Source organism: Mycobacterium sp. OAE908 (assembly GCF_017872775.1).
GTDB lineage: Bacteria > Actinomycetota > Actinomycetes > Mycobacteriales > Mycobacteriaceae > Mycobacterium.
In genome coordinates this window covers 512,278-567,531 of record NZ_JAGGJL010000002.1, presented here as the reverse complement: position 1 = coordinate 567,531, position 55,254 = coordinate 512,278, and the positions used below count along the sequence as shown (strand labels likewise).

Sequence of the window (55,254 nt, the reverse complement as noted above, 5' to 3'; positions counted from 1 at the left end):
CGCAGTTGATGATGTCCGCATGGTTCTGCAACAAACCGAACCGTCCGACGGGGCGCCGAAGGCCAATGGCGCAGCGGCCGTTGCGGTCGACGAGTCCGACGCCCCGTTCACCGTGACGGCACCGGTCCCGTATTCCGGCGGCGGGTTGCGGAATCCCTTTCCGCCGATCGCGGACTACGCGTTCCTTTCCGACTGCGAGAACACCTGCCTCATTTCGTCGGCGGGCTCGGTCGAATGGCTGTGTGTCCCGCGCCCGGACTCGCCAAGCGTGTTCGGCGCGATCCTCGACCGCGGTGCAGGTCACTTCCGGCTCGGCCCGTACGGCGTTTCGGTGCCCGCGGCCAGGCGTTACCTCCCGGGCAGCCTGATCCTGGAAACCACCTGGCAGACGCACACCGGCTGGGTCATCGTGCGCGATGCGCTGGTGATGGGGCCGTGGCACGACATCGAGACCCGGTCCCGCACGCATCGGCGCACGCCGATGGACTGGGACGCCGAGCACATCCTGCTGCGCACGGTGCGATGTGTGAGTGGCACGGTCGAGCTGGTGATGAACTGCGAGCCGGCGTTCGACTACCACCGCATCCCCGCGACATGGGAGTACTCGGCGCAGGCGTACGGCGAGGCGATCGCGCGGGCCAGCCGTGACCCCGACGCGCATCCGACGCTGCGGCTGACCACCAACTTGCGGCTGGGGCTGGAGGGCCACGAAGCACGGGCCCGCACGCGAATGAAGGAGGGCGACAACGCATTCGTCGCGCTGTCGTGGTCGAAGCACCCGGCGCCGCAGACCTATGACGAGGCCGCCGACAAGATGTGGCAGACCAGCGAGTGCTGGCGGCAGTGGATCAACATCGGCGACTTCCCGGATCACCCGTGGCGGTCGTATCTGCAGCGCAGCGCACTGACGCTGAAGGGCCTTACCTATTCGCCGACCGGCGCGCTGCTGGCGGCGCCGACCACCTCATTGCCGGAAACGCCTCAGGGCGAACGAAATTGGGACTACCGATACGCGTGGGTGCGTGATTCGACGTTCGCGTTGTGGGGTCTGTACACATTGGGTCTGGACCGCGAGGCCGACGACTTCTTCGCGTTCATCGCCGACGTGTCCGGCGCCAACAACGGTGAGCGCCATCCGCTTCAGGTGATGTACGCCGTCGGCGGGGAACGCAGCCTCGTCGAAGAGGAACTGAATCACCTGTCCGGCTACGACAACGCCCGCCCGGTGCGCATCGGCAACGGCGCCTATAACCAGATGCAGCACGACATCTGGGGCACAATGCTGGATTCGGTCTATCTGCACGCCAAGTCGCGCGAGCAGATCTCCGACACGCTGTGGCCGGTGCTCAAGCAACAGGTCGAGGAAGCGATCAAGCATTGGCGTGAACCCGACCGCGGCATCTGGGAGGTGCGCGGCGAACCGCAGCACTTCACCTCGTCGAAGATCATGTGCTGGGTAGCTTTGGACCGCGGCTCCAAACTCGCTGAGCTACAAGGCGAGAAGTCCTACGCGCAGCAGTGGCGGGCGATCGCCGAGGAGATCAAGGCCGACGTGTTGGCCAATGGCGTCGACTCGCGTGGCGTGCTGACGCAGCGCTACGGCGACGATGCGCTGGACGCCTCGCTGCTGCTGGCGATCCTGACCCGGTTCCTGCCTGCCGACGATCCGCGGGTGCGCGCAACGGTGCTGGCCATCGCCGACGAGCTGACCGAGGAGGGCCTGGTGCTGCGGTACCGCGTCGAGGAGACCGACGACGGCCTGTCCGGCGAGGAAGGCACGTTCACGATCTGCTCGTTCTGGCTGGTTTCGGCGCTGGTCGAGATCGGCGAGATCCACCGGGCCAAGCACCTGTGTGAGCGGCTGCTGTCGTTCGCCAGCCCGCTACACCTCTACGCGGAGGAGATCGAACCGCGAACCGGCAGGCACCTGGGCAACTTCCCGCAGGCGTTCACCCACCTGGCGTTGATCAACGCGGTCGTGCACGTCATCCGCGCGGAGGAAGAGGCCGACAGCTCCGGGGTCTTCGTGCCGGCCAACGCGCCGATGTAGAGACGGTAGCGAGCCGATGACGGCTCGGTAGCGCTTCAGGATCATCGTGGCTTGATCCCTTGTTGACCGCTGACCCATCACGCACGATGACTGCATGAGTTATCGCGTGGGTGAGGACACTTCGCGCCGAGTGATCGACGTGGCCACAGGGATCCTCGTCGCACTGCGCGGCTGCTCCGATCAGGAAGCCTTCGAGGAACTGGTGCGCGTGGTGCATCAGACGGGCATCGGCATCGGGCGGCTGGCCGCCGGTTTGGTGGCGCTGGCGAGCGGCTCGACCACTGCGGAGCATGCCGAGGCGTTCGCGGTGTGGGGCGAGCTGGTGCGGCGTCCGCTGGCCGCGACTTCCTGACAGCGTCAGAAGTATCCGCTCCTCGGCAGCCGGGGCAGCGGCGTCGTTGGAGCGCTTCGCCGCCGTTCACCTTCACCACGCCGTCGGGATTCGCGGCCCCGCACTAGTCACAGCAGCAATCCTCCGACGACGATGACGGCGACGCCAAGAGCAACCAGGAGCCACGGCCAGCCGGCGGTCAATCGCACATCGGCCAGCATCGGTCCGTCGGGGCCTGAGAGGTATGCATCTTCGACCACGAGCAGAGGCTAGGCGTCAAGCATGGCCGATTCACCGGCCACGACGACCGAAATCCCGCTGCCCGGATTGTGCACGTGGACCCAAGTGCTTAGTCAATTCCCCTGTGGCATCGTCTTTTCAGCGAGTGTGCACAGGGCGCGAAACACCACCCTTACACCTTCGAATCAGAGTGGTTGTAACGCTGACGGCAGCGACGCTGTCCTGGCGGTGTTGCCATGTACGAGACACGCACGTCAGGGCTTCGTTAGGTTGAGCACGTGGGCGACGACAACGCGTCGGAAGCCGAGCCTGACTACCGATTCACGCTGGCCAACGAGCGCACGTTTCTGGCGTGGCAACGCACCGCGCTCGGACTGCTGGCGGCGGCCGTCGCCGTCGTGCAGTTGATCCCCGAACTGTCGATTCCCGGCGCACGTCATGTGCTCGGAGTCATTTTGGCGTTGCTCGCGATCCTCACCGCGGGCATGGGAATTCTTCGGTGGCGACAAGCCGATCACGCCATGCGCCGAGGCCTGCCGTTGCCCCGCCATCCCACGCCCATGTATCTCGGCATCGGACTCGTCCTGGTCGGGTTGCTCACCGCGGGCCTCATCGTCGTCAAGGCAGTTTCCGGTTGACGAGCAACAGCCAAACCCAGCCCGAGCGAACCACATTGGCGTGGACGCGGACCTCGCTGGCCGTGCTCGCCAACGGCGCGATCCTGTTGATCCGCGACACGCACGGCAAGCCCAGCGCACCACAACTTGCAGCGGCGGGTGTCGCTGCCCTGCTTGCGATTTCGACCTATCTCATCGGCCACAGGCGCCAACGGATGCTGGCCCAGCGCCCACTGCCGAACCGCATTTCACCGCGGCGCGAGGTCTATCTCACCGGCAGTGCGATCATCGCACTGATTGTGATCAGCGCTCTGGCGCTTACGGTTTGAGCTACTTCTTGGCCGCGTTGGCGACCATCTGGTTGGCGATCGTCGCCGCCTCGTCCTTGACGTCGTAGCTGCAGGCCCATGCCTCAACGGTGACGTTCGAGACCACCGACAGGCCGTGCTGACATGCCCAGCCGCCCGCGTCCTCCTGCGCCGTCAGCTGCGTGATCAAGTTGTCTTCCGAGGCGACGTTGTCGATCTGCCACAAGTAGGTGGCGTTGGCGTCATCAACCGACACCGAATAGCCCGAGCATTTGTCCCACGATGCCTTCGAGTCATCGAAGAACTTCTGCGCCTTCTCGGCCGACGGATACAACACCGCGGTCTGCTCGACCCAGTGCTCGTTGTCCTCACCGGGCTCGCGCACCACTTGGTCGCGCACCGCCGTCCAGCCGCTGCCTGCGTAGACGGGCTCCTCCGCGCCATAGATGGAACCGAGGCAGTCGGGGTCGGAGACCTCGCCCGAGTGATCGGTCATGTCCTCCAGCTCGCTGGTGACCTTCATCTGCGTGGAGCCCATGATGCCGTTGAGTTCGCCAATCGACAGCAGCACGTCGTCGAGCTTGGCCTCGGTCAGCGGCGGCACGTCGATCGGCGCCGCGTTTTGCGCGCGCACCGCATTGCCGGACACTGTGCTCACGCAACCCGAGAGCAGGACGGACACCGCGATGACGGCCCCGAGGGTGCATGCGTGGGCGGCCGTGCGGACAAAGATCACCGCGCTATTGTGACCGACCGGCCCCGAAAGTGTCGGGTAGCCGTCAATTTTTGCTGGTTGCGCAGGCGCGGGCGCTCACGAAACGCCGATCTTCTGCAGCATCAGATTCGCGACGCCAACGGCACCGGCCGCGTTGCCACCGTTGACCGCGGGCGGGTTCGTAACCTCCACATCCACAACGCAATCCGATGTGACGCCGAGGGCGCGCTGGATCGTCGAACCGTTGTCGTGCAGGACGATCGCGGACACCATCTTGTTGTCGACGACGACGTCGGTGATCCGGCTCAACCCATCGGCTCCGTGCTCCGGTTGATGCAACACCAGCGTCTGGCCGTTGCAGCGGTGCCACTTGTCGGCCGCCGCCGCGAAGAACGCCTGAGCATCGTCGGGAGTGGCGAACTGCACGGCGCCGAAAAAGCCCGAGTATGACGGGCCGCTCTGATCCCCGCCGATCCACGACTGACTCGCCACGGTGCGCACCGGATTCGCCTGATACACGATCTTTTCCAGCCGGAAGCCCGCGCTGACGCAGTCCAGCGGCGTGGCCTCTGATTCGCGCACACCTGCCAACAGCATCTCCGGCCCGCCCTTGACGGGGCGGCCCATGAAGCCCGCAGTACCCAGGATGGTGGCCAGTTCGTTGGTCGTCGGCAGGGCCTGATCCAACGCCCGCGACATTGTGGGCTTGGCGGCCTCGGTGATGTGGACGGTGGGAGCACTCTGCACCGCGGCCGAGGAGCAGCCCGCCAGCACCGCGCATGCGCTCAACGCGACGATCGTCGACCGGGTTGAGCGCATCATCGTCTGAAGACTCCTACTTCTTGGCCTTGTCGGCCGGGGCGTCGGTGGACAGCGCGGCGACGAACGCCTCCTGCGGCACCTCAACCCGGCCTATGGTCTTCATTCGCTTCTTGCCTTCTTTTTGTTTCTCCAGCAGCTTGCGCTTACGCGTGATGTCACCGCCGTAGCACTTCGATAGCACGTCTTTGCGGATCGCGCGGATGTTTTCGCGAGCAATGATCTTGGAACCGATCGCGGCCTGCACCGGAACCTCGAACTGCTGACGCGGAATCAGTTCCTTGAGTTTGGTCGTCATCTTGTTGCCGTAGGCGTACGCCGAGTCCTTGTGCACGATCGCGGAAAACGCGTCAACTGCCTCGCCCTGCAACAGAATGTCGACCTTCACCAGCTCGGCTTCCTGCTCGCCTGCCTCCTCGTAGTCGAGACTGGCGTAGCCGCGGGTGCGCGACTTCAGCGCATCGAAGAAGTCAAAGATGATCTCCCCCAACGGCATTGTGTAACGCAACTCAACGCGCTCGGTTGACAGATAGTCCATGCCGCCGAGTTCGCCGCGCCGCGATTGGCACAGTTCCATGATCGTGCCGATGAATTCGCTTGGCGCGATGATGGTTGTCTTCACGACGGGTTCGTACACGCTGCGGATCTTCCCGTCGGGCCAGTCAGAAGGATTGGTGACGACGAGCTCGTCGCCATCTTCTTTCACGACGCGGTACACCACGTTGGGCGACGTGGAAATCAGGTCGAGATTGAACTCACGCTCGAGCCGCTCGCGGGTGATCTCCATGTGCAGCAGGCCGAGGAAGCCGCTGCGGAATCCGAAACCCAGTGCGACCGAGGTTTCCGGCTCGTAGGTCAGCGCGGCGTCGTTGAGCTGCAGCTTGTCCAGCGCATCGCGCAAATCGGGATAGTCGGAGCCGTCGACGGGATACAGCCCGGAATAGACCATCGGCCGGGGTTCGCGGTAGCCGGTCAGCGGCTCGGTCGCGCCGTGGCGCGCTGCCGTCACGGTGTCGCCGACCTTCGACTGACGCACGTCCTTCACGCCGGTGATCAGGTAGCCGACCTCGCCGACGCCGAGGCCGACGGACGGCTTCGGTTCGGGTGAGACGATGCCGACTTCCAGCAGCTCGTGAGTGGCGCCGGTGGACATCATCTTGATGCGCTCGCGCGGGACGATCTTGCCGTCGACGACGCGGACGTACGTCACCACACCGCGATACGTGTCGTAGACAGAGTCGAAAATCATGGCCCGCGCTGGGGCGTCGGCGTCACCGACCGGCGGCGGGACCTCGCGGACGACGTGGTCGAGCAGTTCGGAGACGCCCGCGCCCGTCTTTCCGGACACCCGCAGCACATCGGTGGGCTCGCAGCCGATGATGTGGGCGATTTCGGCGGCGTACCGCTCCGGGTCGGCCGCGGGCAGGTCGATCTTGTTGAGCACCGGGATGATGTGCAGGTCGCGGTCCAGCGCCAGATAGAGGTTGGCCAGCGTCTGCGCCTCGATGCCCTGGGCGGCGTCCACCAGCAGCACGGCGCCTTCGCACGCCTCCAGCGCGCGGGACACCTCATAGGTGAAGTCGACGTGGCCAGGAGTGTCGATCAGATGCAGCACATAATCGGTGCCATCCAGTTGCCATGGCAGCCGGACGTTTTGGGCCTTGATCGTGATGCCGCGTTCACGCTCGATGTCCATCCGATCCAGGTACTGCGCACGCATGTCCCGATCGGCAACCACACCGGTCAGCTGCAGCATTCGATCAGCCAGCGTCGACTTGCCGTGGTCGATGTGGGCGATGATGCAGAAGTTCCGAATCTGCGCCGGCGCCGTGAAGGTTTGGTCGGCGAAACTGCTGATGGGAATCTCCTGGTGAGCGCGTTGGTGTGCGGTACCAGGGTATCTAGGCGAGGCCGTCTCGACACAATCGCGGCCGCTGCGACTCCCCTATGCTCGGGTTTATGGCCCCGCCATGGAAACCACTGCAGACGTTTCAACGCTTTGCGGAGAACCTGGTGTTCAACGAGGCGCCCAAGTTCATCCGTCAACAGCTGCAGACCGGCATCCAGACCAGCATCAGAATCGGGCTCGACGCGCTGTCCGGCATGCCCACCGACGAGGCCCCGGCCATCACCGCGGGCCGCCCGGTCACCGACAACAGCGTTCCGACCGCACAGCGGGCGCGCAAACTGGTGTACGCCCCTGACCTGGACGGCCGCGCCGATCCCGGCGAGATCGTATGGACCTGGGTGGTCTACGAGGACGATCCGACCCGCGGCAAGGACCGGCCGGTGCTGGTGGTCGGCCGCGACCGCTCGACGCTGCTTGGCCTGATGCTGTCCAGCCAGGAACATCACCGCAACGACCGTGACTGGGTCGGCATCGGCAGCGGTAGCTGGGACTACGAGGGCCGGGCCAGCTGGGTGCGGCTGGACCGCGTGCTCGACGTGCCCGAAGAGGGCATTCGGCGTGAGGGCGCAATCCTGGAGCGCGAGGTGTTCGAAATCGTGGCCGCCCGGCTGCGCGCCGAATACTCCTGGAGCTAGCCGCCATTTCGGCGTGGGCCCCCGCGCAAGCTGGGGAGGACCGTGTTTGCACGCAACACGCCGCACTTTCTTGGCATTTTGGGGTCGCTCGCGGTAGTTATCGCGGGTTGCGCCACATCGGCCACATCGGCGGCCCGCCATCGGGCAGCTTGATCTCGCCCATGATCTCGAAGCCGAACCGCAAGTAATACGACTCGTTCTTCGGATTGCTGTTCTCCAGGTATGCCGGAGAGCCTTCGGCGTCGCACCGGTCGAGCCGCGACAGCATCAACGCGTGGCCGAAACCCGCTCCCCGCACGGCCGGGTCGCTGCCGATGAGCATGAGATACCAGTGGGGCTCTTCGGGATGGTGCTTTTCCATCAGCTCCATCACCCGCATGCTCGCGGGTACTCGGGAGCGAAATGCCCACAGCATCGTGGGCGTCGTGATGAGCTGCTCGACCAGGCCAGGCTTGCGTTGGCCTGGTGGATCCCACAGCGTGGCGGCGCCGACGACGCCGTCGCGCACCCCGACCTCCGAACCCGCGCGCGGCAGAAAATGATGGCGGGCCAACGGAGCGAACGCCCTGGTCAGCGCCGTCAGCCGGGAGCTGTCATCGGGCAGCATCCAGCTGGTCACCGGGTCGTCGTAAAACGCCTTGGCCAAGACGCGGGCAGCGCCGCGCACATCGCTCCGCCCCAGGGGGCGGACGCCGATCGACACTCAGCGCCCTTGAGTGATGTAGGCCTGGAGATGCTGCTGCTCGGCCTCGAGTTCTTCCAGTCGGTTCTTCACGACGTCGCCGATGCTGACGATGCCTGCCAGGCGCCCGTCGACCACGACGGGCACGTGCCGCACCCGATTCTCGGTCATCAGTGCACTGAGGCTGTTGACCGAATCCTCCGGTGTGCACGTCACCACCACCGTCGTCATGATCTCCGACACCGGGCGGTGGAGTATCTCGGTGCCCAATTCGTGCAGCTTGCGCACGACGTCGCGCTCCGAAACGATGCCGACCAGCCCGTCCTGCGACACCACCACCATGGCGCCGATGTTGTGCACGGTGAGCTCCGTGAGCAGACCGGCGACCGACGTCTCGGGCGTGATGGTGGCCACCGCCGCACCCTTGTTCCGCAATACATCTGCGATCCGCATGGTCGCCTCCCGCTCGTGACTTACTTCACAGGCTAAGGCCGGCGCACCCGGCGTGAAAGGCATTTCGTGGTTGCAACACTGTCACGTCTGCGACCTGCCTGTTCGGTTGATATCTGCGGTCAAACGATGCCAAACAGGCGCGCGACCGGAATACAGTTTCGGCAAGATTCGTTAGGAGCCACCATGACGAGTGCCAACGCAGTGCCCACGGTCAAATTGGGCGACGAATTAACTGTCAGTGCAATCGGTTTCGGCGCCATGGCGCTGACCCCCGTGTATGGCGAAGTCGACGACACCGAGTCGCTTGCCACGCTGCATCGCACGGTGGACCTCGGCGTGACGTTCATCGATACCGCCAATATCTACGGCAATGGCAACAACGAGAAGCTGATCGCCAAGCTGCTCGCCGACCGCCGCGAGGAGGTCACGCTCGCCACCAAGTTCGGCATCCAGGGCAACCCGGCCGACCGGGCCGCAGGCAAGATCGGCGTCCGTGGCGACGCCGCCTATGTCGCGCAGTGCATCGACGAGAGCTTGCAGCGGCTACAGACCGACGTGGTCGACCTCTACTACATGCACCGCCGCGACGTGACCGTGCCGATCGAGGAAACCGTCGGTGCCATGGCCGAATTGGTGGCCGCAGGCAAGGTCCGCCATCTGGGCCTGTCGGAGGTGACGGCCGACGAACTGCGGGCGGCAACCAGCGTGCATCCGATCGCCGCCGTGCAGAGCGAATGGTCGATCTGGAGCCGTGACGTCGAACGGAACGTGGTACCCGCGGCCGCCGAGCTCGGCGTCGGCTTCGTGCCGTATTCGCCGTTGGGCCGGGGGTTTTTGACCGGAACGGTCCGGTCGGCCGCCGACCTGTCGTCGCCGAACGACTTTCGCAAGACGATGCCTCGATTCAGCGAGGGCGCGCTGGACGCCAACCTCGCGGTGGTCGAAGTGGTCAGGTCCGTCGCTGAGCAACAGGATGCGACGCCGGCCCAGGTGGCGCTGGCGTGGCTGCGCTACCGCGCCGAGGCGCTTGGTGTGGCCTCGGTGCCGATTCCCGGCACCCGACGGGCCGAACGAGTCGCGGAGAATCTCGGCTCTCTGTCGGTGTCACTGACGCCTGAACAGCTCGACACGCTGGATGCTGCCGGCGCGTCGGTCTCGGGCAATCGGTTCGCGGACATGACGTTCGTCTCGGCAGGGCGCGAGTAGTCACTCCGGCTGCGGAGGTGTGACGCGTAGCGCGATCGATGCGTCGTCGAACTGCGCTGCCTGCGCGCGGATTCTGCTGATCTCGCTGGGCCGCTTCAGCAGTCCGCGGACGGCGATGATGGCGACCTGCTCGCCGACCCGGATCGCCTCTTCGACCCGGTCGCCCTGATCCGTGTGTAGGCGTGTGCGCTTCTGGGCGCCCTCATCGAAGTTCAGCAGTAGGCCCGCGGTTTCCTCGCGATCGCATTCGATGAACTTGCCCTCGGTGATCGCGGCCCCGATCAGGTCGACGACCCAGTTCTTCAACCGCTCGTAATCCGCCCAGAATTGGTGGAATTCGGCCCGCTGGTCGTGGGCGATCCGTTGGATTTCGTTGAAGTCGATCGGCGACAGCGCGAGCTGCATGGTGTCGAACCGCAGCAGCCGGTAGAGCTTGACCGCGGGCGAACCGGAGCCCGCGCCGACCTCGGCGATGAACTTCAGCGGCGCCCGGTTGACCAGCAGGGTCTCGCCGAGCAACTGTTCCTTGTTGCGGAACCAGTAGTACAGCGACGACTGCTGCAGGCCCGCCGCACGCGCGATGTCGCTCATCGTCGTTTGGGCGTAGCCCTTTTCCGAGAACAACTTGGTGGCCGCGTTGACGATGTCGGCACGCGGCTTGACGGCCCGTGCGGCATCGACGCGGTTGGTGGCGGTGTTGCGCGGTCGTCCGATGGCGTGGAGTTTAGCCAAGCGGCGGCTGCTCACTGTGCGCACGCGTGACGGTGTCACGCGCGGCGGTGACCACGTCGCGCCACAACTCGAGGCCCATCGACTTCGTCGCCCGCGACGGATATCCGGTCACTCCGTTGGTCGACACGTGCTGGACTGCATATTTGAAGACGGCGCCTTCGGTCCGGTCGGGATCGTCGGCGTCGCCGATCCTGTCCGTGTCGACCAGCTCGGGCCGCAGCACCAGCATGAGCGATGTCTCCGCGGCGTTCGCGTGCCAGTCGAGCGCATCCTCCGTCGCGCGCTGCGCAATGTCGGGTGTCAGATCCCACCACTGCATGACACCGATGCGCAGCTCGGGAAACTCCCGCCGGAAACGATCGCATGCGATCCAGAGCGCAGCGGCATTACCGACATGACCATTGACGAACAACAGCCTTCGGAAGCCGTTGTCGACGCAGGCTTCCGCGACAAGGTATGCCGTCGCAGCGGTCTCCTCGCCCGAGAACGCCACCGTTCCCGCGAGCCGGGTGCCGTGAAAAAAGCTGGCGCCGAAGGCAAGTGGCGGCAGCACGACCGCCGTCTCCCCCGCCGCCGCATCGGCCAGCGCCGTCGCGATGATCGTGTCGGTGCCCACTGGCAGATGGGGCCCGTGTTGTTCGGTGGCGCCGACGGGTATCAGCGCCACGCAGTCGGGGTCGGCTGCCAAGCGATCGGCGAGTTGGGTCGACGTGAGTTCTTCCCACAGGTGGCTCATGGTCACCAGAACCTCAGGTAACGCTCGGTCTCCCATGCCGACACGTGTGCGGTGTACCCGTCCCATTCGGCGCGCTTCTCGGCGACGAACGAGTCGAACATGGCGTCGCCGAAAACGCTGCGAACCAGTGGATCGGCTTCGAGCGCGTCGATCGCTTCACCCAGTGACCTTGGTAGCCAACCGATTCCGCGCGCCATAAGGTCCGGTTCGGTCAGCCGGTAGAGGTTGTCCCGGTTGGGCTCGCCCGGGTCGAGGCCCCCGCGGATGCCTTCGAGGCCTGCGGCCAACATCAACGCGCCCCCGAGGTAAGGGTTGTTGGCGCTGTCGGCGGCGCGGCACTCGACGCGTCCACCGCCCCTCGGGATACGCAGCATGTTCGTGCGGTTGTTGTCGCCGTAGCAGGCGAACACCGGCGCCCACGTCAGGCCGGACATGCTGCCCTGCTTGACGAGCCGCTTGTAGCTGTTGACCGTCGGCGCAATGACCGCGCAGATCGCATCCGCATGGCGCAGTACGCCCGCGATGAACTGGTAACCCAGCATCGACAGTCCGCATCCCCGCGGATCCTCGTCGGCAGCAAAGAGATTCGTACCCGAGGTGTCGGCAAGCGACATGTTGTAGTGGGCGCCGCTGCCGGTACGGTCGGCGAACGGCTTGGGCATCCACGATGCGAACAGACCGTGCTTGCGGGCGATCTCGCCGACCATCATCCTGAAGAACACCAGCCGGTCGGACATCGTCACCACGTCGGTATAGGTGAAGTCGGTTTCGAACTGCCCGTTGCCGTCCTCGTGGTCGAAGGAGTAGACGTCCCAGCCGAGTTCGTTCATCGCGGACACGATCTCATCGACCACCGGGTAGTTGTGCAGCATGGTGCGCAGGTCGTAGCAGGGCTTGTCGAGATTGTCGTCGGGGCTCGCTGGCGATGGTTTGTCGTTGTCGGTGAGCAGAAAGAACTCCGTCTCGATGCCGAGATTGAAGGTGTATCCGAGCGTCGCGGCGTCGGCCGTCACGCGCTTGAGGATCTGTCTGCTGCACGCCTCGAACGGACTGTCGCCGATCCACAGATCGCCTGGAAACCAGGCGATCTCGCGGTTGAACGGCATGATGATCGGCGCGTCGAGGTCAGGATGCGGGGCAACCTCGTCGTCGTTGACATCCTGTGGCACCCCGTCCAGGGCAGCCCCGGTGAACATCTCGGAGCCCAGCGCAGCCTGGGTCAGATGGCCGAGCGGCACCATCTTGCTCTTTGGCTTGCCGTGCATGTCGACGAAGCTGATCGCGGCGTACTTGACGCCCTTGGCCGCGAGCGCATCTGTCACCTCCAGTGCGGTGGACGCGATGCCGGTCTGGCCGTTGAGGGTTGTCGTCATTGTCATCCTGTCGATGCGAGGGTGGTTGGATTGGTCAGTCCGAGTTCGCGGCCGAGGTAGCGGTAGAACTCCCACAGCGGACGTTCGAGGTGTGACAGCCGCCCCTTGCTGGTTACGCCGGAGCGAACCGCGCGCTGCACGGCGGCGCAGACGTCGAGATCCTCGCGATGGACGTCGCAGATCAGCTTGACCAGCTCGTTGCGGCGTTCCTCAACATTGGGTGCGGCGAGCGAGGCGGGCGACATGCAGATGTCGAGCTGGAGCTCGATCTTGCCCGCGCCCAGCGGAAGCGTCTTGAGCCAGTACATGTATGCCGGGCCCATCGCGATCTGCAGCAGGGGGTAGGCGATGAAGATCAGCGACCGGTCTTTGTGCTCTGCGGTCAGCGTGTCGGCACCCGGCGACAGGAACGGCGGGTCCGAGGGGTATTCGGGCCGCTGCTGTGACCACATCGTGGTGAAGTAGTCGCCGACCTCACCGGTGAAGCTCATCGCGGCGGGGAATCGGTCCTCCAGCGACCCGCGGTGCGGGCCCATGTGGTGGTAGCACTCCATGAAGTTGTCCACCATGATCTTCCAGTCCCAGTCGCACACCCCCCAGTCGGTCTGCTCGACGGTCTGGTAGTTCTCCAGGTCGTAGGCGTCGACGATCGGATCGAGCGCGGCGTATTGGCTCGCCAAGGACTCGGCCTGCCCGTCGAAGTTCACCATCACGAAGCCCTTCCACACCTCGTGCCGAAACTTCTTGAGCGGGTGGTCATTCCGGTCGAAACCGGGCGACTTCTTCATCTCCGGCGCACCGGCTAGATGCCCGTCCAGACCGAAGGACCACAGGTGGTATGGACACTGCAACACGTTGGCTTCGCCCGCGCCGCTGCACACCTCCATCCACCGGTGCGTGCAATTGCGTGACAGCACGCGAATCTCGGAGTGACGGTCGCGGGTCACCACGAGTGGGGTGCCGAGGATGTCGATGCTGTAGTAGCTGCCGGCAGCGGCCACCTGCTCGACACGGCACAGCGGAATCCAGCCGCGCTTGAAGATGCGGTCGACCTCGGCTGCGTAGAGGTCGTCGCTGTGGTAGGCCTCAGGCGGCAACGTGACCGCCTTCTCGGGTGACTCCACGGCGCACGTGGCGGTGAGGCGGGAGTAGTCGAATGTCATGGCCCGACGTTATGGGCGCTCTGTTGCGGGCGGGTTTCCCGATCGTAAATGACCTATTGAAACTTTTGAGCTGGTCGATCCGTGAATTTCGTGGCTGTTCCAGCCTGGCCTCAATACCCTATTGAAACGAAGGTTTCACTTTCTGACGCGCCCGAAAACGGTAGGAATAAGGGCATGATCGAGGTGACGCTGCTCGGCACTGGTAGTCCGATTCCCGACGCCAGGCGCGCTGGTCCATCCACCCTCGTGCGGGCCGGCGGGCAGACGTTTCTGGTCGACTGCGGACGCGGCGTACAGCAGCGAATGACGGCCGTCGGCGTCGGCGCGAACGGACTCACTGCTCTGCTGCTCACTCATCTCCACAGCGACCACATCGCCGATCTGGGCGATCTCATCATCACCCGTTGGGTGACCACATTCACCCCCGAACCCAATCCGCTGCGGATCATCGGCCCGCCAGGCACCCAGGCCGTCGTCGACGCCACATTGAAGGCGTTCGGCCCCGACATCGGTTATCGCATCGCGCACCACGCCGACCTGACCAGCCCTCCTCCAGTCGAGGTTGAGGAACATGTCGAGGGATTGGTTTGGCATCACGACGATGTGCGGATAACCGTAGCGCCCACCGACCATCGGCCCGTCGAGCCGACCATCGGTTTCCGCATCACCTACGAGGGCGCGTCGGTGGTGCTGGCAGGAGATACGGTGCCCTGTGCCACCCTCGACGAATTAGCTGCTGGCGCAGGGGCATTGGTCCATACGGTGATCCGCAAGGATCTGGTCGAGTCGATGCCGATGCAACGCATCCGCGACATCTGCGACTACCACTCGTCCGTACAGGAGGCAGCAGCCACCGCAGCGCGGGCGGGCGTCGGGATCCTCATCCTCACCCACTACGTGCCCGCGATAGCTCCGGGTCAGGAAGACGAGTGGCGCGCGTTGGCGGCCTCGGAGTTCGATCAGCAGATCGAGCTCGGTGATGACTTGCATCGCGTGGAGGTTCACCCGGGGGTGTGCGCGAAACCGGCCAGCTGATCGGCGGCGTGGGGGCGAAATGGGAATCGGGTGGTTCGACCGCGCTGCTGCGTTGGAGGACTTGACCGCTGCTGTCAAGGACGCGAATCACGGGGGTGCCCTCTACGACACTGCCAGGGCCCTTGTGCCGTTCGCGCTCGACGGAGCCGATCCGGACGCGCCACTGCGAGTGCTGTCGGCCATGCACCCGCGCACCTGGCTTCGGCTGGATGTCGAATTACGGCGCTTGCGCCACATCTTCGGCCCGGGTGACGAGTGGCGCCAGATCACCGACACTGCATGGGCCGGCACCAATTCCATCGCGTTGCTCCTCACCGCCTGCTCGGGCGACGGGCGGCAACGGCAACGGTCCGTGCAATCGCCACTGATGCGCAGTGATCAGCGGCTGCTGCCTGTGCTGCTGATCCGGACCGCCGACTGGGCGAAGCCGGTACGGGACGACGCCTGCCAAGCGCTCCCGCCCGCGCTCGACTCGGCGGACACTGACGGGCTGATGCGGGCGATCGGCGTCGCGATGGTGATGACGGATTGGCAGCGCGGCGACGTCGCGATCGCGGCGGTGACCGAGGCAATGCGCACCCGATCGGACGGGATGCTTGACGCGGCCCGGATCAGCGCCGACGTTCGGGTGCGGCGACTGGCCTACCGGGTGTGGCTGGAGTCGAGTCATACCGAGTCGGACGCGATCATTGCGGCCGCGCTGACCGAATCCGACATTATCTGCCAGCGACTCAGCGCCGATGCCGTCGTCCGTGCCGCCGTGCGCACCGGTCGGCGCGACGCGTTAGATCGTTTGCTTACATCCCGTTTCGCGCGCGTGCGCGTCGAAGCACTTGCCGGACTGGTCCAGATTGGGCACCCGGAGGCGGGCGAAGCGTTCCTAGCCGACCGGTCGGCGATGCTGCGGGCCACCGCGCAATGGGCGATGCGCCGCGCAGGCCGGGACGCCGCCGAACGGTACCGAGCCCTGCTGGCGTCGGGTGACGACTCGGTGGTGCGCGGGGCCATCGCCGGTCTCGGCGAATGCGGCACGGCCGACGACGCGCAGGTGGTTGCTCGCTATATCCGGCACAGCCGTCCGCGGGTACGGGCCGAAGCGATACGGGCAGTGCGGCGGGTCGGCGGGACGCTCGGTCCGGTCGCAGACATGCTCAGCGACTCAGCTCCTGTTGTGGTTCGCGCGGTCGCCGACGCGGTACTTGGCCAGCCAGACCTCGTACCGGCTGATCGGCTGTGGGAGCTGCTGGCCGCGGATCAGCCAGCACATGTGCGGCGCACAGCGTTTCGGCTGCTGACCGCGCGCGACACCTGGACACGGATCGAGGCAGACCTTTGGGGTGTCATCGATTTCAACGAAAGGCTGCGCGCCCACGCGAGGTCAGATCTCACCGGCTGGCTCGACCGCGAGGCCTCAACCGCGTATCAGATGCCACCCGAGTCCACGCGCGAGCGCCTGTACCGGCTGATCGATGCCGCCGAGCCGAACATCGGCACCTCGAAGGCACAGTTACTGCGGTGGCACCTGGGCCTGTCGCGTTAGGCCGCGAGCTGATCCGCCGCTCCTGCAACACAATTGAGGTCAGCATCGGTCAGCGGTCGGCCGCGGGCGATCACCACGACATGTTGAACCCCGCGATCCCTTAGCGCGCAGCATCTTTCGACCAGATCCTCGGTTCCTTCGCCGTTGGCCAGCGCCGTCGTCACGGTGCGCTCGATCTCGCTGGGAGGTCTGCCGACGTCGGCGCAGTGCTGGTCCAGCACGGCGAGCTGCCTGCGGATCGCAGCGCCGTCGTCGGGCACATCGAACAGATTGCAGGCGTCGCCATACTCCGCGACCAGCCGTAGGGTGCGCCGCTCGCCGGTGCCGCCGATCAGCACCGGTGGCCTCGTGGCGGGCCGCGGGTTGCCGATCGGGTGCTCCAGATCCAAATACTCACCGCGGAACGGGGTTTCGTCACCGTCCCACATCTGGCGTGCCAGCCGCAACAACTCGGCCATGCGCGCGAACCGCTCGGCAGTGCCCGGCATGAACAGGCCCATCGCGCGGGCCTCGTCGGCGTTGTAGCCCGCACCGAGTCCGAGCCATGCCCGCCCTGCCGACAGCGCGTCCAATGTGGTGACGGCCTTGATCAGCAGGGTGGGTGCCCGAAATGTCGCGGCGGTCACCATGGTGCCGAGGCGGATGCGCGACGTGACGGCCGCGAGATATCCCAGCGACGTGTACGCCTCCAGCATCGGCTCGTCGAGTCGGCTGGCCGGATCGGCCTGCAACAGGTGGTCGGGCACCCACAGTGTGTCGACCGCTGTGCCGTCCAATGCGCGCGCGAGTGTAGCGAGGCGCTGCCCGATCGAGTCCTGCCACGAGTAATTCGTCACGCTGACACTGAGTTTCATGACCGCGCCGTCGCCTCCTGCTTGTTTTGCCGACGCAGCGGCAACATCGCACCTGCGGCGATCAGCCACACCAGGCCGGTGAACCGGCAGACCGGCAATAGCGGCGACAGCCCTGGCCAGATCAGCACCAGCGTGGTCAGTTCGGCGAGACCGGCGATGACGAGGCCGGCCCAGGCGAGCGCTCGCGGCAACAAGCCGACGATCAGGCCGGGTACCGCGATGCCCGCGATCAGCAGGCCGAGTGTGACCACGTGCCACGGACCGCCGGTCAGATACGTGAGGTAGTACAGCGCGCGGACGAGGGCGGGGTCGGCGGTGACCTCGGGCCGCGACAGGGTCCAGATCATCAGGCTGGACAACCCGAGTCCGGCCGAAGCCAGCAGACCGCCCGCCAAGGCGATCGTCGCGCCGGGCGCCGTGATGCCGAGCTGACGCAGGCGAGCACTCGCGGTGGCCGCATAGATGGCGAGCGGTATCGATGATCCGAATGTTCCGACCGCCATCGCAACCGCCGCGGTGTGGTTACCCGCGACATAGGCCTGGATCTTCGTGGCGGAGCCATACGGCAGAGGCATGACACCGCCGGCAAGCGCGACGCCGACGACAAGGCCGGCAAGCAGCAGGGCGAGAGAGACACCCGCGAGCATCGCCAACGGCGGTCCGCCCTGCGGTGGTCGCGTGACTGCCACTTTCGTATCGGTCGTTGAATCGTTCATGGTGTGAACGATATGCCTGATCTTGGAGATGGACAAGGTGATTCATCACTTCGCATAGAAAATCGTTCAGATCTGATACTATTCGCAAGGTGCCTTCCTCGACCAACGGTGACAACGTGGCGTTCTTGCTGTCGCAGCTCGGCCACCGTTCCGCCACGGTGTTCTCCGACCTCATTGCGTCGATCGACCTGACACCACCGCACTCCGGAATTCTGCGGGCGATCGCCGCCGAGCCCGGGCTCAGCCAGCAGGCGCTCAGCGGTCAGCTGGGGTTGTTGCCGAGCCGCGTGGTCGCCTACGTCGATGAGCTGGAGGACCGCGGATATGTCGAACGTCGCCGCAATCCCGACGATCGGCGACTGCATGCGCTGTACCTGACCGCGGCGGGCAAGAAGGTCATGGGCAAGATCGGTGAGTTGGCACGTCAGCACGAACGACTGATGACTGCTGGCCTGGGTCCCGAGCAGCGAAACACGTTGCGCGAACTGCTGTCACTGGTGGCCGAAAATCAGGAGCTCACGCCACACGTGCACCCGGGCTTTCGCAACCTGGGCCGCGCGAACACATGTTAGGCCAGCCGGGTGATCTCCACGACGACATCCAGATCCGTCGAGCCTTCACCGGAGTAAATACCTTTCAGCGGCGAGACATCCGCGTAGTCACGGCCGACCCCGACGCTGACGTACTGCTCGTTGATCTCTTTGTCGTTGGTCGGGTCGTAATCCCACCAGCCGCCGGTCCAGGCCTGCACCCAGGCATGACTCTGCCCGTCGATGGTGTCGCCGACCTTCGCCTTGGCCTTGGGATGCAGGTAGCCTGACACGTAGCGCGCGGGAATACCCATGCTACGCAATAGGATCAGCGTCAGATGGGCGAAATCCTGACAGACGCCCTTCCCCTCGCGATGTGCATCCAGCCCCGACGAGTGCACACCGGTAGTGCCCGGCACGTATTCCAGCTCGCTGTGTACCCAGTTGGCCGCGGCGGTGACCGCCTCCTGCGGATCGTGGTATTTCGCGATTCTCTCCCCTACCCGCCGAAACCTCTTGCTCACCGGCGTGTAGTGAGTCCCGCTGAGTACCTCGTCGAACCGGTCGATCACCGCCTCCGACCGCAGGTCCTCCCAGCTGACCTTGTCCTTGGGCATTTCTCCGCGATCCGTCTCCACCACCGAGCTCGACGTGACCTCGAGTTCGGTGTGTGGGGCGTGCAGGTCGAACGCGGTCACCGCGGTGCCCCAGTAGTCCACGTAGCGATAGGACCGTGTCGCAGGCACGGTTTCAACACGGTTGAGGATGACGTTCTGCCTGGTGTCCGAGCGCGGAGTCAGCCTGGCCTCGTTGAACGACGCGGTCACCGGCGACTTGTAGGCGTAGCCCGTTGAGTGCACCACCCTAAGCCGCCACATCTAAACTTCACCTTCCTCGATGACCAGCGCGCCGTTGTGCCCGGCGTCATGCCAAGCCACCCATGGTGCGGAGTGAAAGTACTGAAGCGCCAACGCTTCTCCGACATCACGGCACAACTCTTGCAGGCCGGCCAGCCGCTTCTCCAACGATTCCAGCAACAGTCCGGGACGCAGGAATTCCAGTTCGCTGCGGGCCCTGCCAAGCAGGCGCTGGGCCTCCGCGGTTGCACCGAGCCGATTGTGTGGCCGCTTCATCAACTCGTCGAGGCTGTGCTCGGCCAGTCGCAGCGAATAGAAGATCGACCGCGGGAAAAGCCGATCGAGCAGCATGAATTCGACCACTCGGCCGGCGTCCATCGTGCCACGGTAGGTGCGTAGATACGTGTCGTGGGCACCCGCCGACCGCAGCAGCGTCACCCATGCGGGTGAGGACGCGCTGTCGCCGACACGGGACAACAACAGCCGCACCGTCATGTCGACCCGCTCGATGGCGCGGCCGAGCACCATGAACCGGTACCCGTCGTCACGGCTCAGCGTCGAGTCGGCCAGACCGGCGAACATCGCGGCCCGGCCCTCGACATAGGACAAGAACTCGTGCGGCCCAAGGCGTTTGGCGGCGCGTTCGCGTTCTGCGAGCGCGTTGTAGGTGGTATTGAGGCATTCCCATATCTCGGTGGACGTGACTTCCCGTGCACCGCGGGCGTTTTCGCGTGCCGCCGAAATCGATTCGACGATCGAGCAGCCGCCTGCGGATTCACGGCTGAACGCGACGAGGTCGGTCAGCGACCACACATCCAGCTGCTGCTCGGGCGCCTCGATGCCCAGCACCCGCAGCAGCGTCCGCGACGCCTGGTCCGGGTCGACGCTGGAATCCTCGAGCAGTTGGTGCACCGTGACATCCAGGATGCGGGCGGTGTCGTCGGCCCGCTCCACATAGCGGCCGATCCAATACAGCGATTCGGCGTTGCGTGCCAACATCAGATCATCACCGCCTACTGCTGCTGTTGTTGTTGCTGTTGACTTGACCCGTTGGTCGGTCGCTGCGCCTGCGATTGCTGCTGTTGCTGTTGCTGCGATGACCCGTCAGAGTCGTTGTCGGGCTTGGCTTTCGATGTCTTGGGCAGCGACCGCACCACCTCTGCCGCAGCGAGCTCGCGGTCAGCTACCGACGCTCGCGATGCCAGCACCCAGGTGTCCTTTGATCCGCCTCCCTGACTGGAATTGACCACCAGCGAGCCCTCGGGCAGCGCCACCCGGGTCAGCCCGCCGGGCAGCACCCACACGTGATCCCCGTCATTGACGGCGAACGGCCGCAGATCGACGTGCCGCGGTGCGAGCTTGTCGCCGATCTGGGTCGGCACCGTGGAGAGCTGCATCACCGGCTGCGCGATCCAACCTCGCGGGTCGTTGCGGATCTTCTTGCTGATCGCGGCCAGCTCCTTCTCCGACGCGTCGGGCCCGAACACGATGCCGTAACCGCCGGAGCCCTCCACCGGTTTGATCACTAGTTCGTCGACGCGGTCGAGCACTTCCTCGCGTTCGTCGTCGAGCCAGCAGCGGTAGGTGTCCACGTTGGCTAGCAGCGGCTTCTCGCCGAGGTAGTACTCGATGATCGTCGGCACATAGGTGTAGACCAGCTTGTCGTCGCCGACGCCGTTGCCGACCGCGCTGGAGATGACGACGTTGCCCGCGCGAGCGGCATTGAGCAGGCCGGCCACCCCAAGCACGGAATCGGGGCGGAACTGCATGGGGTCGAGGAACGCATCGTCGATGCGGCGGTAGATCACGTCGACCTGACGCTCACCCTCAGTGGTGCGCATATAGACGGCGTTGTCGCGGCAGAACAGGTCGCGGCCCTCGACGAGCTCCACGCCCATCTGGCGGGCCAGCAGCGAATGCTCGAAGTAGGCCGAGTTGTAGACGCCGGGCGTCAGCACCACCACCGTCGGGTCGGCGACGTTGTTGGCCGCCGCGTTGCGCAGCGCCCGCACCAGATGTGAGGCGTAGTCGCCGACCGCGCGTACCCGATGCGTGGCGAACAGGTTCGGGAAGACCCGCGCCATCGTGCGGCGGTTCTCCATGACATAGGAGACACCCGAGGGTGAGCGCAGGTTGTCTTCCAGCACGCGGAAGTCGCCCTTGGCGTCACGGATCAGGTCGATGCCCGCGACATGGATGCGCACGCCGTTGGGTGGCACGATGCCGACGGCCTCGCGGTGGAAATGCTCACAGGAGGTGACGAGCCGGCGCGGGATGACGCCGTCGCGCAGGATCTCCTGCTCGCCGTAGATGTCGTCGAGGTAGTGCTCCAGCGCCCTGACCCGCTGGGTGATGCCGCGCTCGAGCCGCGTCCACTCCGCTGCTGAGATCACCCGCGGGACGAGGTCCAGTGGAAACGGCCGTTCCTGGCCGGACAGGGAGAACGTGATGCCCTGGTCGATGAATGCGCGGCCCAGCGCGTCGGCGCGGGCGGCCAGCTCAGAGGCATCGGAGGGAGCAAGCTCGGCGAAGATCCCTTTGTACGGACCGCGGACGTTGCCGTCGCCGTCGAACATCTCGTCAAAGGCCTGCGAGTAGCGCCCCGCGCCCTTATAGCCGTCGAAGATGCCGTCGTACCGTTTGGACGTCCGGCCGTTCGTGCGCGACGTGCGTGCGGTCTCGGAGGGCAGGGTTCGAAGGCTCACCCATCACATGCTGCACCAAGTGAGCCGTTTCGGCAGGCCAGAAGCCCTCGCTTTGGGAGATTAGGGGGCGCGCTGGTACCCTGAACAGTCGCTGCCCGCCGTCAGGTGCGGCGCAAAAGACTTTGACCAATCCAACCTAGATTTTCGAAGGAATTACCGCGTGGCCAACATCAAGTCGCAGGAAAAGCGCAATCGGACCAACGAGCGCCGCAGACTGCGCAACAAGTCGGTGAAGTCGTCGCTTCACACGGCGGTCCGTGGCTTCCGGGAGGCCATCGAGTCCGGCGACAAGGACAAGGCAGGCGCATTGCTGGCGTCGACCAGCCGCCAGCTGGACAAGGCGGCCAGCAAGGGCGTCATCCACAAGAACCAGGCCGCGAACCGCAAGTCTGCGCTGTCGCGCGCGTTCAACAAGATCTGAGTCAGGCCGCTCAGCCCTCCGCTAACTCGGCGACTTTTCTGACCGCCGCCTCCAACGCGTAGTCCGCGTCAGCCGCGGCACCCTTCACGTCGGCGTTCAGCGCCGCGACCAATCGCATGGCTTCGGCGATCGAACCGCGCGACCACCGCCTCGCCTGCTTCTGCGCCTTCTGCACGCGCCACGGCGGCATGCCCAATTCGGACGCCAGCCGATAGGGGTCGCCGGACAACGGCGCGACGCGGGCGATGGTGTGCACGGCCTCGGCGAGCGCGTCTGCCAACACCACTTGTGGCTCACCGCTCATCATCGCCCAGCGCAGCGCCTCGGCCGCACCGGCGACGTCCCCGAGCACGGCCTTGTCGGCGATGTCGAAGCCCTTCACCTCTGCCTTGCCGGAGTGGTAGCGGCGCACCGCCGCGGCGTCGACGGTGCCGTCGGTGTCGGCGACCAACTGCGAACAGACAGCGGCCAATTCACGAATGTCGGAGCCGACGGCGTCGAGCAGAGCGGTGACGGTGTCGTCACTGACCTTTGCTTTCAGCGTGCGGAACTCTTTCTTCACAAAGTCGGCCCGCTCACCGGCCTTGGCGATGCGCGCACATGGATGTACCTGGGCGCCAAGCTTTTTCAGTTGGTCAGCGAGCGCCTTGGCGCGGCCACCGCCGGAGTGCACGACCACGAGCATGGTGCCCGGCGGCAGGTCCGCGGCCGCCTCTGCGATCAACGCGGCGGCGTCCTTGCCCGCCTCCCCCGCGGCTTCGAGCACAACGACACGCTCCTCGGCGAACAGCGAAGGACTGAGCAGTTCGGCCAGCTCACTGGTGCTGACCTCGCCTGCCCGCATGCGGTCGACCGGGACGTCGACAGTGCCTGCCTGCTTGCGTGCCTGCCGAAGCACCGCGGCGACCGCGCGCTCCACGAGCAGCTCTTCGTCGCCCAACACCAGGTGCAGTCCAGAGGCTTCGTCAGTCACCCCCCGATCGTGTCATGTCCGGCCGACAGCCCCGACACCGTCCACGCGAGCAGGCACGCCGCCGCAACGCCGACACCGATGCGGATCCACCGCCACCGCCAGCACACCACCGCGGCGACACCCCCTGCGGAGACACACAGCACGCCGAGCAGACCCGACGGCACGCCGACCGACCCACCGGGCACGCTGGCGGCCCAGTGCGCCACTCGCAGCAGCCACCACAGCTCCGGCCCGGTGAACCGGATCAGCAGTTGTGCGCCCGCAGGCCACAGCGGACACAGCGCAGCAGCGGCCGTGCCGACAACCGTGATCGGCGGAATGACGGCAGTCACTGCGAGGTTGGCGGCGATCGACACCACACTGAAGGTCCCCGACATGCCGGCGACGAGTGGGGCGGTGACAAGCTGCGCGGCGACCGCGACGCTCACCGCATCGGCCAACGGCTTCGGCCAACCGCGCGCGGTCAGCCGTCGCGACCACACCGGCGCGATCACCACGAGCCCGGCGGTCGCCGACACCGACAGCGCGAAGCCGACGTCGACCGCCAGTTCGGGCGCCGCGACCATCAGCATGATCACACTGGCCGACAGCACCGGGATCGCTTGCCTTCGACGGTGCGAAACCACAGCGAGTAGCGTGATGCCGCCCATCACCGCCGCGCGCAGCACGCTGGCCGAGGGCTGCACGACGATCACGAACGTGACGAGCGCGAGCGCGGCCAGCGCGACGGCCAGCCGAGGCCCGAACAGTGCGGCGGTCATCAGGACGGCCCCGCAGACGATGGTCACGTTCGCGCCCGACACCGCGGTCAGATGCGTCAGCCCGGCCGCGCGAAACTCCTCGGTGGTCTGCGTGGTGAGCGTCGAGGTGTCGCCGAGCACGAGCGCGGGCAGCATCGCCGCCTGATCAGCGGGCAACGCCAACCGTGCGGCATCCGCGAAGCCCGTTCGGATGTCGTGCGCAACCCTGTTGATCGGTGCGGCGTCGCCCAGCTTCGGCGCACCGGTCGCCGACAACACGGCCACGGTCAGGTCTCGTCGGGAGGGCCGACTGATGCGGGCGCGAAACCTCGCGGGCCGGCCCGCGGTCAATTCGGCGAATTCCGCGCCGCTCGTGAAAACGACTACCCGGCCTGATGTTTCGATCTCGCCGATCCGTTGCAGCGAGCCGCGGAACATCAATCGGTTGGCGCCAAGCGAACGCGGGGTCTCGGTCGGCGTGACGACGACGGTGGCGACCGCGCCGTAGCGTTCGACGATCGGGTGATGGCGCAGTTCGGCGACGCGCAGTCCGATCGCGACGGCGAACGCGACGCCGACCACCGCGACAGCGACGATGCCGGTGGCGATGGCTGGCCTTTCGCCGCTTGGCGCGCGGCGGGCACTACCCCACCGCCCGGCGACGGCTGTCGCGGCGACTGCCACGGCGAGGACGATGACCGAACCGGTTACGTGCCAGAGGATTCCAGCCGCCGTCACCGCCCAGCTGGTGAGGGCCGCCGGAACCAGACGCAGGTCCAGCCTGGCTGTGGCGGTATCCACCGGTGTCAAACACGCACCAGGTCACGCAGCTTCTCCAGCCGCGCCGGCCCGATGCCGTCGACCTCGCCGAGTTGGTCGACGTTGGTGAACCGGCCGTTGGCCTCGCGCCATGCGATGATCGCCGCCGCCGTCACCGGGCCGATGCCTGGCAGCGCGTCCAGGTCCTCCGCGGTCGCCGCATTCAGGTCCACCAAACCGCCTGGCGCTGAGGCTTTTCCGGCTGGCGCTTCGGTCGGTGCCGCGGTCGATGTGCTGACCGAGCTGCCCATCGCCACCGGTTGGCCAGGGGCCGCGACGATTCCGACGATGATCTGCTCACCGTCGCCGACCCGGCGGGCCATGTTCAATCCGATCAAGTCCGCTCCGTCCAACGGCCCGCCTGCCGCGGTGAGCGCATCGGCGATCCGGGCACCCGGCGCAAGCGTGACAAGTCCCGGCTTGTGCACCAGACCCACCACGCTGACGACCACTGGACCGTCGGCATCGGCCGGCGCTGGAGTTGGGCTGGCCGACGAAACCATCTCGACCGGCGGTAGTTTCGCCGAGGACACCGGTGGCGCGTTGCCGCGCATCACGGTGAAGACCGTCACCAGCACCGCGATCACACCGACGGCCGCCAGCGCAATCAGACCCGCTCGGCCCGGATCTGCCCGGACGGCAACGATCCAGCCCGCGGGTCCGGCCGGTTTGGTCGTATCGGGCAGCCACCGCGACAGAGACGTATCCGGCTCGCCGTCAGAGCCATCGGACGACTCGTTGGAGTCCCCGAGACGGCGCTGCAACCGCTCGGTAGGTAATTCGGTTCGCATGCGGCCAAAGTAGGCACGCGCTCCCACGACCTCGAGCGCGCAGGGCGCCGAGCAACGCGCCCTGTGGATGAAATCCCGGGTGTGGATAACCGCGCCCTCTACAGTGATTTGCTATGGATCGTCGTGTTCCGATGATCGCTGGTATCGCCGCTGCGGTGCTGTTCACCGCCGGGCTGCTCATCGTTCCGACGCTTCCCGGCATCGACAAGCCGGGCTACGACATTGTCTCGTTCGTGAACGCGCACGCCGGTGCGATGCGAATGCAGGTGCTGTTGACCACCTTCGGCGCCTTGGCATTGGTCATCGTTCTCGGGTATGCACGCGACCGCCTGGCCGGCCCACCGGGGTACGTGTTCACCATCGGCTCGGCACTCGTCCTCGTCGAATTCTTCATCGTGATGTGGTTCAACGGCGGCCTTGCGCTGCATCCCGACCAGCTCGGCTCGGCAACCGCACGCACCATCGCCGACATCACGTCGATGTTCGGACCGATCCTCACGGTCGCTGACATCATGGTCGCGGTGCCAATCCTGTTGGCCGCCAACGCGGGTCGCTTCCCGCGGTGGCTCGGAATACTCGCAGCGGTGTTCGCCGTCGAGCAACTGATCGAGACGATCACGATCATCGGCCCGCCTGCGAGCTTCATTTCCCCTGGCGGCGCGATGAACTTCTATCTCGGCGGACCGCTCTTCATCGTGTTCTTCTTGGGTCTCGGCGTCGCATTGTCCTTGGACCAGGCAGAGCCACCGGCGACAGACGACGCCTAGTCAGGTGGGCGTGAAGAGATATTCGGCTTCGCCACGAAAGATCGGGGCGTTGCGTCGCGCGAACTGCGCGAAGGTCGTCGGCGTGATGCCGAAGCGCTGATGGGTTGACAGGTCGACAGTGGAACGGCCAAGCCGACGGCGCTCGTCGAATAACTGGCCGAACGCCTCGGCGCGGTAAGGCGGATAGCCGGCGTTCAGCCATTCGCGCACCTTGTCTTTGGACGACACCGCGACGTAGCGGACCGATTTCCCGATGGCGGCCGAAATCCGTTCCGCGACTTCTTGCATGGTGAGCGACTCGGGTCCGGTCATCGTGTAGGTCTTGCCCCGGTGCCCGGGTGTCGTGAGCACCCGGTAGGCCACTTCGGCGACGTCGGCTATGTCGACGGGAGCCAATGTCGCCGCACCCAGGGGCAATCGCAACTCGCCGGTCTCGACGATGCTCGGCGTTTCCTCGAAGTACACCTGCATGAACTGGGAGGGACGCAACATCGTCCACGACATCCCCGAACCGACCAGGTACCGCTGAATTTGCTCGTGGCTTCTGGTGGAGCGAAAGCGCTCCGGGTCGAAGCCGTCGATCGAGTCTTGACCCGAGAACTTCACGATGTGCTCGACTCCGGCCCTGTTCGCGGTGTCGATGAAAGTGCATTGCGTCTCAAGCATCTGCGGGCCTGCACCCGAGATCATCAGCACGCGGTCGACTCCGGCCAACGCACCGTGCAGCGTCTCCGGGGCCAGCATGTCACCAAAGACCACGTCGACATCCGGCAGCCCATGCAGGACCGCCGCCTTGGCCGCGTCTCGCACGAGCGCGCGCACTGGTGTGCCGTGACGTACGAATTCGCGAATGACCGCCGAACCGGGCCGGCCCGTCGCTCCTGTTACGAGAATCATTGCTACTCCAGGGATATCAGTAGGTAACCGCCCGACGCTGCGGCCGCCCCGGGTCACTCGCGCCGGGACGGCCTGCGCAACAGCTCAACCGTTGAGCTGTGCGACGGCAGCGACGATGTCGGGATTGTCGGACTGCATGCGCCCGGCGAAACCCGCGTTCTCCAGCGGATAGAGATTCATCAGGATCAGTGTGTCTTCGGTGTTGGCCAGTTCGCCGTATGCGGCACTGATGGCGGCCTGAATCTTGTTGGACATCTCGCGCCTGGCGTCGATGCTTTCCAATACTGGTGCTTCGAGAAAGCACACTGGCCGCAGGGGTTCGGCCCCGATGCGACCATCTTGCGCAACGTTCCCAGCGTCGTACTCGCGCAACCAGATCCGCACGTCGGGAATGTGGTACGCGGCGTCGATCGCCGAGGTGATCTGCCGCATCATCGTCTGCTTGGCATCGGGATCGATACCCGCGGGCGCCTCGATGAAGAACTGTGGCATGACGGTCATCTCCTCTGGTGGTTGTGGTGGGTCAGGCCCGATGGGGCCTGCAGACCTGACCCTAGCAACGATACTTGGAAAATCCAAGTACTCAATTGGATTTTCCGATTAATGCTGGTAGAGTTGCATTCATGGTTGGCAAGCGGAAGTACGACGACGGGTGCGCGATCGCACAGGCCCTGGATCTCATCGGCGAGCGATGGGCACTGCTGGTGGTGCGGGAGTTGGTACTCGGCCCCAAACGCTTCACCGACCTGTTGTCGGGGCTGAGCGGGGCGAGTTCCGATGTGCTCACCCAACGGCTTCGTGACCTCACTGACGCCGGGGTCGTGCGCCGTCGTCGCCTGGGTCCGCCTGTCAGCACATGGGTTTACGAGCTGACCGAGTGGGGCAGCGAACTCGAGCCGATCATCCTCGATCTCGCGCAGTGGCTGCACAAGTCGCCATTGATGCGCTACGACTTGCCGCTGGGACCGGACTCGCTGATGCTGTCGCTGAAGACGCGTTTCGACGCACGCGCTGCCGATGACATGACCGCGACAATCGGATTGTCGTTCGGGGAAGCGCATTTCGGCGTCCACATCGCAGGCGGCCAGCTCGACATCAGTCGCGGGAACCCAGATCGCCCCGATCTCGTTCTCGATACCGACGAGGCCACGCTGCTTTCAGTGCTGAATCCCGACGGCTCAGTCGACGACGCGATCGCCAGCGGGCAGCTACGCCTGAGCGGGGACACCGCATTGGCGCGACGACTCCGACACGTGTTTCCGATTCCCGCCGACGTATCGGGTTAACCCTTTTTCGCCTCGCGACGGTCGTGTTTGGCGGTTGACGGATCACGATGCTTCTTCGGGACAGCCTGGCCCGAATCATGTTGTGCGCTTGGGCTTTCGGACAGCGACTTCACCGCGACCGATGGTGCTTGCTTCGCTGCCGAGGGGAACGGATCGTGCAGTGAGTTCCGAATGTTGGTCACCGCGGTGTTCACCGCCGCGACGACTGGCGCGCTCGCAGTGGCGGCTACCTGCCGGGCTTGCGTCGCACCCGCCGCCAGCGCGGACACCGGATCACCCGAACGCGCGAGTTCCTGCGCCGACGCGTCGGCGATCTGCACCGCACCCGACAGCGCCAACTCACCAGCCTGGAACGCCACCGCCGTTGTCACATTGATCGCCTCGACCGCAACAACTTGCACGATGTTGGTGGCGCCCGTCGGGGTGGTGGGCGTGCCGACCGGTTGATTGAGGGCGTTGAGGATGTTGGTGCGCCCGGTCTGCACCGCCTGTAGCAGGTCGCCGGGGGTGAAGACCGCCGCGCTCACATTCGTCGCCTCGACGACGGCGACGTCAAGCGCGTGAAATGCCTTCGGCACCACCAGAAATACGTCGTTGTTGATCAGTGGTGTCACGGCCGCGTCGGCCGGGCCGGTCACGGACGCGGCGGCGGCGCCAAGAGCCCGCAGTGGCGAACTCGTCGAGGTGAGGGCGCCGAGGAACGTCGCAGGAGCCTGTGCCACCGCAACCGGAACGGTGATCGCGCCCTCGACCGCGTGCGGGCAGATCAGGCTGCAGTACTGGAACTGATTGCGGATGAACGCCAGTGGGATCGCGCCGAGCGCGGGCGCAGCCGTCAACTGCACGTCGCGAGTAACCGTCGCCGGCGCCTGAGGCGGTGGCGCCGACGGCGCAATGGCGAGCGCCGCAATCCCGATCATGGCTGTACCGACGATGGCAGACGAACGGATATGCGGGTGCACCTCGTAAACACGGGCGGGGTCGTCGAAAAGTTCGATCGTCAACGAATTGATCGCCGTACGATCTACGACGTGGACGGCGTGCACGACCTCGGCGGCCTCGACGGGTTCGGCCCCGTCGAGCACACGCCCTCAGAGTCGCTCTTCGACGAAGACTGGGAGCGGCGCGCTTTTCGGCTGATGATCGGTTGGATCGGGGCGCAGAATCCGCCCGGCGGACGGTTCCGGCACTCGATCGAGCGAATGGCTCCTGAGCACTACCTGTCCTCACCGTATTACGAGCACTGGCTAACCGGTGCGGCGACCATGGCTGTCGAGGCGGGCTTCACGACGCAAGATGAACTCGACAGACGTGCCGGGGGGCGGTTTCCGCTTTCGGCGGCTGATCGGGGTGTGCTGCCCGACGACCTCACGCCCCGCACGACGCCGCGCTATGCCGTCGGCGACGAGGTGCGGGTCCGCGAATGGCACCCACCGGGCCACACCCGCGCGCCTCGCTATGTGCAAGGCCGCCGCGGCACGGTTGTGCGCGTCGACGGCGCCTACGCCATCGACGACATTGCGGCCCACGGCGGCGGATCCGTCGCCGACCCGCTCTATGCGGTGCGCTTCACATCCCGCGAGTTGTGGGGCGAAGCCGGCGCCGACGGCGAAGTGGTGTGCGTCAACCTGTTCGAGCGCTACCTAGAGGATCCGCGATGACGACCGACCACCATCACCCGACCGAAATGGCGCCGATCGAAGCCCGGGTCGCGGCGATCGAGTCGGTGCTCGTCGAAAAGGGTGTCCTCGACACCGATGCCCTCGACCAGATCGTGCAGCACTTCGAGGACAACCTCGGCCCGATGAACGGCGCGAAGGTCGTCGCGCGCGCATGGTCCGACCCGGATTACAAGCAGCGCCTGCTCGCCGACGGCACCGCGGCCATCGCCGAATTCGGCTTTCAGGGCCCCGAAGGCGAATACATGGTCGTCGTCGAAAACACCCCGCAGGTCCACAACCTTGTGGTGTGCACGCTGTGCTCGTGTTATCCGTGGCCGACACTCGGGCTTCCGCCGAAGTGGTACAAGGCGCCTGCCTACCGTTCGCGGGCCGTTCGGGAACCACGCAAGCTGCTTGCCGAGATGGGCACCGACATTCCCGCCGACGTCGAGATAAGGGTGTGGGACTCCAGTGCCGAGGCACGCTATCTGGTGTTGCCGATGCGTCCGGACGGTACGGACGACATGTCCGAGGAGCAGCTCGCCGGCATCGTCACGCGCGATTCGATGATCGGCGTGCAGCGACTATGACCACCGGTCTCGACGACGCGTCGCTGCCGCGCGACAACGGTGAGCTTGTTTTCGAATCTCCTTGGCAGGCAAGGGCTTTGGCCATCGCCGTAGCCTTGGTCGAGAAGCTGGACCTGCCGTGGGATGCGTTTCGTCACCGATTGATGGCCGAGATCGCGAGGGATCCGCAGCGTCCCTATTACGAAAGTTGGAGCGCCGCACTGGAGTCCATGGTCATCGACCTGGAGCTGGCCACGCCCGCGTCGCTCGATGCCGCGGCGCCCACGCAGCGCATGCCGCTGTAGCTACTGCTGCGATGCGAGTACCGCGATCCTGGGTCCGCCGACTTCCCCGACAATGAGATAAGCGATGGTGGGACAATCGATTTCCGCGCCGTCGGCGGTGCGGCGCGACATCGTTCCGCGGTAGAGCGAAGAGAATGAGTTGAGCACCAGTATCTCTGACTGAAGCACCTCGGTATGGTGATATCCGTTGGCCCGCAGTCCGTCAACCAGGCCCTGCATCACTGCCGTCGCCTCGTCGTCGGTCATCAACTTGGTGAGGCCGTCATCGGTGGTGATGATCAGTGGGATGCCGTAACAGCGCACCAACTTCGCCATCTCGACTTCGCCGCGGACGCACGCCGAGAACGTGTCGAGATAGGTGTCGAACCAATGGCGGATCAGGTCATCTCCGAGAGGCATGTCCTGATCATGCTCCAGCCGACAGGCTTGGCTAGGCGTTCTGTCCGGAACGGGGGTTGGCGACCGGCCCGTTGAGCGTGATGGCGCTGGCGTCGTCAGGCACCTTCGGCGCGGTCAACTCCGGCGTCTCGGCTTCGGCGGCCTTGTCATCCTTCTCCGGCGTGGAGCGCTTCTCCGGCGTCGAGCGTTCCAGGAACCGCAGCAGCTCGACCGGGAACGGCAGGATGAGCGTCGAGTTCTTCTCGGCAGCGACCTCCACCACGGTCTGCAGCAAGCGAAGCTGCAGCGCCGCCGGCTCAACCGCCATGATCTCGGCGGCCTGCGAGAGCTTCTCGGAGGCCTGCAGTTCACCGTCGGCGGTGATGACGCGGGCCCGTCGCTCACGCTCGGCCTCGGCCTGGCGGGCGATCGAGCGCTTCATCGAGTCGGGCAGCACGACGTCCTTGATCTCGACGCGATCGATGTGAATGCCCCAGCCGAGTGCCGGGCTGTCGATCAGCAGCTCGAGGCCCTGGTTGAGTCGCTCGCGGTTGGACAGCAGGTCGTCGAGATTGCTCTTGCCGATGATCGACCGCAGCGAGGTCTGCGCTACCTGCGCGATCGCGGACATGTAGTCCTGGACGTCGACCGCCGCGCGCACCGGGTCCTCCACTTTGAAGTAGATGACGGCGTCGACGCGCACCGTCACGTTGTCGCGGGTGATGCCGTCCTGGGCCGGCACCGGCAACGTGACGATCTGCATGTTCACCTTCTGCAGGCGATCCACGACAGGGATGAGCCAGGTCAGCCCCGGCGGACGCACGCGGCTCTGCACCCGCCCGAAGCGGTAGACGACGCCCCGTTCGAACTGTTTGATCACCCGGATGTTCTGCAGTGCTACCCACAGCACGCCAATCCCGGCGGCCCCGGCCGCTGCCAATGTGTAGAGGATGGTCATGGTGTCCTCCTCGACGGACCCTATGACCCGAGTGTGCTCCCCCAGCCGTCGCTTCGCCAGCACGTCCAATCGATCTCGACGAGGGCACCGACCGCAAGCCCGCTGACGCCAACACAGGTGCGCGACGGCAATCGATCGGGAAACCAGGCCGCGTAGGCGGCGTTGAAGGCGCCGTAGTCGTTCCAGTCGAGCAGGTAGGCGCGCACGGAGACGACGTCGGCGATTCCCCCGCCGCACAACTCGGTGACGCGCAGCAGATTTCGCAGCACCTGGTCGGTCTGAATCGCGACGTAATCGCCGACGACCGCTCCGGTGACGTCAGTGGGCATCTGACCGGTCACGTACAACGTGGGTCCGGCCGCCGTGGCGTGGGCGAACGGTGCGACGGCTGGCGGCACGCCGTCGGCGGGCGTGAACGTGAACGAGCGAATCCCGTTGTCGCTCATGCCGGTATCCCCGCCCAGCGCGGAAAGCAGCGTTTGTCGATGCGGCCGTGCACACCCTGACGTTGGTCCACCACCTGTGTGACCGTGAAATCGGCGGCCACAGACATGAACGAATAGGCGTCGGCACGCGAAAGCCCGAGATAGCTCTGCAGAATGGCGTAGGTGCGCAATGCCGCGGCCTTCATAGCCGCGTCGAGCGTGTCGCCGAACCCGTGCACCAACAACTCGGTCGCCGTTTCGAGGACCGGCACGGGGAAGGGCAGATCGCGCCGAATTGTCAAGCGCAACAGCCCATTCAACGATGCCTCGAGCGCGGTTCCACTGATTTCACCGTCGCCCTGCGAGACGTGGGGATCGCCAACGGACAGTAGCGCGCCGGGCACCTGCACCGGGTAGTACATCGTCCCGCCCGCACCGATGCGCCAGTTGTCGACATTGCCGCCGTGATCACCTGGCGGCACCGACGACACCCGCTCCGGCGCGGCCGGTGCGACGCCCATGGTGCCGAAATGCGGTCGCAGAGGCACGATGACGCCGGGCAGCGCAGGCTGGCGGGCCTCCTTGTCGGGGCTGACGATCGTGCCGGGCTGGTTGGCCAGCGGCGTCGCGGTCCAGTCGTAGCCGAACAGGGCGCGGCCCAGGCTGGCGTGGGTGTCGAGCTCGTAGATGGTGACGCGTTCGACAGGCATCTCGCCGTACAGAAAGCCCCAGTGCGCCGCGAGGTTGGAGCCGTAGGGCAGTCGCGGGGTGGCCTCGAGGATGTCGACCTGCAGGACGTCGCCGGGACGGGCGCCCTCGACGGCGATCGGGCCGGTGAGGAGGTGCGGGCCGGGCCCGCGGTCGGTGACGCGGTCGAAAATATCGGTGATCCCCGCGTCCATCAACAGATCCGGCGCGTCCCCTGCGTGATGCGTGAGGGTCTCGATGGCCACCAGATCGCCGGGCGCGACGGTCAAGACCGGCTCGAGGCGCGGGTCGAAGTAGCCCCAATGGACGGTCGACGGCGTCGCGGGAAGGCGGTGAACGGTGGGCGATGCGACCGGGCTGAGCACCATCGGATGATCATGCCAGCCGCTTGCGAGGGCGTCTTCTCAAGCAAGCACGGGCGTCAACAGGTTTATTGCTGCCAACCGTCGATCAAATTCTGCCAATGGAATTAAAGGCGTGATCTTGAGAGTTGAAGTATTCAGCTGCAGCGAACCGAAACAAGTGAAGAAGCACGAAAAGATGAGGGCACCCAGAATGAAGAAGTTCGGATTCGCAACTGTACTTACCGGCGGATTGGCCGCCGCGTTCCTTGGCCTGGCCGCACCGGCGGACGCCGCTCCGACGGGTCCGGGCAACGCCCAGGACACCATCAACCAGCTGCAGGCCGACGGCTACAACGTGGTCGTCAACCGCGTCGGAACGACCCCGTTGGACCAGGCGACCGTGGTCGCGGTGCGGCCCGGCCAGACCTACAGCAGGACTGATTCCGGAAACCCCGGTGACAGCTTGCAAACCACCGTCACCGACAAGACGGTCTACGTCGACGTGAAGTAGATCGCCGAAAACGCAAGGGGCACCCCCACAAGGGGTGCCCCTTCGTTATTTGTAGGCGCCCGTTGACGGTAGGAGGTCCAGTCAGCGGAACACCGCAGCGAGGTTCGGTGCGGGCGTGGCAGGCTGGCGGGGTGACGCGCTCATCTGAACTGGCCGCTGCCGTCGAGCAGGACCTTCGTGAAATCGCCGTTTCAGCAGGCGTCCTGCGCTACTACGACGCCGGCGAAGGCCCGACCCTCTTGTTCCTGCACGGCTCGGGACCCGGTGTGACGGGCTGGCGCAACTTTCGAGGAGTGCTGCCCACGTTCGCCGAACGGTTCCGCTGCTTGATTCTCGAGTTTCCCGGCTTCGGCGTCAGCGATGACTTCGGCGGGCATCCGATGGTCACGGCTCAGGGGGCGGTCGCCCCGTTCCTCGATGCTCTCGGCGTCGACCGCGTCGACATCGTCGGAAATTCGATGGGCGGCGGGGTCGGCATCAACTTCGCCATCCACCACCCCGACCGCATCGGCAGGCTGGTGACGATCGGCGGCATCGGCACCAACATCTTCAGCCCCGGTCCCAGTGAGGGCATTCGGCTGCTTCAGGAATTCACGGAGGAACCGACCCGCCAGCGCCTCGTCGATTGGCTGAATTCTATGGTGTACGACCAGGGTCTGGTCACAGAGCAGCTGATCGAAGAGCGCTGGAAGCTCGCCACCGATGCAGAGACCTTGGCGTCCGCGCGGCGTATGTATGGCAAGGCCGCGTTCGCACAGATGATGGCGATGATGAAGGCGGCTGACGTTCCGATGCCATGGGCGCAGATGCACAAGGTGGCCGCGCCGACCTTGCTCACCTGGGGCCGTGACGACCGGGTGAGCCCCTTGGACATGGCGCTGATCCCGATGCGGACCATCCCCAACGCTGAGCTACACGTGTTCCCGAACTGCGGTCACTGGGCGATGATCGAGGCGAAGGAAGCATTCGAAAGCGCTGTGATGGCGTTCCTGACCCGACCTGCTTCCTGAAGCGTTTACCGCTGCGTGGCACCCGCGTCCACGGGCAAAGTGGCCGCAGTGATGTACCGCGCCTCGTCGGAGGCAAGGAACAAGCACGCATTGGCGACATCGACCGGTTCCACCCAGGGAATGTCGAGCATGTTCATGGTTCTGGCCGCCTCCGCGAACTCCTCGCGGGTGGGTTCGCGGTCCAGGTCGGGCCGAAACGCACTGGCCACCGCCGCATTCTGGATCATCGGTGTGTCGACATTCGTCGGATGCACCGAGTTGACCCGAATGCCGTGCGGGGCAAGCTCATTGGCGAGACTGCGCATCAGGCCGACAACCCCGTGCTTGGCCGCGGTGTAGTGCGCCACGCCGAGCAGGCCACGCAACCCCGCGATGGAACTCACCAGGATCACCGATCCCGATCCGCGGGCGATGAGGTGCGGAACGGTGACCTTGCAGGTGCGCCACACCGCGGTGAGATTGACGTCGAGCATCGTCTGCCATGCCGCCTCCGACAGCTCCGTCGCCAATCCTCGAGACGTGATTCCCGCTGTCGCACAGACGATGTCGAGCCCGCCGAAGCTCGCCACCCCATCGTCGGTGGCCGACCGCAACTGGTCCTCATCTCGGACGTCGACGATGCTTGTGAAGATCCGGCCACCGGCGGCGCGAACGAGTCGCGCGGTCTCGTCCAGATCCTCGGGAGTGGATGCCGGCACCGACACGGTCTCGACCGGTCCGCAGAGGTCCAGCGCGATCACGTCGGCCCCCTCCTCGGCGAACCGCAGTGCCTGAGACCGGCCGATCCCCCGGGCCGCCCCGGTGATCAACGCGACCTTTCCCGCTAGCCGGCCGGTCACGTCGTCTTCTGCGTCAGGCCCGCGTCGACGACGAGCTGCGTCGCCGTGATGTAGCGGGCTTCGTCAGACGCCAAGAACACCACCGCATTAGCGATGTCTTCGGGGTCCACCCAAGGCACGGGAAGAAGGTTGCGCGCCTTGAGAATCTCGGCGGCATCGTCGGCGGTCGGATTCGGCAAGTCCGGCCGCAGCCGTTTGTACGTCGCCTCGTTGAGCACCATCGCCGTGCCCACGGCCCCGGGGTGAACGGTGTTCACCCGGATCCTGCGCGGCCCGAGTTCATTGGCAAGGGTGCGTGCCAGCCCGACGACCGCATGCTTGCTGGCGGTGTAATGCGCCGTGTTGGCGGTCCCGCGTAAACCGTTGGTGGAGCTGATGATCACCACTGAACCGCCATCCTCACCGATGTGCGGCACAGCTGCCTTCACCGTATGCCACACCCCGGTCAGGTTGACGTCGAGCGTACGGCGCCACGCGTCCTCGGTCAGCTCCCACGTCGGCGCACCCGCAGTATGGATGCCGGCGTTCGCGACGACGACGTCAAGCCGGTTCAGGTCGCCAACCCCGGCGCCGATCGCCGCAGTCAGCGCGTCGAAGTCGCAGACGTCGGCCAAGCCCGTCACACAACGACGGCCGCGTTTCTCGACTTCAGCGGCGGTGACTCCCAGATCGGTTGCCGCGGAGGCAATATCGATCGCGATGACATCGGCGCCCTCGTCGGCGAACCGCTCGCAATGGCTGCGGCCAGTCCCGCGCCCGGCACCGGTCACGACCACCACCTTGTCGAGCAAGCCCGACATCACGACGCCTTGATGAGGTGAAATCCTTTGTAGCCGGCATTGGCGACCTCGGAGCAAATACCGTTGTAAACCGCGAACCCACCGAGAAACAACATGAACACGCGGGGCTTGCCGGGAACGTTCGCGCCCAGGTACCAGGAATTCGCCTTGGTGAACAGGGTGGCCTCTGCGCGCTGCGCGCATTCGGCGAGCCAGTTGTCCACCGCGTCGGGGGTGGCCTCGATGCCTGCATGCCCGTGTTGATCGAGGTGGGCGATGCAGTCAGCGATCCAGTTCACGTGTGCTTCAGCGTGCAGCACCATGTTGGCGAGCACCGCGGGCGCACCGGGACCGGACACGATGAACAGGTTGGGATACCCGTCGACGCCGAGTCCGAGGTAGGTGCGGGGACCGTCCTTCCAGTGCTCGCGCAGCTGTGCGCCGCCGCGGCCGAGGATGTCGATCTTGCCGAGGGCTCCGGTCATGGCGTCGAAACCTGTTGCGAACACAATGACGTCGAGGTCGTAGTGGGCGTCGGTGGTGTTGATGCCGGTGGTGTCGATCGACTCGATCGGGGTCGCGCGCACGCTCACGAGGTTCACATTGGGCCGGTTGAAGGTTTGAAAGTAGTTGGTGTCGGTGCAGATCCGCTTGGTACCGATGGGGTGATCGGTCGGTATCAGCAGATCGGCAACTTCGGGATCGTCGATGACGGCGCGCACCTTCTCCTCATAGAACTTCCGCGCCTCCTCGTTGGCCGCCATGTCGGTCATCTGGTCAGTGAAGGTCTTGGAGAAGAGCACACCGCCCAACTCCCAACGCTTTTCGAACGCTTCACGGCGCTCTCGGGCCGTCGCCTGCATGGTCAGTTTCGGATGAGGCGTGTGCGGAGATCCACCGCCGCTGCGCCAGGACAGCCGCCGCCGCTCGGCATAGTTCGCTTTGTACTCAGCGACGTCATCGGCGGTCAGTGCCCGATTGCCCGCCGGCACACTGTAGTTCGGCGTGCGCTGAAAGACGTAGAGCTGCTCGGCCTGCTGGGCGATGACCGGCACCGACTGGATGCCCGACGATCCGGTCCCGATGACGGCTACCCGCTTACCGGTGAAGTCGACGGGATCGTGGGGCCAGTGAGCTGTGTGGTACACCTCCCCGGCGAAGGTGCTCAAACCGGGGAAGTCCGGTGTCAACGCTGCCGACAGCGGACCGGTCGCCATGATGCAGAACCTGGCGGAGATGACCTCTCCCCCGTCGGTGGTCACCGTCCAGCGCAGCGTGTCTTCGTCGAGTACCGCCGAGGCGACCCTGGTGTTGAACGTGATCCCGGAGCGAAGGTCGAGTTTGTCCGCTACCCACTTCATGTACCGCAGAATCTCGCCCTGGGTGGCGTACTTCTCCGTCCACGTCCACTCCTGCTGCAGCTCATCGGAGAACGAGTAGCAGTAGTCGACACTCTCGACATCGCACCGCGCGCCGGGATAGCGGTTGTAGTACCAGGTGCCGCCGACCTCAGGTGCCGCCTCGAACACCCGGACCGACAGCCCTTGCGACCGGAGTTTGTGCAACGCATACAGGCCTGCGAATCCCGCGCCAACCACGACGGCGTCGATAACTGGCTGCTGGTCTGCCGAGACGGTCACGACACCACGCTAGGTCGCAATGACCCCGTCGCCCGTCTGTTTCCCGGTGACCGGACGCCATGACGGCGTTCTCCCAGACATCGGTCGTGCCTGTCGGCATCAGCGGATCTGCCGAAGACACTCACCCCATGACCAATGTCCAAGTCGATCTGGATGGAACGCGTCACCGCCTTCGATGGCCGCGGGACAAGAGCCTCGTCGACACCATGCTCGAGGCGGGTATCGACGTCCCGCACTCCTGCCGGGAAGGGCACTGCGGTTCGTGCGTGGCCACGGTGGTCTCCGGCGAGGTCGACATGGACAGCTGCGACATCCTCGAGCCTGCGGACCTCGCCGATGGGCTCATTCTCGGATGCCAGGCCCGTCCGGTGAGCGACGATGTCCACATCGAGTATTAGCCCTGGATTGGGTCCACTGACCGGGATTGGCCCCGGTCCGGCCATCACCTGCGGTAGACCATTAATCACGCCCAGACAGTTAGGACACAGCGAATGAGCGAGCGCGTACTCGACCGGGTGATGGGCCTGGCGGACCAGTTCAAGGAAATGGCTGTCGAGGCCGAGAAGATCGGTCAGCTGCCCGAGGCCACCGTCAAGAGCATGAAGTCGATCGGCTCAATCCGCCTGCTGCAGCCCGAGAAGCACGGCGGGCTCGAGGTCCATCCCCGCGAGTTCGCGGAGACGGTGATGGCCACCGCCGCGCTGGACCCCGCGGCCGGCTGGATCAACGGCGTGGTCGGAGTGCATCCTTATCAGCTGGCCTACGCCGACCCACGGGTCGCCGAGGAGATATGGGCTGACGACATCGACACGTGGGTCGCCTCGCCCTACGCCCCACAGGGCGTGGCCCGGCCGGTCGACGGCGGCTATATCTTCAACGGACGCTGGCAGTTCAGCTCCGGCACCGACGCATGCGACTGGATTTTCTTGGGCGCCATGCTCGGCGATGACGACGGCAAGCCGTTGATGCCGCCGCAGATGCTGCACATGATCTTGCCGCGCAAGGACTACGAGATCGTGCCGGACTCGTGGAACGTGGTGGGGTTGCGGGGCACCGGGTCGAAGGACGTCATCGTCAAAGACGCGTTCGTTCCGTCATACCGAACCATGGACGCCATGAAGGTCATGGATGGCACCGCCCAGATCGAGGCCGGCATGACCAAGACGCTCTACAAGATGCCGTGGTCGACGATGTTCCCCTTGGGCATCAGCTCGGCCACCATCGGCATCTGTGAAGGCGCTCTGGCCGCGCACCTGGACTATCAGCGCGAACGCGTCGGCGCCAATGGCACTGCCATCAAAGACGATCCGTACGTCATGTACGGCGTCGGCGAGGCGGCGGCCGACATCAACGCCGCCCGCCAAGAGATCCTCGCCAACGTCGACCGCATCTACGACATCGTCGACTCAGGCGCCGAGGTGTCCTTCGCCGACCGTGCCGCGGGCCGGCGTACGCAGGTGCGCGCCGTGTGGCGCGCAGTCTCCGCCGTCGATGAGATCTTCGCCCGTTCAGGCGGCAACGCCCTGCGGATGGACAAACCACTGCAACGGTATTGGCGCGATGCGCACGCCGGCATGGCCCACGCCATCCACGTGCCGGGCACCGTGTACCACGCCTCGGCGCTCAGCTCGCTGGGCATCGACCCGCAGGGTCCCCTGCGGGCGATGATCTGAGAGGTTTGTCGATGAGTGATCTGAAAAGCCTTGGGTACGTCAAGGTTCAGGCGAGCGACATGCCTCGGTGGCGGCAGTTCGCATTCGACGTGCTCGGCTTCGCCAAGGGCTCGGGACCCGACGAGGATGCGCTGTACCTGCGCATGGACGAACGCGCTGCACGAATCATCGTGGTGCCCGGCGACACCGACAAGATCGTCACCGTCGGGTGGGAGGTTCGCGATCACGCCGCGCTGGAACGCGTGAAGGCCGCACTGGACGCAGCGGGAGTGCCGGTCAAGGAACTTTCGCAGGCGGAGGCCGACGCCCGTCGCGTCGAGGAGGTCATCGCGTTCGACGATCCAGCGGGCACCTCTACGGAGGTCTTCCACGGCGCTGTCCTCGACCACAGTCCGGTGGTAACTCCGTTCGGCGCCAAGTTCGTCACCGGCGAGCAGGGCCTGGGCCACGTCGTGTTGCCCGCCCTCGACGTGCCGGGGCTGTTTCAGTTCTACACAGAGGTACTGGGTTTCGTGTCTCGCGGCGCATTCCGGGTCCCGACTCCGCCGGAGTTCGGCCCCTTACGCGTCCGTTTCCTCGGCCTCAACCAACGCCATCACAGCCTCGCGATCTGCCCGGCGATGACTCTGCGCGATCCCGGCCTCATTCACTTGATGGTCGAGGTCGACAGCCTGGACGCGGTCGGACAGGCGCTGGACCGAGTCAATAAGGACGGCTTCCAGTTGTCCTCGACGCTGGGCAGGCACACCAACGACAAGATGGTGTCGTTCTACGTGCGCGCACCTGGCGACTGGGACATCGAATTCGGCACCGACGGCATGCGCGTCGACGAAACGTATTACACCGCAGAGGAAATCACCGCCGACAGCTACTGGGGCCACCAGTGGGTGGGCGACCTGCCTGCGGCGATGCGGCCATGACCGACAACGACGTCATCCCAGTCCCCGCATCGTCGATCAGCGACTGGGACCACGAAGCCGATGTCGTGATCGTCGGCTACGGCATCGCCGGCGCCGCGGCCGCGGTGGAGGCCGCCCGTACCGGCGCCGATGTCCTGGTGGTCGAACGCACCGGCTCGTGGGGCGGCGCTGCGGCGATGGCCGGTGGGTTCATCTACCTCGGCGGCGGCACATCGATCCAAAAGGCTTGCGGCTTCGACGATTCCGTCGACAACATGGCCGCCTTCCTCAATGTTGCGATGGGTCCCGGGGCCGATGAGAAACGCATCGCAGACTATTGCGAAGGCAGCGTCGCGCATTTCGACTGGCTGGTCGACTGTGGTGTGCCCTTCAAACCGGAGTTCTGGGGCGAGCCGGGCTGGGAGCCGCCGGCCGATCAGGGGCTGATGTTCACCGGCGGGGAGAACGCATTCCCGTTCAACACAATCGCCGAACCCGCTCCGCGCGGCCACATCCCGCAGATGTCCGATAAGCGCGCCGGCGAGAAGAGCGGCGGCTACATGCTGATGAAGCCACTTGTAGAGACTGGGACCGCCGCCGGCGTGCGGTCGCTCTACGACACCCGAGTGGCTTCGCTTGTTGTCGAGTCGGACGGCCGCGTGGCCGGGTTGACCGCCCGTCAGTACGGCAAGTCCTTCGCGGTTCGCGCTCGGCGGGGTGTCGTCCTGGCGGCGGGCAGCTTCGCCTACAACGACGCGATGGTCGCGCAGTACGCGCCGCGAATCGCAGGCCGCCCGGCCGCATCGATCGAACAGCACGATGGACACGCGATCCGGATGGCTCAGGCGCTCGGCGCGGACCTCGCGCACATGGAGGCCACCGAGGTCGCGTTTCTGATCGACCCGCAGCAGACGGTGCGCGGCATCCTGGTCAACGGCCGCGGGCAGCGCTATGTCCCCGAGGACATGTACTCCGGGCGCATCGGCCAGCTCACGCTCTACCACCAGGACGACACGGCGTTTCTGATCCTCGACGGCGATGCCCAGGAGGAGGCGAACGCCGCCATCTCCGCCACCCCGTTCCTCAAACGGCCTGCGACGTGGGTATGTGAAACCGTCGCCGAACTCGAAGGCGAAATCGGGCTGCCCGCCGGATCGCTACAAGCCACGGTCAGCGCATACAACGACGCCGCCGCGCGCGGCGAGGATCCGCTGTTGCACAAGAAGCCAGAGTGGTTGCGCCCCATCGGTTCTCCAGTAGGAGCCATCGACATGCGGGCCAGCTGCGGCGGCTTCACGCTCGGCGGCCTGCAGACCTCGCTCGACGCCGAGGTGCTGCACGTCAGCGGCGCGCCGATCCCCGGCCTCTACGCTGCGGGCCGCACCACCGCGGGCCTGGCGGCATGGGGCTATGCGAGCGGTATCTCCCTGGGCGATGGCAGCTTCTACGGTCGCCGCGCCGGTCGCAGCGCCGCCAAAGCCTGACCCTCCTTCTCGCCCAAACTCATGTGTGGGCGGATAAGTGCGAGTAAATCTCGCCATTTTGTCGATCTCGATGGCTGCAAGTGCGTGACACGGACCACATCCGTGTGCTACAAACAGTCATATTACTATTAGGCATATAGCCGAGGAGGCGTCATGACTGTGACCGTCGATTCCCCAACCCCGAGTGCCGTCATCGACCGGGTGTCGCTGGTGCTCGATGCCTTCGACGGCCCCGGCCGGCTGACTCTGGCCCAGATCGTGCGAAGGACCGGCCTGCCACGCTCCTCTGCGCATCGCATGCTCGAGCGATTGGTGCACCTGCGCTGGCTGCGCCGAAGTGGGCGCGACTACGAACTCGGCATGCGACTGGTTGAGTTGGGATCGTTGGCAGTGCACCAGGACCGACTGCACCGCGCAGCAATCCCGCTACTGCACGACCTCCACCGCGCCACTGGGCTCGTCGTGCACCTTGCGGTATTGGATGGCTCCGACGTCGTGTATCTCGAGAAGATCGGCGACCGGATGACGGCTGCGATCCCCACTCGCGTCGGAGGACGCCAGCCTGCGCACTGCACGGCCGTTGGCAAGGCGATGCTCGCCTACACCGGGGACGCCGACGTCGTCGATTTGGCGACCCGCAAGACCAAGTACTCGATCGGCACCGCCGCACAATTGAGCGCTGAGCTGGCGAAGGTTCGCGCACACGGCGTGGCGTTCGACCGCGAAGAGTCGTTGCCCGGATTCGGTTGTGTCGCAGCGCCAATCGGTGGACCGGGAGAAGCCGTCGCGGCGGTGTCGGTCTGCGGACCGATGAACCGCATGACGTTCGATCAGCGCCTGGCCGCACCAGTGCGGATGACCGCGATGGGGATCTGGCGCAACGTTGAAGACGGGCCGCAACGCGTGGCACCGACACTGCAACAGGTACGACCGCTGCGTGGCGGACCCGCACTGCGCCCGGTCCGTGAATCGGCTGCGCTGCAGTACGCATGAGCCTGGATCCGCAGATCGCCGAAATAATCGAGGCGCTCGATGCAGGATTTCCGCCGGTGCACACGATGACCGGCGCGCAGGCGCGGGCCGCGATTCGGTCGCGCTTCGTTGCTCCCGCAGCTCCGGAAGAAGTCGGCGAAGTCCGTGATGCGAACGTGCACGGTCCTGCCGGCGACATCGCGGTGCGCATCTACCGCCCGGCGTCGATGTCGGGCCCTGTGCCGACACTGGTGTACGCCCACGGTGGCGGGTTTGTGTTCTGCGACCTCGACAGCCATGATGGGCTATGTCGCAGCTTCGCGAATTTGATTCCCGCCGTTGTGGTTTCAGTCGCATACCGGCTAGCGCCCGAGCACCAGTGGCCCGCCGCAGCTGAGGATGCCTTTGCGGTAACCCAATGGGCCGCCCGCAACGTGGACGCGCTCGGTGGTGACCCGAAGCGCATTGTCGTCGGCGGTGACAGCGCGGGCGGCAACCTGGCAGCCACCACCGCATTGATGGCCCGCGACCACGGCGCACCGTCCCTCGGCGGGCAGCTGCTTGTGTATCCGATGATCGCTCCGAACTTCGCCACAGCCTCCTACCTCGAATTCGGCAATGGGTTCTACAACCCCCGTCCCGCTTTGCAGTGGTACTGGGATCAGTACGTGCCCTCCCCCGCCGACCGCCGACACCCCTACGCCGCGCCGATGAATGCTGATCTCCACGGATTGCCGCCGGCCATCGTCATCATCGCGGGCCATGACCCATTGCGGGACGAAGGGATTGCATTCAGCAAGGCGTTGGAGGATGCAGACGTCGCCGTGACACGACTCATATACGACGGCGGCATCCATGGGTTCATGACAATGGCGGCACTCTCTCTGGCACACCGCGCCCGCATCGAGGTGTGCGGCGAGTTGTCTGCGCTTCTCGCACCCACTCATGTCTGAAGGTCAGGTATTTGTCATCGACCGGGTCGTGACTCAACCCGGGCGATGTAGGGAGTTCGTCGACCGCTACCTCGCCGAGTATGCGCCCGGGGCCCGCGAGCGCGGAATGACGTTGCGAGACATCCTCGTCAGCCCACCGGTGTGGTTCACCGACCAAGCGAACACCGTCACCATCACCTGGCAACTGCCGAGTGCCCAGGCGTGGTGGGAGATGACGTGGAAGGGCAGACCCGACCCCAGCGTCGGCCAATGGTGGGCCGACATCGACGAGCTCATCGCCGAGCGATCCCGCAGTGTCGCCGCTGCCGCCTCCGATGTCGATGGGCTGTGCAATGTATAACGTCACGCGGCTGATTCACACATCTTCGGACGCCTCGCGAGATCAGTTGCTGACACCGCTACGCACCTTCGCCTCCGTTGCCGACCACGCTATCGTCGCGCCCAGCCTGCCGGGATCCCGCAATGGCGGCAATATTCTGATGCACCTCCGCTTCGCAAATGACGACCAGTGGACCTCTGTCGCAAGCGATCTCGAAGAGATTCTGTCGAAACCGCTGGTCATGCACATCGATGGCGCCGAGTATCGGGGCATTCCGCAGTCGGCCGAACGACCCGCGCGGGGGTCCGTGTACCGCACACTGTTGTTGCGCGTGGCGCCGGACGCTGATGAGACCATAATCGCCCAATTCGAAGACGACTTACGACTACTGCCGCGCTACGTCAACACAATCATCGCGTGGCAGCTGAGCCGCGTCGACGAACCGCTTGGAACGTCGGCATGGACTCACGTCTTCGAGCAGGAATTCACCGATGTCGATGGGCTGATGGGCCCCTACCTGATGCATCCGATCCACTGGGCGGTCGTCGACCGGTGGTTCGACCCGGAATGTCCCGAGGTCATCGTCCGCGATCGCGTGTGCCACAGCTTCTGCCGTATTGGTGGCGCGGTGTCCTGACGCCGTTTGAGGCGATAGGTGTGTATCGCGACCGACTGGTGCGCAAACCTCAGGGCTGGCGAATCACCCACCGTACGTTCGATCTTCACATTTCCATCCGCGACATCTCGGTACTGCAGCCCGGGAGATGATTCGATTCCGGCGAGCATTACGCTGGGTCGACCCCGAGTGTGCCGGCGTCCTCATTCGCGACCACGCGTGCCACGGCTTCTGCGTGCTGCCCGATTCGGTTCCGACTCGACTGCAGGAACGCGCTTCGATGGCAGGGGCGGCAATGCGTTGACGACCATCCGCATACCTGCCCGCAGCGATGATTCCAATCTGTCGACGTTGCCGTGATCCACCCAGTGCACGTAGGCCTGGCGACAGATTTGGATCACCAGTTGTGCGGGCAGGGTGCGGACGAACGGGTCAGCCCCGAGATCGACTCGCTCAGCCAGGAATTCGGATATGGGATCGGCGAAGTCTTGGCCCCAATCCAGCCAACGAAGCCGGTACTGAGGATCGGTGATCATCAGCGACATGAACCTGCGGTCGATCTCAGGTGCACCCCGCTTGGCAACCTCTGTCGAGAATGCCGTCACCAGGGTCTCGACGGTGTCGCTTGTGCGAGGGGCGGTTTCCAGCACCTCAACGCTGAGACCGCCGAACCGGCGGAACAGCGGCATCACCACATCTTCCTTGACCGGGAAGTGGCGGTGAAAGGTGCGCGGAGCGATCCCCACTGCTTCGCAGATCCGCTCGACAGTTGCCGAAGTGGATCCATCAGCAAGGAAGATGTCACGTGCGGTGAGCGCGATAGTCATTCGAAGCTCGGCGGCACGCCGTTCCGTCAACGTCGGTCTGCTCGCGGCACTCACTGAAGCTCCTTCGTCGTCCGGGACTCCCGCACAGTGGGATGCGCCCAATCCGCCTGGCTGACCGGATCCTAACGTCAATATGTCACATTCTGACAGACATACAGGTTCTGACATAGCGCATCGCGATAAGGACGGAGACGACGACGATGAGCGAACTCAATTACGACGACTACACCCATGACTTCATGGGAAAGGTCGGCAACATCGAGGACTTCTCGCGGGACTTCCTGCTGGGACTGGCCCGGGTGTTCGAGGACACGCTGAACTTCGTGCCCTACGCCCACGTAAAGACCTATTCCGAGAAGGTCGGCATCAACGCCGCCATGGACATTGCCGCCGAGGTATCGAGGGCCGGGATGCGCCAAGTGATGCCGATGGGCCGCTTCATTGCACCTCCGGCCTGGGACTGGAAGAACGCCCAGTACCAGGCCATCCCATTCGATGTACAGACCGAGGACCTGACAAAAGACGCCCTTATGCGGCTGATCAAGACCTACTGGGACCAATACCTGAAGGGCCACAACTACTTCATCGACCAGTGGACGAAGATCATCCCGGAAGAGGAGGTCTGGCTCGGTCTCCCAGGACTCTACGAGCTCATCATCGACTACCAGTACCCCAAGCTGGCCAAGGTGATGAAGATCGAACCTGTGTACGTGGTTGATTTCCTGAAACTGGCTTGCCTGAGTATCGACGGCACCCTCGGCTACGGCGGCGAGTACATCGTGCACAACCGAGATCACGTGGTGCTCAACATGCGCCGCTGTGAAGTCCTGCAAAAGTACACCGACGAAGGTCTGTATCCGCCGGCGCGGGCCTGGATGAACTGCACGTTCGAGCAACGGATCTCTGCGCCGTTCTTCCCTGGTTGCAAGCTCGACATCAACTTGCCCCCCAAAGACTTCAAATTCGCTGACGGGGAGCCCTTCTGCGTCTGGACCTACACCCGTGGTGCCGAGAATCATGCGGCTGCAGCGGCGACACCCGATCCCCGAGCGAGCGCAATGAAGAAGATCCCCATAATGCCGGTGTCTTCAGGCGCAGTACCGTCTGCCTCTGAGTAGGTCATAGAGCTTGTCCTTGTGCAACGGGTGTAGACCGCACAAACCACTATGTGGTCTACACCCGTTGCGCCCCTCGGCTTTTGCGTCACATGCCCGCACGCAGGATATTCGGATTGGCGGTCGCCGGCGGTTCCAACGATGGCAGTACAGACTTACCGTCCAGGCTGTGCACTCGAAGTCCTTGCGACCATGGGTAGTGCAGGCTGAACGCCACGAGCCCGGTGCGTTCGGCGGCCGGCAAGTGGCACATCGCCAACACGGTCTCTGCCAAGTATTCGACAGGCTCGGTCGGGAAAGCCTCCGGGATCAACTGCGCCGCACCAGGTGTCCGGATCGCGGTGGACGGACCCACGCAGTTGACTGCGATGTTCGCGTCGACCAACTCCGCCGCAACGCCCTGGGTGAACCGGTGCAGCGCGGCCTTCATTGACGCATACACCACGTCGCCCGCGGCCTTGTTGTAATCCCGGTACGGCCGCACTGGAGCTACCCCCGTCACCGAGCCGATGTTGACGATCCAGCCAGCACCCTGCTTGCGCATGTGCGGGACCGCTGCTCGCGTCAGCACGAATGGGGTCCGCAGGTAGTGCTCGACCGTGCGGTCGAACGTCTCCAGACTCATACCCTCGACGAGGCTGTAGTCGGCGAATCCCGCGTTGTTGATGAGGATGTCGAGGCGGCCTGTGCGGTCGAGGACCTTGTCGATGAGGCCGTCTCGCTGCTCGGTGTCCTCGAGGTCGGCGGCGACACCGAAGGCGCTACCACCGACGTCTTCGATCAGTGCGATCGTTTCCCCGATGGTGCCCGGAATTGCCGCTGCCGACCCGGCCCTGACAGACGGGGACGGCTTATGGGCGCGTGCCGTCACCGCGACCGTCGCTCCTTCGGCCGCCAGTCGCTGGGCGATCGCCCGGCCGATCCCCCGACTGCTGCCGGTGACCAAAGCCGTTTTCCCCTTGAGCATTTGCGTCATGCCAGGTCGAAGTGCTCCTCCACCGGCGCCCGGTGCTGATGCCACACGTCGACCAGCCGATACGGAGTGGACACCACAACGCGACCTGAACCGGAGCGGTAATAGGTGTGCGCGTTGGGGGTGTGACACCACACGGTCCGCGACATCGCCTCGTCGATCCCTGCTACGTACTCGTCGTACGCCTGCCTGGTCACTTCCATCGTTCTCGCGCCGCGCAGCGCCATCAATTGCAGACACTCGACGATGTAGTGCGCCATCACCTCCATCGAGAAGTTGGCGCCGGCCCCGTGTCCAGGACTGTAATTCGGTGCGGAGTTGATGAACAGGTTCGGGAAACCGGGCACCGTCCCACCGCGGTAGGCGCGCGGACTGTCACCCCACTCATCGGTCAGTTTGCGTCCGTCGCGGCCACGAATGTCGAGGGTGGACAGGAAGTCCAGGTGATATCCCGTCGCGTAGACGATCACGTCCAGGTCGATCTGCCGACCGTCGCGGGTGACGATGCCTCTGGCGTTGACTTCGGCCGGTTCGCTGGCTTCCACATCGACGTGGTCACGGGTCAGGGCCGCGTAATAGCCGCCGGGGTCGCGGATGATCCGTTTACCGTACGGCGCGAAATCCGGGGTGACCTTCTTGGCGAGTTCCGTTCCCGCTCCGAAGGTTCGGTCGATGTAGTCCAGGCACATCTGCAGCAGTACGTCGTTGGCAGGTGAGATCGACAGGTGGCTCTTCGCCCATTCAGGGTCCTGCAAGATGACCGGGTAATTGTTGTCCGCGGTGCCCCAGAACGACTTCAGCCGATGCCACTTGGCGTAGTACGGCAAGCGCCGACCGAGATGCCTTCGGTATTCCGGAACATCGTCGGAGGCGCGCCGACGGGGCGCCACCCAATGCGGTTGGCGCTGAAACACCGTCATGTGCGCCACGGCATCCACGCAGGCGTCGACGATCTGCACCGCGGTGCAGCCCGCGCCGATGATCGCCACCCGTTTTCCCGTGAGGTCCAGCGACGGGTCCCACTGGGCTGAGTGAATGCTGGTGCCCGCGAATGTGTCTCGGCCCGGCAGCTCGGGCCAGCGGGGGCGGTTGAGGTAGCCCGCGGCGGTGATCACCACGCTGGCATGGCTGAGGCTGCGAGTGCCGTGCCGGTCAACCGAGTGGATCTGCCACTGCTTGAGGTCCTCGTCCCACCACAGCGCTTCGACCTCGGTGCCGAACCGAGTGTGTTGCCGCAATCCGTATTTGTCGGCCAGCGAGACCAGATAGGCCTGATATTCCGCGCCCTGCGGATAGTAGCTCGACCACTCGGGATTCACCTCGCGGGAGAGCGAGTAGTACGCCGAGGGCGTGTCGACGCCGATGCCGGGATACTTGGTGGTCAGCCACGTACCGCCGACTTCGTCGTTGCGATCGAAGATCTCGTATCTGACGCCGGCATCGGCAAGGCTGAGCGCGGAGATGATGCCCGCGAGGCCGGCTCCGATGATGGCTACTGTCATGGTTTCCGGCATCGGCACCGTGCGCGGTAAGGCCGGCTGCGAGAGTTGGAAGCCGCCCTGCTCGAGCAACAGTGGAACGAACTCGTCGTCGACCTCGCAGCCGAGCGCCAGTGGCAGCAGTCGCTTGAAGAGTTCCGGGTCGACGGCGTCCGAAGACACGGGCGCATCCAGTGCCTCGACCACCGCCGCCACGAGCGCCTCAGCGGTGTCGGCGTCGGTGACCCCTGCGCGCTCCGGAGGGTCTGGGACATGTGAGATCGCCGGGCCGAACCGCTCGATCACCGAACCATCGCCCGTGAGCTGAGCCAGCACCGCCACCAGCACTCCGGGGTCGGCCTGACGCAAGCTTGCCCGCAGCTGGTCGATTTCGACATCGATCGTCACAACAACCGAGTATCGAAGCACGCGCCCCGGCCATGAGCGGTGTTGTCTACTGAGCGGGACACGCATCCGTTCAGCCGCGACGGGCTCGCATACTCTTCGGCCATGCAACGGGTGCACTACGACGATGACCACCGCGCGTTCGCGGAACTGGCCGGTGATTTCGCCGTCAAAGAAGTCGCACCCCACATCGCCGACTGGGAAAACGACGGCATCGTTCCGCGCGAGGTGTTCGCAAAAGCCGGTGCCGTTGGGCTGCTGGGCTTCGCCGCCGACGAAGCCTTCGGCGGCGTCGGGACGCGCGACTTCCGCTACAACCAGACCCTGATCGAAGCCTTCATGGACGCCGACTGCGGCGCGGTCGGCCTGAGCTTCGCTGTCCACAACGACATCTGCCTGCCGTACCTGGCCGAACTCACCACTCCCGAACAGCGAGACCGCTGGCTGCCAGGATTCGTGAGTGGAGACCTGATCGCCGCCATCGGCATGACGGAGCCAGGCGCCGGATCAGACGTCGCCGGTATCCGCACCAGCGCCGTCGACGCCGGTGATCACTTCGTCGTGAACGGCGCCAAGACCTTCATCACCAACGGGCAGAACGCCGACCTGGTCATTACGGCCGTGCGCACCTCCCCCGACCGCCACCGCGGCCTGACACTGATGGTCCTCGAACGGGGCATGCCCGGATTCGAGCGCGGCCGCAATCTCGACAAGCTCGGCCTGCACTGCCAGGACACCTCCGAGTTGGTGTTCACCGATGTGAAGGTGCCCAAGGACAACGTGCTCGGCGAGGTCGGCCGTGGCTTCGACTATCTGATGGGAAACCTGCCACAGGAACGCATGCAGATCACGGTCGGCAGCCTCGCACGGGCACGTGCGGCACTGCGGTGGACCGTGGACTATGTGCGAGAACGCACCGCGTTCGGCAAACCCATTGGGGCACTGCAGAACACCCGGTTCGCGTTGGCCGATGTCGCAACGGAGGTCTCGGTCACCGAGGCCTTCGTCGACCGTTGCGTCATGGAACTGAACGCCGGGCGGCTAACACCGGCGGACGCCGCCAAGGCCAAACTCTGGGCGACCGAAATGGAGTTCCGCTGCCTCGACGCCTGCCAGCAGCTCTTCGGCGGCTACGGCTACATGCGCGAGTACCCGATCGCCCGCTCGGCCGTCGACGCCCGCGTGACCCGCGTCTACGGCGGCACGTCAGAGATCATGCGGGAAATCATCGGCCGGGACCTGGATCTCGCGCCCAAGCCGTGAAGGACAACGACATGCAGGTGCGCAGCCACACTCTCGGCGATATCCCCCGTCGTTCCGCCCGCCGGTATCCCGACAAGGTCGCAATCGTCGACGGCGACGTGACCCTCACGTTCGCCGAGTTCGACGAACTCGTGGACCGGGCCGCAGCAGCGTTGCGGGACAACGGTTTTGCGGCCGGAGACCGAGTCGCGCTGCTGGCGCACAACTGCTGGCAGTATGCCGTGCTGGCATTCGCCGCCGCGCGAGCCGCGGTGGTTCTGGTTCCGATCAACTTCATGCTCATTGCCGAGGAGATCGCCTTCATCCTCGGCCACTGCAAAGCCAGCGGGTTCATTGTCGAAAACGACCTCATCGGCACTGCTGAGCAGGCGATGGCCCAGGGCGGCGCGGTATCGACGAAAGTCGCATTGACAGCCGACGCCGAGGACGTGCCGAGCGGTTGGGAAGACTTCGCGCAATGGCTCGAACCCACCACCCCCGCGCCGGACCTCGAGATCGCCGACGACCAGTTGCTGCGTCTGATGTACACCAGCGGCACCGAATCGCGTCCGAAGGGCGTGATGCACTCGAGCCGCAGCTTGGTGTCGAACTACGTCAGCACGATCGTGGCCGGATCGATGTCGGCCGACGACGTCGAAATCCACTCGATGCCCCTGTACCACTGCGCGCAACTGGACAATTTTCTTGCGACCGACATCTATCTTGGCGCCACCAGCATCATCATCCCGCGGCCCGATCCGGAGGTGATCCTGCGTGGGATCGAGAGGCATCGGGTCACCAATTTCTTTGCCCCGCCGACGATCTGGATCGCCCTGCTGCGCTCACCAGTGTTCGACCGGGTCGACCTGAGCAGCCTGCGCAAGGGCTACTACGGCGCGTCCGCGATGCCGGCCGAGGTCTTGCACGAGATCCGCGAGCGGCTGCCCAATTTGCAGTTGTGGAATTTCTACGGGCAGACCGAGATGGCGCCGCTGGCCAGCGCGCTAGGACCCGACGATCAACGCGATCATGCCGGTGCAGCCGGTCGGCCCGCAATCAACGTCCAAACCGCGATACTCGACGACAACGACATTCCTGTCCCCGCAGGCACTGTCGGTGAGATCGCCCACCGCGGACCGCATCTGATGCTCGGGTACCTCGACGATCCGGCGCGCACCGCCGAGGCGTTCCGCGGTGGCTGGTTTCACTCGGGAGATCTCGGCTACTACGACGAGTTCGGTCTGCTGCACGTCGTTGACCGCAAGAAGGACATGATCAAGACCGGCGGCGAGAACGTGGCGAGCCGCGAGGTCGAGGAGGTTCTCTACCGCCATCCGCTCGTGCAGGAGGTGGCGGTCTTCGGTGTCCCGCACCCGGTGTGGGTCGAGGCGGTGGTCGCGGCGGTCGTCGCGCGCGACGGCGCAACGCTGCGGGAGGACGAACTGCTCAGCCATTGCCGCAGCCACCTGGCCGGGTACAAGACACCCAAACAGGTCTTCTTCGTCGAGGCGTTGCCGAAGAACCCGAGCGGCAAGTTGCTCAAACGCGAGCTCCGGACCCGTTTCGGCGCCGATCAGAATGTGTTCCACTGACCGGTCGCAACGTTGCCGCGCGACGCGGTCCGGCGGTTGACTGCACGCATGAGCACCGACATCACCTTGTCCGAAGTTCAGGAGTTCATCGCCGGCTTCTGGTACCACTACGACCAGGGCCACTTCGGGGAGCTCGCGGCACGTATGGGCGACGAGATGGAGTACCTCAGCCGCTCCGAATCCGGTGAATGCCCGTTCGAGGATCTGCTCGCCGCTGAATTGCACGGCGGCGCCGAGACCCTGGCCTGGCTGACCCAGCACCGCAACGAAAACCCGTATCCGCTGCGCCATCACGCCACGAACGTCTTCCGGACCGGAGTCGACGGTCCAGTGACCAACGTCCGCTTCTACCTGTTCGTCAACCAGGTCACCAACGCGGTGCCGTTTGCGGTATCCAGCGGTGTGGTCGATGTCGGGGTGCGACGCGGCGCCGACGGCCTGGTGTTCACCTCGATGAAAGTCGTTCTGGACGCCGACGATTCTGTGCCGTTCGCCGAGTACAACGCCGCCGCTACTGCCGCGGGCGCGTAGTCGATCATGTCGGCTCGCGACGTCTTCGGCGGAGGGGTGGCCGTCATCACCGGTGCCGGTGCGGGAATCGGGGCGGGGCTGGCCCGTCACGCCGCACGGCTGGGTATGACGGTGGTTCTCGCCGACGTCGACGCCAAAGCAGTTGCGGCACTTCGAGATGAGCTCGTCGCATCGGGCGCGATCGCCGTCGACGTCGTGTGCGATGTCCGCGATCCCGAGGCGGTCGATGCGTTGGCGGAGCGGACCTATCGCGATATCGGACCCGTCCGGCTGTTTGTCAACAATGCCGGCGTCGAACAATTCGGCTATTTGTGGGATATCCCCGTCGAGAATTGGAACCGCCTGGTCGACATCAATATCAGTGGCGTATTCCACGGCGTGCGTGCGTTTCTCCCGCGCATGCTGGCCACGGAGGAACCTGCGTGGGTGTGGAACTTGTCGTCGATCGGCGGCGTGGCCGTCGTCCCACTGCAGGCGCCCTACATCATGAGCAAGCACGCCGTGCTCGCACTCACCGAATGTCTACGACTCGAGGTCCAGCACGCCGGACACGATCACCACATCCACGTTCAGGCCGTCCTGCCAGGCGCGGTGGCATCCAACATCTTCGAGTCCGCAGGCGGGGTCGACGACGGTGACGTCGCCGCTGCCGAATCGCAACGCGCGGCCATGCTCGATATCAAGACCGATGCCATGGACCCCCTCGCGGCGGCCGAAGTGGTGTTCGATCAGGCCGCCGAAGGGCGGTTCTACCTCTTGACACAACCCGACTATGTCGGCTCCGCGATGGCCGAACGCGCGGAAGTACTTGTCTCCCAACGCCCACCGGTGCTGCGGACGGACCGCCGGTTCGACCCTGCGCACCAATGAGACTCGACCCCGACGCCGCCGCGCGCGTCGCGTCCTTCGGTCAGATCCCACCGATGCGCCAGCGCGGACTGGCGGCGGTGCGCGACGCGGTCGAGTCAGCCCCGCACCCCGACAACATGCCGGCGATGGCGCACATCGAGGACTGTGCGATCCCAGGGCCTGCGGGCCAGATCGCCATCCGGATCCACCGCCCCTCCACGGAGTCCGGCGGGCCGGTGCTGGTCTACTTCCACGGCGGCGGCATGGTGATGGGCTCCAATCATTCGTTCGAGCCGCTG

At 65.2% G+C, this 55,254-nt stretch carries 61 protein-coding genes (1 of these 61 only partly in view); 31 read left to right on the top strand and 30 right to left on the bottom strand.

Features of this window, described 5'->3' with window-relative positions; genetic code table 11:
- Positions 1-19: 19 nt before the first annotated feature.
- The 4 genes from J3E61_RS27925 to J3E61_RS27910 all read left to right on the top strand — a co-directional run bounded on the left by J3E61_RS27925 (position 20) and on the right by J3E61_RS27910 (position 3,567).
- On the top strand, positions 20-2,050 hold the full coding sequence (locus tag J3E61_RS27925; protein WP_192723318.1) for a glycoside hydrolase family 15 protein: 2,031 nt from the start codon (positions 20-22) through the stop codon (positions 2,048-2,050).
- Positions 2,051-2,144: 94 nt separating this feature from the next.
- Positions 2,145-2,402: an ANTAR domain-containing protein gene (locus J3E61_RS27920; protein WP_210086079.1), complete on the top strand. Its 258-nt coding sequence runs from the start codon at positions 2,145-2,147 to the stop codon at positions 2,400-2,402.
- A 497-nt stretch (positions 2,403-2,899) separates the two neighbouring features.
- Positions 2,900-3,259 carry a DUF202 domain-containing protein gene (locus J3E61_RS27915; protein ID WP_192723320.1) on the top strand — a complete coding sequence of 120 codons (360 nt, stop codon included), beginning with the start codon at positions 2,900-2,902 and terminating at the stop codon, positions 3,257-3,259.
- Positions 3,256-3,567, top strand: a complete 312-nt coding sequence (locus tag J3E61_RS27910; protein ID WP_192723321.1) for a DUF202 domain-containing protein — start codon at positions 3,256-3,258, stop codon at positions 3,565-3,567. Before J3E61_RS27915 ends, J3E61_RS27910 begins: the two co-directional genes overlap by 4 nt.
- Position 3,568: 1 nt before the next feature.
- On the opposite strand, the gene J3E61_RS27905 is transcribed toward J3E61_RS27910, so the two are convergent.
- The 3 genes from J3E61_RS27905 to lepA all read right to left on the bottom strand — a co-directional run bounded on the left by J3E61_RS27905 (position 3,569) and on the right by lepA (position 6,944).
- Entirely contained in the window at positions 3,569-4,282 is a 714-nt protein-coding gene (locus J3E61_RS27905) for a sensor domain-containing protein (RefSeq protein ID WP_210086078.1), read from the bottom strand.
- A 75-nt stretch (positions 4,283-4,357) separates the two neighbouring features.
- Complete coding sequence (locus tag J3E61_RS27900; RefSeq protein ID WP_210086726.1) at positions 4,358-5,080, bottom strand: sensor domain-containing protein; 723 nt, start codon at positions 5,078-5,080, stop codon at positions 4,358-4,360.
- Positions 5,081-5,096: 16 nt separating this feature from the next.
- Positions 5,097-6,944: a translation elongation factor 4 gene (gene lepA / locus J3E61_RS27895; protein ID WP_210086725.1), complete on the bottom strand. Its 1,848-nt coding sequence runs from the start codon at positions 6,942-6,944 to the stop codon at positions 5,097-5,099.
- A gap of 83 nt (positions 6,945-7,027) precedes the next feature.
- On the opposite strand from lepA, the gene J3E61_RS27890 reads away from it, so the two are divergent.
- Positions 7,028-7,624: a type II toxin-antitoxin system PemK/MazF family toxin gene (locus J3E61_RS27890; protein ID WP_210086077.1), complete on the top strand. Its 597-nt coding sequence runs from the start codon at positions 7,028-7,030 to the stop codon at positions 7,622-7,624.
- Positions 7,625-7,721: 97 nt separating this feature from the next.
- On the opposite strand, the gene J3E61_RS27885 is transcribed toward J3E61_RS27890, so the two are convergent.
- Together J3E61_RS27885 and J3E61_RS27880 are read right to left on the bottom strand one after the other, a co-directional pair.
- Positions 7,722-8,327, bottom strand: a complete 606-nt coding sequence (locus J3E61_RS27885) for a GNAT family N-acetyltransferase (RefSeq protein WP_210086076.1) — start codon at positions 8,325-8,327, stop codon at positions 7,722-7,724.
- Entirely contained in the window at positions 8,328-8,759 is a 432-nt protein-coding gene (locus J3E61_RS27880) for a CBS domain-containing protein (protein ID WP_192723325.1), read from the bottom strand.
- 183 nt (positions 8,760-8,942) lie between these two features.
- Here J3E61_RS27880 and J3E61_RS27875 point away from each other — a divergent pair, with 183 nt between their 5' ends.
- Positions 8,943-9,965, top strand: coding sequence for an aldo/keto reductase (locus J3E61_RS27875; RefSeq protein ID WP_210086075.1), 1,023 nt, complete (start codon positions 8,943-8,945; stop codon positions 9,963-9,965).
- Here the strand turns inward: J3E61_RS27875 and J3E61_RS27870 are convergent, their stop codons facing one another.
- From J3E61_RS27870 to J3E61_RS27855, 4 genes are read right to left on the bottom strand one after another with little or no spacing between them, the layout of a single operon-like run.
- Positions 9,966-10,736, bottom strand: coding sequence for a TetR/AcrR family transcriptional regulator (locus J3E61_RS27870; protein ID WP_210086074.1), 771 nt, complete (start codon positions 10,734-10,736; stop codon positions 9,966-9,968).
- Positions 10,690-11,433 (bottom strand): creatininase family protein, encoded by a 744-nt coding sequence (locus tag J3E61_RS27865; RefSeq protein ID WP_210086073.1) that lies wholly within the window; start codon positions 11,431-11,433, stop codon positions 10,690-10,692. Before J3E61_RS27865 ends, J3E61_RS27870 begins: the two co-directional genes overlap by 47 nt.
- Positions 11,434-11,435: 2 nt before the next feature.
- Entirely contained in the window at positions 11,436-12,806 is a 1,371-nt protein-coding gene (glnT, locus tag J3E61_RS27860; RefSeq protein WP_210086072.1) for a type III glutamate--ammonia ligase, read from the bottom strand.
- A gap of 2 nt (positions 12,807-12,808) precedes the next feature.
- A complete protein-coding gene (locus J3E61_RS27855) occupies positions 12,809-13,969 on the bottom strand; it encodes an aromatic ring-hydroxylating dioxygenase subunit alpha (RefSeq protein ID WP_210086071.1) in 1,161 nt (386 codons plus the stop codon).
- Between the two features lie 174 nt (positions 13,970-14,143).
- Here J3E61_RS27855 and J3E61_RS27850 point away from each other — a divergent pair, with 174 nt between their 5' ends.
- Positions 14,144-15,004, top strand: a complete 861-nt coding sequence (locus J3E61_RS27850) for a ribonuclease Z (RefSeq protein WP_210086070.1) — start codon at positions 14,144-14,146, stop codon at positions 15,002-15,004.
- 19 nt (positions 15,005-15,023) lie between these two features.
- Positions 15,024-16,544 (top strand): hypothetical protein, encoded by a 1,521-nt coding sequence (locus J3E61_RS27845; RefSeq protein ID WP_210086069.1) that lies wholly within the window; start codon positions 15,024-15,026, stop codon positions 16,542-16,544.
- Here J3E61_RS27845 and J3E61_RS27840 read toward each other — a convergent pair.
- A complete protein-coding gene (locus tag J3E61_RS27840; RefSeq protein WP_210086068.1) occupies positions 16,541-17,398 on the bottom strand; it encodes a TIGR03560 family F420-dependent LLM class oxidoreductase in 858 nt (285 codons plus the stop codon). The genes J3E61_RS27845 and J3E61_RS27840 overlap by 4 nt on opposite strands.
- Positions 17,395-18,114, bottom strand: a complete 720-nt coding sequence (locus tag J3E61_RS27835; RefSeq protein WP_210086067.1) for a hypothetical protein — start codon at positions 18,112-18,114, stop codon at positions 17,395-17,397. The genes J3E61_RS27840 and J3E61_RS27835 overlap by 4 nt, the downstream gene beginning before the upstream one ends.
- A gap of 89 nt (positions 18,115-18,203) precedes the next feature.
- On the opposite strand from J3E61_RS27835, the gene J3E61_RS27830 reads away from it, so the two are divergent.
- A complete protein-coding gene (locus J3E61_RS27830) occupies positions 18,204-18,686 on the top strand; it encodes a winged helix-turn-helix transcriptional regulator (RefSeq protein ID WP_210086066.1) in 483 nt (160 codons plus the stop codon).
- Here J3E61_RS27830 and J3E61_RS27825 read toward each other — a convergent pair.
- Genes J3E61_RS27825 through J3E61_RS27815 form a run of 3 tightly spaced genes read right to left on the bottom strand, consistent with a single transcriptional unit; the run spans position 18,683 to position 22,191 of the window.
- On the bottom strand, positions 18,683-19,522 hold the full coding sequence (locus tag J3E61_RS27825; protein ID WP_192723335.1) for a transglutaminase family protein: 840 nt from the start codon (positions 19,520-19,522) through the stop codon (positions 18,683-18,685). The genes J3E61_RS27830 and J3E61_RS27825 overlap by 4 nt on opposite strands.
- Complete coding sequence (locus tag J3E61_RS27820) at positions 19,523-20,500, bottom strand: alpha-E domain-containing protein (RefSeq protein ID WP_192723336.1); 978 nt, start codon at positions 20,498-20,500, stop codon at positions 19,523-19,525.
- 14 nt (positions 20,501-20,514) lie between these two features.
- Positions 20,515-22,191: a circularly permuted type 2 ATP-grasp protein gene (locus J3E61_RS27815; protein WP_192723899.1), complete on the bottom strand. Its 1,677-nt coding sequence runs from the start codon at positions 22,189-22,191 to the stop codon at positions 20,515-20,517.
- Between the two features lie 175 nt (positions 22,192-22,366).
- Here J3E61_RS27815 and rpsT point away from each other — a divergent pair, with 175 nt between their 5' ends.
- Positions 22,367-22,627 (top strand): 30S ribosomal protein S20, encoded by a 261-nt coding sequence (rpsT, locus tag J3E61_RS27810; protein ID WP_192723337.1) that lies wholly within the window; start codon positions 22,367-22,369, stop codon positions 22,625-22,627.
- Positions 22,628-22,637: 10 nt separating this feature from the next.
- On the opposite strand, the gene holA is transcribed toward rpsT, so the two are convergent.
- Genes holA through J3E61_RS27795 form a run of 3 tightly spaced genes read right to left on the bottom strand, consistent with a single transcriptional unit; the run spans position 22,638 to position 25,950 of the window.
- Entirely contained in the window at positions 22,638-23,579 is a 942-nt protein-coding gene (holA, locus tag J3E61_RS27805) for a DNA polymerase III subunit delta (protein ID WP_210086724.1), read from the bottom strand.
- Positions 23,580-23,596: 17 nt separating this feature from the next.
- Positions 23,597-25,141: a ComEC/Rec2 family competence protein gene (locus tag J3E61_RS27800; protein WP_210086065.1), complete on the bottom strand. Its 1,545-nt coding sequence runs from the start codon at positions 25,139-25,141 to the stop codon at positions 23,597-23,599.
- Positions 25,142-25,146: 5 nt separating this feature from the next.
- Positions 25,147-25,950, bottom strand: a complete 804-nt coding sequence (locus tag J3E61_RS27795; RefSeq protein ID WP_210086064.1) for a ComEA family DNA-binding protein — start codon at positions 25,948-25,950, stop codon at positions 25,147-25,149.
- Positions 25,951-26,081: 131 nt separating this feature from the next.
- Between J3E61_RS27795 and J3E61_RS27790 the strand changes: the two genes are divergently transcribed.
- Complete coding sequence (locus J3E61_RS27790; protein ID WP_210086723.1) at positions 26,082-26,717, top strand: hypothetical protein; 636 nt, start codon at positions 26,082-26,084, stop codon at positions 26,715-26,717.
- Here the strand turns inward: J3E61_RS27790 and J3E61_RS27785 are convergent, their stop codons facing one another.
- Positions 26,718-27,614, bottom strand: a complete 897-nt coding sequence (locus tag J3E61_RS27785) for an SDR family oxidoreductase (RefSeq protein ID WP_210086063.1) — start codon at positions 27,612-27,614, stop codon at positions 26,718-26,720. It abuts the gene before it with no gap.
- A gap of 84 nt (positions 27,615-27,698) precedes the next feature.
- Positions 27,699-28,106, bottom strand: coding sequence for an N-acetylmuramic acid 6-phosphate etherase (locus J3E61_RS27780; protein ID WP_192723341.1), 408 nt, complete (start codon positions 28,104-28,106; stop codon positions 27,699-27,701).
- Positions 28,107-28,273: 167 nt separating this feature from the next.
- On the opposite strand from J3E61_RS27780, the gene J3E61_RS27775 reads away from it, so the two are divergent.
- Positions 28,274-28,900, top strand: a complete 627-nt coding sequence (locus tag J3E61_RS27775; protein ID WP_210086722.1) for a transcriptional regulator — start codon at positions 28,274-28,276, stop codon at positions 28,898-28,900.
- Here the strand turns inward: J3E61_RS27775 and J3E61_RS27770 are convergent.
- Positions 28,897-29,904 carry a hypothetical protein gene (locus J3E61_RS27770; protein WP_210086062.1) on the bottom strand — a complete coding sequence of 336 codons (1,008 nt, stop codon included), beginning with the start codon at positions 29,902-29,904 and terminating at the stop codon, positions 28,897-28,899. The two genes, J3E61_RS27775 and J3E61_RS27770, sit on opposite strands and share 4 nt — an antisense overlap.
- Positions 29,905-29,931: 27 nt before the next feature.
- Between J3E61_RS27770 and nthB the strand changes: the two genes are divergently transcribed.
- From nthB to J3E61_RS27755, 3 genes are read left to right on the top strand one after another with little or no spacing between them, the layout of a single operon-like run.
- Positions 29,932-30,561 carry a nitrile hydratase subunit beta gene (gene nthB / locus J3E61_RS27765; protein WP_192723344.1) on the top strand — a complete coding sequence of 210 codons (630 nt, stop codon included), beginning with the start codon at positions 29,932-29,934 and terminating at the stop codon, positions 30,559-30,561.
- Positions 30,558-31,151 (top strand): nitrile hydratase subunit alpha, encoded by a 594-nt coding sequence (gene nthA, locus J3E61_RS27760; protein WP_210086061.1) that lies wholly within the window; start codon positions 30,558-30,560, stop codon positions 31,149-31,151. Before nthB ends, nthA begins: the two co-directional genes overlap by 4 nt.
- Positions 31,148-31,435: a nitrile hydratase accessory protein gene (locus J3E61_RS27755; RefSeq protein WP_210086060.1), complete on the top strand. Its 288-nt coding sequence runs from the start codon at positions 31,148-31,150 to the stop codon at positions 31,433-31,435. Before nthA ends, J3E61_RS27755 begins: the two co-directional genes overlap by 4 nt.
- Here J3E61_RS27755 and J3E61_RS27750 read toward each other — a convergent pair whose 3' ends face one another.
- The 4 genes from J3E61_RS27750 to J3E61_RS27735 are packed head-to-tail and all read right to left on the bottom strand — an operon-like array spanning position 31,436 to position 34,272.
- The gene (locus tag J3E61_RS27750; protein WP_192723347.1) at positions 31,436-31,834 is read right to left on the bottom strand and encodes a hypothetical protein; all 399 of its coding nucleotides are present in this window, start codon (positions 31,832-31,834) and stop codon (positions 31,436-31,438) included.
- A 31-nt stretch (positions 31,835-31,865) separates the two neighbouring features.
- The gene (locus tag J3E61_RS27745; protein WP_210086059.1) at positions 31,866-32,771 is read right to left on the bottom strand and encodes a slipin family protein; all 906 of its coding nucleotides are present in this window, start codon (positions 32,769-32,771) and stop codon (positions 31,866-31,868) included.
- Positions 32,772-32,791: 20 nt separating this feature from the next.
- Positions 32,792-33,217: a RidA family protein gene (locus tag J3E61_RS27740; RefSeq protein ID WP_192723349.1), complete on the bottom strand. Its 426-nt coding sequence runs from the start codon at positions 33,215-33,217 to the stop codon at positions 32,792-32,794.
- Positions 33,214-34,272 (bottom strand): acetamidase/formamidase family protein, encoded by a 1,059-nt coding sequence (locus tag J3E61_RS27735; protein ID WP_210086058.1) that lies wholly within the window; start codon positions 34,270-34,272, stop codon positions 33,214-33,216. Before J3E61_RS27735 ends, J3E61_RS27740 begins: the two co-directional genes overlap by 4 nt.
- A 187-nt stretch (positions 34,273-34,459) precedes the next feature.
- Between J3E61_RS27735 and J3E61_RS27730 the strand changes: the two genes are divergently transcribed.
- Together J3E61_RS27730 and J3E61_RS27725 are read left to right on the top strand one after the other, a co-directional pair.
- The gene (locus J3E61_RS27730) at positions 34,460-34,759 is read left to right on the top strand and encodes a hypothetical protein (RefSeq protein WP_192723902.1); all 300 of its coding nucleotides are present in this window, start codon (positions 34,460-34,462) and stop codon (positions 34,757-34,759) included.
- A 149-nt stretch (positions 34,760-34,908) separates the two neighbouring features.
- On the top strand, positions 34,909-35,769 hold the full coding sequence (locus tag J3E61_RS27725) for an alpha/beta fold hydrolase (protein WP_210086721.1): 861 nt from the start codon (positions 34,909-34,911) through the stop codon (positions 35,767-35,769).
- Between the two features lie 5 nt (positions 35,770-35,774).
- On the opposite strand, the gene J3E61_RS27720 is transcribed toward J3E61_RS27725, so the two are convergent.
- From J3E61_RS27720 to J3E61_RS27710, 3 genes are read right to left on the bottom strand one after another with little or no spacing between them, the layout of a single operon-like run.
- Positions 35,775-36,608: a mycofactocin-coupled SDR family oxidoreductase gene (locus J3E61_RS27720; RefSeq protein WP_210086057.1), complete on the bottom strand. Its 834-nt coding sequence runs from the start codon at positions 36,606-36,608 to the stop codon at positions 35,775-35,777.
- Positions 36,605-37,408 (bottom strand): mycofactocin-coupled SDR family oxidoreductase, encoded by an 804-nt coding sequence (locus tag J3E61_RS27715; RefSeq protein WP_210086056.1) that lies wholly within the window; start codon positions 37,406-37,408, stop codon positions 36,605-36,607. Before J3E61_RS27715 ends, J3E61_RS27720 begins: the two co-directional genes overlap by 4 nt.
- The gene (locus J3E61_RS27710; protein ID WP_210086055.1) at positions 37,408-39,027 is read right to left on the bottom strand and encodes an NAD(P)/FAD-dependent oxidoreductase; all 1,620 of its coding nucleotides are present in this window, start codon (positions 39,025-39,027) and stop codon (positions 37,408-37,410) included. The genes J3E61_RS27715 and J3E61_RS27710 overlap by 1 nt, the downstream gene beginning before the upstream one ends.
- 128 nt (positions 39,028-39,155) lie before the next feature.
- On the opposite strand from J3E61_RS27710, the gene J3E61_RS27705 reads away from it, so the two are divergent.
- The 8 genes from J3E61_RS27705 (at position 39,156) to J3E61_RS27670 (ending at position 45,964) form a co-directional block, all read left to right on the top strand.
- Positions 39,156-39,425, top strand: coding sequence for a 2Fe-2S iron-sulfur cluster binding domain-containing protein (locus J3E61_RS27705; protein ID WP_210086054.1), 270 nt, complete (start codon positions 39,156-39,158; stop codon positions 39,423-39,425).
- A 93-nt stretch (positions 39,426-39,518) separates the two neighbouring features.
- Positions 39,519-40,700 carry a hydroxylase gene (locus J3E61_RS27700; protein ID WP_192723355.1) on the top strand — a complete coding sequence of 394 codons (1,182 nt, stop codon included), beginning with the start codon at positions 39,519-39,521 and terminating at the stop codon, positions 40,698-40,700.
- A gap of 11 nt (positions 40,701-40,711) precedes the next feature.
- Positions 40,712-41,620: a biphenyl-2,3-diol 1,2-dioxygenase gene (gene bphC, locus J3E61_RS27695; protein ID WP_210086053.1), complete on the top strand. Its 909-nt coding sequence runs from the start codon at positions 40,712-40,714 to the stop codon at positions 41,618-41,620.
- Positions 41,617-43,083, top strand: coding sequence for an FAD-dependent oxidoreductase (locus J3E61_RS27690; protein WP_210086052.1), 1,467 nt, complete (start codon positions 41,617-41,619; stop codon positions 43,081-43,083). Before bphC ends, J3E61_RS27690 begins: the two co-directional genes overlap by 4 nt.
- 153 nt (positions 43,084-43,236) lie before the next feature.
- Positions 43,237-44,076, top strand: a complete 840-nt coding sequence (locus J3E61_RS27685) for an IclR family transcriptional regulator (RefSeq protein WP_210086051.1) — start codon at positions 43,237-43,239, stop codon at positions 44,074-44,076.
- Complete coding sequence (locus tag J3E61_RS27680; RefSeq protein ID WP_210086050.1) at positions 44,073-45,008, top strand: alpha/beta hydrolase; 936 nt, start codon at positions 44,073-44,075, stop codon at positions 45,006-45,008. The genes J3E61_RS27685 and J3E61_RS27680 overlap by 4 nt, the downstream gene beginning before the upstream one ends.
- A complete protein-coding gene (locus tag J3E61_RS27675) occupies positions 45,001-45,348 on the top strand; it encodes a hypothetical protein (protein ID WP_210086049.1) in 348 nt (115 codons plus the stop codon). The genes J3E61_RS27680 and J3E61_RS27675 overlap by 8 nt, the downstream gene beginning before the upstream one ends.
- On the top strand, positions 45,341-45,964 hold the full coding sequence (locus tag J3E61_RS27670; protein WP_210086048.1) for a Dabb family protein: 624 nt from the start codon (positions 45,341-45,343) through the stop codon (positions 45,962-45,964). The genes J3E61_RS27675 and J3E61_RS27670 overlap by 8 nt, the downstream gene beginning before the upstream one ends.
- Before the next feature lie 182 nt (positions 45,965-46,146).
- Here the strand turns inward: J3E61_RS27670 and J3E61_RS27665 are convergent, their stop codons facing one another.
- Complete coding sequence (locus J3E61_RS27665) at positions 46,147-46,770, bottom strand: TetR family transcriptional regulator (RefSeq protein ID WP_210086720.1); 624 nt, start codon at positions 46,768-46,770, stop codon at positions 46,147-46,149.
- Between the two features lie 200 nt (positions 46,771-46,970).
- Between J3E61_RS27665 and J3E61_RS27660 the strand changes: the two genes are divergently transcribed.
- Entirely contained in the window at positions 46,971-47,888 is a 918-nt protein-coding gene (locus tag J3E61_RS27660) for a hypothetical protein (protein ID WP_210086047.1), read from the top strand.
- 85 nt (positions 47,889-47,973) lie between these two features.
- On the opposite strand, the gene J3E61_RS27655 is transcribed toward J3E61_RS27660, so the two are convergent.
- Entirely contained in the window at positions 47,974-48,861 is an 888-nt protein-coding gene (locus J3E61_RS27655) for an SDR family NAD(P)-dependent oxidoreductase (RefSeq protein WP_210086046.1), read from the bottom strand.
- The gene (locus J3E61_RS27650; RefSeq protein ID WP_210086045.1) at positions 48,858-50,810 is read right to left on the bottom strand and encodes an NAD(P)/FAD-dependent oxidoreductase; all 1,953 of its coding nucleotides are present in this window, start codon (positions 50,808-50,810) and stop codon (positions 48,858-48,860) included. Before J3E61_RS27650 ends, J3E61_RS27655 begins: the two co-directional genes overlap by 4 nt.
- A gap of 36 nt (positions 50,811-50,846) precedes the next feature.
- Between J3E61_RS27650 and J3E61_RS27645 the strand changes: the two genes are divergently transcribed.
- The 5 genes in view from J3E61_RS27645 to J3E61_RS27625 are tightly spaced (at most 48 nt apart) and all read left to right on the top strand, a layout consistent with a single transcriptional unit that may run on beyond the window.
- Positions 50,847-52,004 carry an acyl-CoA dehydrogenase family protein gene (locus tag J3E61_RS27645; protein ID WP_210086044.1) on the top strand — a complete coding sequence of 386 codons (1,158 nt, stop codon included), beginning with the start codon at positions 50,847-50,849 and terminating at the stop codon, positions 52,002-52,004.
- 11 nt (positions 52,005-52,015) lie between these two features.
- Positions 52,016-53,575 carry a long-chain-fatty-acid--CoA ligase gene (locus J3E61_RS27640; protein ID WP_210086043.1) on the top strand — a complete coding sequence of 520 codons (1,560 nt, stop codon included), beginning with the start codon at positions 52,016-52,018 and terminating at the stop codon, positions 53,573-53,575.
- Between the two features lie 48 nt (positions 53,576-53,623).
- Entirely contained in the window at positions 53,624-54,106 is a 483-nt protein-coding gene (locus tag J3E61_RS27635; protein WP_210086042.1) for a polyketide cyclase, read from the top strand.
- A 6-nt stretch (positions 54,107-54,112) separates the two neighbouring features.
- Entirely contained in the window at positions 54,113-54,976 is an 864-nt protein-coding gene (locus tag J3E61_RS27630; protein WP_210086041.1) for an SDR family NAD(P)-dependent oxidoreductase, read from the top strand.
- Positions 54,973-55,254, top strand: partial view of an alpha/beta hydrolase gene (locus tag J3E61_RS27625; protein ID WP_210086040.1) — the start only. Its footprint extends 654 nt past the window's final position; only the first 282 of its 936 coding nucleotides appear in the window; it begins with the start codon at positions 54,973-54,975; its stop codon lies off the right edge, out of view. Before J3E61_RS27630 ends, J3E61_RS27625 begins: the two co-directional genes overlap by 4 nt.

Excerpts from the sequence above, each read along its gene's own strand:
- J3E61_RS27650 (WP_210086045.1), bottom strand. The coding sequence starts at position 50,810 with ATGCGTGTCCCGCTCAGTAGACAACACCGCTCATGGCCGGGGCGCGTG.
- J3E61_RS27735 (WP_210086058.1), bottom strand. The coding sequence starts at position 34,272 with ATGGTGCTCAGCCCGGTCGCATCGCCCACCGTTCACCGCCTTCCCGCG.
- J3E61_RS27665 (WP_210086720.1), bottom strand. The coding sequence starts at position 46,770 with ATGACTATCGCGCTCACCGCACGTGACATCTTCCTTGCTGATGGATCC.
- J3E61_RS27785 (WP_210086063.1), bottom strand. The coding sequence starts at position 27,614 with ATGATTCTCGTAACAGGAGCGACGGGCCGGCCCGGTTCGGCGGTCATT.
- J3E61_RS27635 (WP_210086042.1), top strand. The coding sequence starts at position 53,624 with ATGAGCACCGACATCACCTTGTCCGAAGTTCAGGAGTTCATCGCCGGC.
- J3E61_RS27660 (WP_210086047.1), top strand. The coding sequence starts at position 46,971 with ATGAGCGAACTCAATTACGACGACTACACCCATGACTTCATGGGAAAG.
- J3E61_RS27640 (WP_210086043.1), top strand. The coding sequence starts at position 52,016 with ATGCAGGTGCGCAGCCACACTCTCGGCGATATCCCCCGTCGTTCCGCC.
- J3E61_RS27795 (WP_210086064.1), bottom strand. The coding sequence starts at position 25,950 with ATGCGAACCGAATTACCTACCGAGCGGTTGCAGCGCCGTCTCGGGGAC.
- J3E61_RS27705 (WP_210086054.1), top strand. The coding sequence starts at position 39,156 with ATGACCAATGTCCAAGTCGATCTGGATGGAACGCGTCACCGCCTTCGA.
- bphC (WP_210086053.1), top strand. The coding sequence starts at position 40,712 with ATGAGTGATCTGAAAAGCCTTGGGTACGTCAAGGTTCAGGCGAGCGAC.
- J3E61_RS27675 (WP_210086049.1), top strand. The coding sequence starts at position 45,001 with ATGTCTGAAGGTCAGGTATTTGTCATCGACCGGGTCGTGACTCAACCC.
- J3E61_RS27820 (WP_192723336.1), bottom strand. The coding sequence starts at position 20,500 with ATGTTGGCACGCAACGCCGAATCGCTGTATTGGATCGGCCGCTATGTG.
- glnT (WP_210086072.1), bottom strand. The coding sequence starts at position 12,806 with ATGACGACAACCCTCAACGGCCAGACCGGCATCGCGTCCACCGCACTG.
- J3E61_RS27740 (WP_192723349.1), bottom strand. The coding sequence starts at position 33,217 with ATGAGCGACAACGGGATTCGCTCGTTCACGTTCACGCCCGCCGACGGC.
- J3E61_RS27690 (WP_210086052.1), top strand. The coding sequence starts at position 41,617 with ATGACCGACAACGACGTCATCCCAGTCCCCGCATCGTCGATCAGCGAC.
- J3E61_RS27630 (WP_210086041.1), top strand. The coding sequence starts at position 54,113 with ATGTCGGCTCGCGACGTCTTCGGCGGAGGGGTGGCCGTCATCACCGGT.
- J3E61_RS27780 (WP_192723341.1), bottom strand. The coding sequence starts at position 28,106 with ATGCCACAGTTCTTCATCGAGGCGCCCGCGGGTATCGATCCCGATGCC.
- J3E61_RS27855 (WP_210086071.1), bottom strand. The coding sequence starts at position 13,969 with ATGACATTCGACTACTCCCGCCTCACCGCCACGTGCGCCGTGGAGTCA.
- J3E61_RS27850 (WP_210086070.1), top strand. The coding sequence starts at position 14,144 with ATGATCGAGGTGACGCTGCTCGGCACTGGTAGTCCGATTCCCGACGCC.
- J3E61_RS27745 (WP_210086059.1), bottom strand. The coding sequence starts at position 32,771 with ATGACCATCCTCTACACATTGGCAGCGGCCGGGGCCGCCGGGATTGGC.
- J3E61_RS27680 (WP_210086050.1), top strand. The coding sequence starts at position 44,073 with ATGAGCCTGGATCCGCAGATCGCCGAAATAATCGAGGCGCTCGATGCA.
- nthA (WP_210086061.1), top strand. The coding sequence starts at position 30,558 with ATGACGACCGACCACCATCACCCGACCGAAATGGCGCCGATCGAAGCC.
- J3E61_RS27700 (WP_192723355.1), top strand. The coding sequence starts at position 39,519 with ATGAGCGAGCGCGTACTCGACCGGGTGATGGGCCTGGCGGACCAGTTC.
- J3E61_RS27865 (WP_210086073.1), bottom strand. The coding sequence starts at position 11,433 with ATGAGCCACCTGTGGGAAGAACTCACGTCGACCCAACTCGCCGATCGC.
- J3E61_RS27750 (WP_192723347.1), bottom strand. The coding sequence starts at position 31,834 with ATGCCTCTCGGAGATGACCTGATCCGCCATTGGTTCGACACCTATCTC.
- J3E61_RS27645 (WP_210086044.1), top strand. The coding sequence starts at position 50,847 with ATGCAACGGGTGCACTACGACGATGACCACCGCGCGTTCGCGGAACTG.
- J3E61_RS27655 (WP_210086046.1), bottom strand. The coding sequence starts at position 48,861 with ATGACGCAAATGCTCAAGGGGAAAACGGCTTTGGTCACCGGCAGCAGT.
- J3E61_RS27840 (WP_210086068.1), bottom strand. The coding sequence starts at position 17,398 with ATGAAACTCAGTGTCAGCGTGACGAATTACTCGTGGCAGGACTCGATC.
- J3E61_RS27715 (WP_210086056.1), bottom strand. The coding sequence starts at position 37,408 with ATGTCGGGCTTGCTCGACAAGGTGGTGGTCGTGACCGGTGCCGGGCGC.
- J3E61_RS27920 (WP_210086079.1), top strand. The coding sequence starts at position 2,145 with ATGAGTTATCGCGTGGGTGAGGACACTTCGCGCCGAGTGATCGACGTG.
- J3E61_RS27845 (WP_210086069.1), top strand. The coding sequence starts at position 15,024 with ATGGGAATCGGGTGGTTCGACCGCGCTGCTGCGTTGGAGGACTTGACC.
- J3E61_RS27880 (WP_192723325.1), bottom strand. The coding sequence starts at position 8,759 with ATGCGGATCGCAGATGTATTGCGGAACAAGGGTGCGGCGGTGGCCACC.
- J3E61_RS27670 (WP_210086048.1), top strand. The coding sequence starts at position 45,341 with ATGTATAACGTCACGCGGCTGATTCACACATCTTCGGACGCCTCGCGA.
- J3E61_RS27835 (WP_210086067.1), bottom strand. The coding sequence starts at position 18,114 with ATGAACGATTCAACGACCGATACGAAAGTGGCAGTCACGCGACCACCG.
- J3E61_RS27685 (WP_210086051.1), top strand. The coding sequence starts at position 43,237 with ATGACTGTGACCGTCGATTCCCCAACCCCGAGTGCCGTCATCGACCGG.
- J3E61_RS27730 (WP_192723902.1), top strand. The coding sequence starts at position 34,460 with ATGAAGAAGTTCGGATTCGCAACTGTACTTACCGGCGGATTGGCCGCC.
- J3E61_RS27890 (WP_210086077.1), top strand. The coding sequence starts at position 7,028 with ATGCTCGGGTTTATGGCCCCGCCATGGAAACCACTGCAGACGTTTCAA.
- J3E61_RS27755 (WP_210086060.1), top strand. The coding sequence starts at position 31,148 with ATGACCACCGGTCTCGACGACGCGTCGCTGCCGCGCGACAACGGTGAG.
- J3E61_RS27900 (WP_210086726.1), bottom strand. The coding sequence starts at position 5,080 with ATGCGCTCAACCCGGTCGACGATCGTCGCGTTGAGCGCATGCGCGGTG.
- J3E61_RS27790 (WP_210086723.1), top strand. The coding sequence starts at position 26,082 with ATGATCGCTGGTATCGCCGCTGCGGTGCTGTTCACCGCCGGGCTGCTC.
- J3E61_RS27925 (WP_192723318.1), top strand. The coding sequence starts at position 20 with ATGGTTCTGCAACAAACCGAACCGTCCGACGGGGCGCCGAAGGCCAAT.
- J3E61_RS27825 (WP_192723335.1), bottom strand. The coding sequence starts at position 19,522 with ATGTGGCGGCTTAGGGTGGTGCACTCAACGGGCTACGCCTACAAGTCG.
- J3E61_RS27875 (WP_210086075.1), top strand. The coding sequence starts at position 8,943 with ATGACGAGTGCCAACGCAGTGCCCACGGTCAAATTGGGCGACGAATTA.